Origin of the sequence: Dyadobacter sp. CECT 9275 (assembly GCF_907164905.1) — a bacterium.
Lineage (GTDB): Bacteria > Bacteroidota > Bacteroidia > Cytophagales > Spirosomataceae > Dyadobacter > Dyadobacter helix.
Genome location: NZ_CAJRAF010000001.1, coordinates 288,358 through 340,000 on the forward strand (window position 1 = coordinate 288,358; position 51,643 = coordinate 340,000).

47 protein-coding genes (2 of these 47 running past the window's edge) are annotated in these 51,643 nt (G+C 44.0%); 29 read left to right on the forward strand and 18 right to left on the reverse strand.

The annotated features are described in order from the left end of the window. Positions 1 to 494 carry the final stretch of a glutamine-hydrolyzing carbamoyl-phosphate synthase small subunit gene (gene carA, locus KOE27_RS01130; protein ID WP_215237037.1) on the forward strand. Its footprint begins 610 nt before the window's first position, so the window shows 494 of its 1,104 coding nt (coding positions 611-1,104); the start codon falls outside the window, past its left edge; it ends in the stop codon at positions 492 to 494. Between the two features lie 56 nt (positions 495 to 550). Here the strand turns inward: carA and KOE27_RS01135 are convergent, their stop codons facing one another. Further along, the gene (locus tag KOE27_RS01135) at positions 551 to 1,255 is read right to left on the reverse strand and encodes a thioredoxin domain-containing protein (protein WP_215237038.1); all 705 of its coding nucleotides are present in this window, start codon (positions 1,253 to 1,255) and stop codon (positions 551 to 553) included. 124 nt (positions 1,256 to 1,379) lie between these two features. Here KOE27_RS01135 and eno point away from each other — a divergent pair, with 124 nt between their 5' ends. The 6 genes from eno (at position 1,380) to KOE27_RS01165 (ending at position 7,108) form a co-directional block, all read left to right on the forward strand. After that, positions 1,380 to 2,651 carry a phosphopyruvate hydratase gene (eno, locus tag KOE27_RS01140; RefSeq protein ID WP_215237039.1) on the forward strand — a complete coding sequence of 424 codons (1,272 nt, stop codon included), beginning with the start codon at positions 1,380 to 1,382 and terminating at the stop codon, positions 2,649 to 2,651. Positions 2,652 to 2,706: 55 nt separating this feature from the next. Beyond that, positions 2,707 to 3,054 carry an FtsB family cell division protein gene (locus KOE27_RS01145; protein ID WP_215237040.1) on the forward strand — a complete coding sequence of 116 codons (348 nt, stop codon included), beginning with the start codon at positions 2,707 to 2,709 and terminating at the stop codon, positions 3,052 to 3,054. Between the two features lie 37 nt (positions 3,055 to 3,091). Continuing rightward, the gene (locus KOE27_RS01150) at positions 3,092 to 3,598 is read left to right on the forward strand and encodes a low molecular weight protein-tyrosine-phosphatase (RefSeq protein WP_215237041.1); all 507 of its coding nucleotides are present in this window, start codon (positions 3,092 to 3,094) and stop codon (positions 3,596 to 3,598) included. Positions 3,599 to 3,633: 35 nt separating this feature from the next. After that, complete coding sequence (gene gpmI / locus KOE27_RS01155; RefSeq protein WP_215237042.1) at positions 3,634 to 5,166, forward strand: 2,3-bisphosphoglycerate-independent phosphoglycerate mutase; 1,533 nt, start codon at positions 3,634 to 3,636, stop codon at positions 5,164 to 5,166. 79 nt (positions 5,167 to 5,245) lie between these two features. Next, positions 5,246 to 5,827: a hypothetical protein gene (locus KOE27_RS01160; RefSeq protein ID WP_215237043.1), complete on the forward strand. Its 582-nt coding sequence runs from the start codon at positions 5,246 to 5,248 to the stop codon at positions 5,825 to 5,827. Between the two features lie 330 nt (positions 5,828 to 6,157). Continuing rightward, positions 6,158 to 7,108: a coiled-coil domain-containing protein gene (locus KOE27_RS01165; protein WP_215237044.1), complete on the forward strand. Its 951-nt coding sequence runs from the start codon at positions 6,158 to 6,160 to the stop codon at positions 7,106 to 7,108. 57 nt (positions 7,109 to 7,165) lie between these two features. On the opposite strand, the gene KOE27_RS01170 is transcribed toward KOE27_RS01165, so the two are convergent. From KOE27_RS01170 to KOE27_RS01185, 4 genes are all read right to left on the reverse strand, one after another. Next, on the reverse strand, positions 7,166 to 8,056 hold the full coding sequence (locus KOE27_RS01170) for a polyphosphate kinase 2 family protein (RefSeq protein WP_215237045.1): 891 nt from the start codon (positions 8,054 to 8,056) through the stop codon (positions 7,166 to 7,168). Between the two features lie 44 nt (positions 8,057 to 8,100). Further along, complete coding sequence (rdgB, locus tag KOE27_RS01175) at positions 8,101 to 8,673, reverse strand: RdgB/HAM1 family non-canonical purine NTP pyrophosphatase (RefSeq protein WP_215237046.1); 573 nt, start codon at positions 8,671 to 8,673, stop codon at positions 8,101 to 8,103. Positions 8,674 to 8,769: 96 nt separating this feature from the next. Then, a complete protein-coding gene (locus tag KOE27_RS01180) occupies positions 8,770 to 9,666 on the reverse strand; it encodes an FKBP-type peptidyl-prolyl cis-trans isomerase (RefSeq protein ID WP_215237047.1) in 897 nt (298 codons plus the stop codon). 53 nt (positions 9,667 to 9,719) lie between these two features. Beyond that, entirely contained in the window at positions 9,720 to 10,751 is a 1,032-nt protein-coding gene (locus tag KOE27_RS01185; RefSeq protein WP_215237048.1) for a DHH family phosphoesterase, read from the reverse strand. 205 nt (positions 10,752 to 10,956) lie between these two features. On the opposite strand from KOE27_RS01185, the gene KOE27_RS01190 reads away from it, so the two are divergent. Next, positions 10,957 to 11,376 carry a nucleoside-diphosphate kinase gene (locus tag KOE27_RS01190; RefSeq protein WP_215237049.1) on the forward strand — a complete coding sequence of 140 codons (420 nt, stop codon included), beginning with the start codon at positions 10,957 to 10,959 and terminating at the stop codon, positions 11,374 to 11,376. Positions 11,377 to 11,448: 72 nt separating this feature from the next. Here KOE27_RS01190 and KOE27_RS01195 read toward each other — a convergent pair whose 3' ends face one another. Continuing rightward, on the reverse strand, positions 11,449 to 11,958 hold the full coding sequence (locus KOE27_RS01195) for a fasciclin domain-containing protein (protein ID WP_215237050.1): 510 nt from the start codon (positions 11,956 to 11,958) through the stop codon (positions 11,449 to 11,451). 94 nt (positions 11,959 to 12,052) lie between these two features. On the opposite strand from KOE27_RS01195, the gene KOE27_RS01200 reads away from it, so the two are divergent. From KOE27_RS01200 to KOE27_RS01240, 9 genes are all read left to right on the forward strand, one after another. Then, positions 12,053 to 12,685, forward strand: a complete 633-nt coding sequence (locus KOE27_RS01200) for a 3-keto-disaccharide hydrolase (protein WP_215237051.1) — start codon at positions 12,053 to 12,055, stop codon at positions 12,683 to 12,685. A gap of 290 nt (positions 12,686 to 12,975) precedes the next feature. Next, positions 12,976 to 13,635, forward strand: a complete 660-nt coding sequence (locus tag KOE27_RS01205) for a hypothetical protein (protein ID WP_215237052.1) — start codon at positions 12,976 to 12,978, stop codon at positions 13,633 to 13,635. Further along, complete coding sequence (locus KOE27_RS01210) at positions 13,632 to 15,083, forward strand: histidine kinase (protein WP_229252579.1); 1,452 nt, start codon at positions 13,632 to 13,634, stop codon at positions 15,081 to 15,083. Before KOE27_RS01205 ends, KOE27_RS01210 begins: the two co-directional genes overlap by 4 nt. Before the next feature lies 1 nt (position 15,084). After that, positions 15,085 to 15,867 carry a LytR/AlgR family response regulator transcription factor gene (locus KOE27_RS01215; RefSeq protein WP_215237053.1) on the forward strand — a complete coding sequence of 261 codons (783 nt, stop codon included), beginning with the start codon at positions 15,085 to 15,087 and terminating at the stop codon, positions 15,865 to 15,867. Between the two features lie 320 nt (positions 15,868 to 16,187). Further along, positions 16,188 to 16,940, forward strand: coding sequence for an isoprenyl transferase (locus KOE27_RS01220; protein WP_215237054.1), 753 nt, complete (start codon positions 16,188 to 16,190; stop codon positions 16,938 to 16,940). A 6-nt stretch (positions 16,941 to 16,946) separates the two neighbouring features. Next, positions 16,947 to 19,538: an outer membrane protein assembly factor BamA gene (gene bamA, locus KOE27_RS01225; protein ID WP_215237055.1), complete on the forward strand. Its 2,592-nt coding sequence runs from the start codon at positions 16,947 to 16,949 to the stop codon at positions 19,536 to 19,538. Between the two features lie 50 nt (positions 19,539 to 19,588). Beyond that, a complete protein-coding gene (locus KOE27_RS01230; RefSeq protein WP_215237056.1) occupies positions 19,589 to 20,212 on the forward strand; it encodes an OmpH family outer membrane protein in 624 nt (207 codons plus the stop codon). A gap of 11 nt (positions 20,213 to 20,223) precedes the next feature. Continuing rightward, complete coding sequence (locus KOE27_RS01235; RefSeq protein WP_215237057.1) at positions 20,224 to 20,850, forward strand: OmpH family outer membrane protein; 627 nt, start codon at positions 20,224 to 20,226, stop codon at positions 20,848 to 20,850. Between the two features lie 276 nt (positions 20,851 to 21,126). Further along, complete coding sequence (locus KOE27_RS01240; RefSeq protein WP_215237058.1) at positions 21,127 to 22,713, forward strand: hypothetical protein; 1,587 nt, start codon at positions 21,127 to 21,129, stop codon at positions 22,711 to 22,713. Positions 22,714 to 23,062: 349 nt separating this feature from the next. Here KOE27_RS01240 and KOE27_RS01245 read toward each other — a convergent pair whose 3' ends face one another. Both KOE27_RS01245 and KOE27_RS01250 read right to left on the reverse strand, forming a co-directional pair. After that, entirely contained in the window at positions 23,063 to 23,860 is a 798-nt protein-coding gene (locus KOE27_RS01245; protein ID WP_215237059.1) for a lipoprotein signal peptidase, read from the reverse strand. Between the two features lie 51 nt (positions 23,861 to 23,911). Beyond that, complete coding sequence (locus KOE27_RS01250; protein WP_215237060.1) at positions 23,912 to 25,114, reverse strand: proline dehydrogenase family protein; 1,203 nt, start codon at positions 25,112 to 25,114, stop codon at positions 23,912 to 23,914. Between the two features lie 183 nt (positions 25,115 to 25,297). On the opposite strand from KOE27_RS01250, the gene KOE27_RS01255 reads away from it, so the two are divergent. Both KOE27_RS01255 and KOE27_RS01260 read left to right on the forward strand, forming a co-directional pair. Next, positions 25,298 to 26,392 (forward strand): chorismate mutase, encoded by a 1,095-nt coding sequence (locus tag KOE27_RS01255; protein ID WP_215237061.1) that lies wholly within the window; start codon positions 25,298 to 25,300, stop codon positions 26,390 to 26,392. 117 nt (positions 26,393 to 26,509) lie between these two features. Continuing rightward, positions 26,510 to 28,357, forward strand: a complete 1,848-nt coding sequence (locus KOE27_RS01260) for a CocE/NonD family hydrolase (RefSeq protein ID WP_215237062.1) — start codon at positions 26,510 to 26,512, stop codon at positions 28,355 to 28,357. A gap of 60 nt (positions 28,358 to 28,417) precedes the next feature. Here the strand turns inward: KOE27_RS01260 and KOE27_RS01265 are convergent, their stop codons facing one another. Next, complete coding sequence (locus KOE27_RS01265; protein WP_215237063.1) at positions 28,418 to 29,059, reverse strand: SGNH/GDSL hydrolase family protein; 642 nt, start codon at positions 29,057 to 29,059, stop codon at positions 28,418 to 28,420. Positions 29,060 to 29,219: 160 nt separating this feature from the next. On the opposite strand from KOE27_RS01265, the gene KOE27_RS01270 reads away from it, so the two are divergent. Then, on the forward strand, positions 29,220 to 31,319 hold the full coding sequence (locus tag KOE27_RS01270) for a S46 family peptidase (RefSeq protein WP_229252580.1): 2,100 nt from the start codon (positions 29,220 to 29,222) through the stop codon (positions 31,317 to 31,319). Positions 31,320 to 31,392: 73 nt separating this feature from the next. On the opposite strand, the gene KOE27_RS01275 is transcribed toward KOE27_RS01270, so the two are convergent. After that, positions 31,393 to 32,127: a LytR/AlgR family response regulator transcription factor gene (locus tag KOE27_RS01275; RefSeq protein ID WP_215237064.1), complete on the reverse strand. Its 735-nt coding sequence runs from the start codon at positions 32,125 to 32,127 to the stop codon at positions 31,393 to 31,395. Then, positions 32,124 to 33,197: a sensor histidine kinase gene (locus KOE27_RS01280; protein ID WP_215237065.1), complete on the reverse strand. Its 1,074-nt coding sequence runs from the start codon at positions 33,195 to 33,197 to the stop codon at positions 32,124 to 32,126. Before KOE27_RS01280 ends, KOE27_RS01275 begins: the two co-directional genes overlap by 4 nt. 347 nt (positions 33,198 to 33,544) lie before the next feature. Between KOE27_RS01280 and KOE27_RS01285 the strand changes: the two genes are divergently transcribed. Next, positions 33,545 to 36,403 carry a TonB-dependent receptor domain-containing protein gene (locus KOE27_RS01285; RefSeq protein ID WP_215237066.1) on the forward strand — a complete coding sequence of 953 codons (2,859 nt, stop codon included), beginning with the start codon at positions 33,545 to 33,547 and terminating at the stop codon, positions 36,401 to 36,403. A 76-nt stretch (positions 36,404 to 36,479) separates the two neighbouring features. Here the strand turns inward: KOE27_RS01285 and hemC are convergent, their stop codons facing one another. From hemC to KOE27_RS01320, 7 genes are all read right to left on the reverse strand, one after another. After that, a complete protein-coding gene (gene hemC / locus KOE27_RS01290) occupies positions 36,480 to 37,418 on the reverse strand; it encodes a hydroxymethylbilane synthase (protein ID WP_215237067.1) in 939 nt (312 codons plus the stop codon). A gap of 85 nt (positions 37,419 to 37,503) precedes the next feature. Beyond that, positions 37,504 to 38,406: a 30S ribosomal protein S6--L-glutamate ligase gene (rimK, locus tag KOE27_RS01295; protein ID WP_215237068.1), complete on the reverse strand. Its 903-nt coding sequence runs from the start codon at positions 38,404 to 38,406 to the stop codon at positions 37,504 to 37,506. Continuing rightward, positions 38,406 to 38,921, reverse strand: coding sequence for an ATP-dependent zinc protease family protein (locus KOE27_RS01300; protein WP_215237069.1), 516 nt, complete (start codon positions 38,919 to 38,921; stop codon positions 38,406 to 38,408). Before KOE27_RS01300 ends, rimK begins: the two co-directional genes overlap by 1 nt. After that, a complete protein-coding gene (locus KOE27_RS01305; protein WP_215237070.1) occupies positions 38,918 to 40,036 on the reverse strand; it encodes a DNA polymerase III subunit in 1,119 nt (372 codons plus the stop codon). Before KOE27_RS01305 ends, KOE27_RS01300 begins: the two co-directional genes overlap by 4 nt. Positions 40,037 to 40,058: 22 nt before the next feature. After that, a complete protein-coding gene (locus tag KOE27_RS01310) occupies positions 40,059 to 41,261 on the reverse strand; it encodes a putative sugar nucleotidyl transferase (protein WP_215237071.1) in 1,203 nt (400 codons plus the stop codon). 130 nt (positions 41,262 to 41,391) lie between these two features. After that, a complete protein-coding gene (locus KOE27_RS01315) occupies positions 41,392 to 41,634 on the reverse strand; it encodes a type B 50S ribosomal protein L31 (RefSeq protein WP_215237072.1) in 243 nt (80 codons plus the stop codon). A gap of 119 nt (positions 41,635 to 41,753) precedes the next feature. Beyond that, entirely contained in the window at positions 41,754 to 42,665 is a 912-nt protein-coding gene (locus KOE27_RS01320; protein WP_215237073.1) for a sugar phosphate isomerase/epimerase family protein, read from the reverse strand. A 456-nt stretch (positions 42,666 to 43,121) separates the two neighbouring features. Here KOE27_RS01320 and KOE27_RS01325 point away from each other — a divergent pair, with 456 nt between their 5' ends. From KOE27_RS01325 to KOE27_RS01360, 8 genes are all read left to right on the forward strand, one after another. Continuing rightward, positions 43,122 to 45,566, forward strand: coding sequence for a ribonucleoside-diphosphate reductase subunit alpha (locus KOE27_RS01325; RefSeq protein ID WP_215238318.1), 2,445 nt, complete (start codon positions 43,122 to 43,124; stop codon positions 45,564 to 45,566). 202 nt (positions 45,567 to 45,768) lie between these two features. Next, positions 45,769 to 46,044, forward strand: a complete 276-nt coding sequence (locus KOE27_RS30010) for a response regulator transcription factor (protein WP_406566845.1) — start codon at positions 45,769 to 45,771, stop codon at positions 46,042 to 46,044. A gap of 293 nt (positions 46,045 to 46,337) precedes the next feature. Further along, the gene (locus KOE27_RS01335) at positions 46,338 to 46,646 is read left to right on the forward strand and encodes a hypothetical protein (protein ID WP_215237075.1); all 309 of its coding nucleotides are present in this window, start codon (positions 46,338 to 46,340) and stop codon (positions 46,644 to 46,646) included. 111 nt (positions 46,647 to 46,757) lie between these two features. Next, positions 46,758 to 47,681 carry an O-antigen ligase family protein gene (locus KOE27_RS01340; RefSeq protein WP_215237076.1) on the forward strand — a complete coding sequence of 308 codons (924 nt, stop codon included), beginning with the start codon at positions 46,758 to 46,760 and terminating at the stop codon, positions 47,679 to 47,681. Between the two features lie 167 nt (positions 47,682 to 47,848). Further along, on the forward strand, positions 47,849 to 48,481 hold the full coding sequence (locus KOE27_RS01345) for a tetratricopeptide repeat protein (RefSeq protein WP_215237077.1): 633 nt from the start codon (positions 47,849 to 47,851) through the stop codon (positions 48,479 to 48,481). After that, positions 48,478 to 49,044 (forward strand): stage II sporulation protein M, encoded by a 567-nt coding sequence (locus KOE27_RS01350; protein WP_215237078.1) that lies wholly within the window; start codon positions 48,478 to 48,480, stop codon positions 49,042 to 49,044. Before KOE27_RS01345 ends, KOE27_RS01350 begins: the two co-directional genes overlap by 4 nt. A gap of 5 nt (positions 49,045 to 49,049) precedes the next feature. Beyond that, positions 49,050 to 50,258, forward strand: a complete 1,209-nt coding sequence (locus KOE27_RS01355) for an ABC transporter permease (protein ID WP_215237079.1) — start codon at positions 49,050 to 49,052, stop codon at positions 50,256 to 50,258. Positions 50,259 to 50,844: 586 nt separating this feature from the next. Then, positions 50,845 to 51,643: the 5' portion of a transglutaminase-like domain-containing protein gene (locus KOE27_RS01360; RefSeq protein ID WP_215237080.1), read on the forward strand. It continues 41 nt past the right edge of the window; only the first 799 of its 840 coding nucleotides appear in the window; the start codon lies at positions 50,845 to 50,847; the stop codon falls past the right edge of the window.

Genomic DNA, 51,643 nt, shown 5'->3' on the forward strand with positions numbered 1-51,643 from the left:
GTAAAATCTTCCCTGCTCAGACCTCATTTAGTGAAGTGATGGACTGGAATCCTGATGGTTTCTTTATTTCTAATGGTCCGGGCGATCCGGCCTCCATGGCCTATGCCGTAGACAATGTGACGAAAATGGTAGAAACCGGAAAACCTTTATTCGGAATTTGCCTGGGACACCAGCTTCTGGCACTGTCAAGCGGGATCAACACCTATAAAATGCACCATGGACACAGAGGATTGAACCATCCGGTAAAAAATCTGATCACGGGGCTGTGTGAAATCACATCTCAAAATCATGGATTTGCGGTAAATCCTGAGGAAATAGAAAGACATCCGGATGTAGAAATTACACATGTGAATCTCAACGATAAGACCATCGAAGGGATTCGTCGTAAGGATTATCCTGCATTTTCTGTGCAGTATCACCCGGAGGCATCACCTGGTCCGCATGATTCAAGGTATCTTTTTGATAATTTTACGGAGCTTTTACAAAAAGCCTGAGTTTAAAAAAAATCCTTTCCAAGAGCCGGAAAGGATTTTTATTTTGTTAACAGATTTTAAAGGTTAGAATCAATCCATTTTTTGAAATCACTTTCTTCCATCAGACCGTTTCTGCGCTGAACCAGCTTTCCGTTTTTGTAAAGCAAAAAGGCGGGGATTTCTTCAATACCCAATTCTTTCGCTATAGCTTTATTGGTATCGTATTGTATGGTTTCAATTTTTGCCTTTGCCTGGTACTCGTTCGTGAGCTTGTGGATGGTGGGAAGCATTTTCACACACGGCTGGCACCAGGGCGCATAAAAATCAATAAGTACCACATTCTTAGAACGGACCAGCTTCTGGAAGTCGGAAGAAGTCATTCCCCTGGCCGAAGAAGAGTTGGCCGGAGCCTCCACAAGTTTGCCGGAGGAAGTCCATTTGAGGTATCCCCCCTGCATGTCATAAATCTCCTTGAAGCCGTTTTCCTTTAAAATTTTTGAAGCAGCGGCACTTCTTGCTCCCGCGAGGCAGTATACAAATACGGGTCTGCTTTTATCCAGCAAGGCAATTTTCTCGCGGAAAGCTTCATTTTTGTAGTCAATATTCACTGCATTGGCCAAATGGCCTTCCTTGTATTCGCCGGGAGTTCTTACATCCAGCAATTGCGCATTTTTATTGTCAGTCAGTTTGGCCTTGAAGGCATCCGTATGAAGCAGGGTTTGTGCCTGACAGTCAATTAGTAGTATAAAAAAAAGAGAGAATAAGATACTGGCAACTTTCATAACAGATGTTAAATAGGATACACGGGTAAATTTACGTTAAAATCCGCTGTGCTGTCATCATCACGATTTTTTTGTGTTATTTTGTACCGTTAAAGAACATTTATAATCAAAACCCAAGCTGCAAATGAGTACGATTCAGTCAGTACATGCAAGACAAATTCTTGATTCAAGAGGGAACCCAACAGTAGAAGTTGATATACGTACCGAAAACGGTTATTTAGGACGGGCTGCTGTACCATCGGGTGCTTCAACAGGTAAACACGAAGCTGTGGAATTACGTGACGATGACAAGAGTGTTTATGTTGGAAAAGGGGTTTTGAAGGCGGTTGAAAATGTTAATGAAATCATCTTTCCCGAGTTGATCGGCTGTTCCATTTTCGAACAGAATCTTATCGACAAGATCATGCTCGAACTGGACGGAACACCGAATAAGAGCAAGCTGGGTGCCAATGCTATTTTGGGAGTATCACTGGCTGCTGCGAAAGCAGGTGCTCAGGAAGCTGGCCTTCCACTTTACCGTTATGTAGGTGGAACCAACGCCAATACCCTTCCGGTACCGATGATGAATATCCTGAATGGTGGTAGCCATGCTGATAATTCTATCGATTTCCAGGAATTTATGATCATGCCTGCAAAAGCGGATACGTTTTCTCAGGCGCTTCGTATGGGTGTAGAAGTTTTCCATACACTTAAAACTGTTTTAAAAAGTAAAGGTTATTCTACCAACGTAGGTGACGAAGGTGGTTTTGCTCCCAATATTAAATCAAATGAGGAGGCAATTGAAGTAGTGTTGCAGGCGATTGAAAAAGCAGGTTACAAGCCAGGCGAAGATATCTTTATCGCAATGGATGCTGCTGTTTCCGAGTTTTATGAAAATGGTTTGTATCATTTCAAAAAATCCGATGGCCGCAAGCTCACTTCTGCTGAGATGTCTGATTACTGGGCACAGTGGGTGGCTAAGTATCCGATCATTTCAATTGAAGATGGTATGGATGAAGATGACTGGGATGGCTGGGCGCAACTTACAACCGCTGTTGGTAAAAAATGCCAGCTGGTAGGTGATGATTTGTTTGTAACCAACGTTACCCGCCTTCAGCAGGGTATCGAGTCTCAGATAGCCAACGCAATCCTTATAAAAGTAAACCAGATAGGCTCTTTGACAGAAACGAACGACGCGGTCAATCTGGCAAAGAGAAACAGCTATAAGAGCATTATGTCGCACCGTTCGGGTGAAACAGAAGACGCGACGATTGCAGACCTTGCGGTGGCAATGAACACAGGGCAGATCAAAACAGGCTCGGCTTCCCGTTCGGACCGTATGGCCAAATACAACCAGTTACTGCGTATCGAAGAGGAACTCGGCGAAAGCGCTTACTTCCCCGGATTGAAGTTCTAATTGAAATTAATCGTAAGAAACCGGGGTGTAAAGCTCCGGTTTTTTGCTTCCTGGTATGTCGGAATTGAAAAAAAGGCCTGTTTGGGCGTTACGTTTCCTGAAGAGTTTTTATCCGGCCACCTTTGTGTTCTGGCTTGTATGGATATTGTTTCTGGATAATAACAATATCAAAGTCGTAATGTCCAACCGAATGAAGATGAAGGACCTGGAAAAGGAGAAAGTCATTCTTAAGGAAAAAATAAGCCAGGTGAAAAAAGAACGTAATGAGGTATTCGGCAATCCTAAAATGTTAGAAAAGTGGGCGCGCGAAAAATTTAAGATGAGAAAACCGAATGAGAAGGTTTATGTAATCGTGGATGAAGATGATAAGCCTGTTGAAAGTAATAAGGACGATGCCGAATGAGTAACGGTGTGCTGGTCCCCTAAATAAAATAAAGAAATTGATACGGGTTCTTTTTGTTTGTCTTGGAAATATTTGCCGTTCTCCCATCGCCGAGGGAGTTTTTTGCGAACTGGTCAAAGAAAGAAATTTAGAAAAATACATTTCCTGTGATTCCGCCGGTACAGCCGCGTATCATACCGGCAGCCTTCCCGACAGGCGTATGCGCAGCGTAGCCGAAGGGCACGGAATAAAACTCACACATCAGGCCCGGCAGCTTTGCCAGAAAGACTTTGCCGACTTTCATTACCTACTGGCCATGGACACCAGTAATTTCGATCATATCAGAAAGGAAAGTTTTAAATATCTGGGATCTTATCTTCCCGAAAGCCAGTTATATTTATACCGGATGTTTGATCCCGAACGGTTAGGTTCGTCCATTGTTCCGGATCCTTTTTATGACCAGTTACCTGCTTTTGAAGAAGTATACCGGATTGTAAGAAGAAGCGGAACGAGTTTCCTGGATTTTCTGATAGAAAAGCATGGATTACAGGGAAACGAAGTTTAGTCACCGATAGTCAGAACCATTAAAATATTATAAAATTGAGCAAGAAAGTAATTCTCATCATTATGGACGGCTGGGGCATTGCCAAGGCCGGAGAGGAAAACCGTTCAGCGGTTATAGCGGCCAATACGCCTTTTTACGACGGTATTCTGCAAAAGTATCCGCATAGTAAACTGGCCGCGAGTGGCCTTGCCGTAGGGCTTCCGGATGGGCAAATGGGTAATTCGGAAGTAGGACATACCAATCTGGGAGCGGGCCGGGTGGTATACCAGGATCTTGTCAAGATCAATCTGGCTGTTTCGGAAGGAACATTAGGCCAGGAAAAAGTTTTGCAGGATGCTTTTTCATATGCTAAAACAAGCGGGAAAAAGGTGCATTTCATTGGCCTTGTGTCTGATGGAGGCGTACATTCCCATATTGACCATTTAAAAGGATTGTGCAAGATAGCCGCAGATAGTGCATTGAGCGAAGTTTTCGTCCATGCCTTTACGGACGGCCGGGATTGTGATCCAAAAAGCGGCCTTGGTTTTCTCCGGGATTTGCAAAATACGATGTCACAAACCACCGGACAAATTGCGAGCATTACGGGCCGATACTACGCCATGGACCGTGACAAACGCTGGGAACGGGTAAAACTTGCTTATGACGCCATGGTACTCGGAGAGGGAAACCATGTAAAAGCAGACGAACTTCTGAAAGCCGTAGAAACCTCCTATGAAGCGGGAGTAACCGATGAATTTATACATCCTATTATCGCGACCAGAGAAGACGGCTCGCCAGTTGCAGTGATTGAAGAGGGAGACGTGGTACTCTGCTTTAATTTCCGGACCGACCGTGGACGTGAGATTACAGAAGTATTAACACAGCAAGATTTTCACGAGCAGAATATGCATAAGCTTAATCTGCGGTATATCACAATGACCAACTATGACGATACGTTCAAGGGAGTTGAAGTCATTTTTGATAAAGATAATCTCAACAATACCTTAGGAGAAGTACTGGAGTCGGCGGGTAAAAAGCAGATCAGGATTGCGGAAACTGAGAAATACCCCCATGTTACTTTTTTCTTTTCGGGAGGAAGAGAGAAACCTTTTGAAGGGGAAAGCCGTTTGCTCTGTCCGTCGCCCAAGGTTGCAACCTATGACCTGCAGCCAGAGATGTCGGCTTTCGGAATCAGAGATGCCATTGTACCTGAATTGATAAAAGAAGAGGTTGATTTTGTTTGCCTCAACTTTGCCAATCCAGACATGGTGGGGCATACCGGGGTATTTGAAGCAGCAGTAAAGGCTTGTGAAACGGTGGATCAGTGCGTGCAGGCAGTGGTTACAACTGGCCTCGAACATGGATATTCATCAATTATCATTGCAGACCATGGCAATTCTGATTACATGAGAAACGATGACGGAACGCCAAATACTGCGCACTCATTAAATCTGGTACCTTGTATTTTGGTTGACAGTGAATATCAGAAACCTATTCACGACGGGAAACTAGCAGACATAGCCCCCACGATTCTGGATCTGATGGGGATCCCAAAACCGGACGAGATGACGGGTGTAAGCATATTGTAAGTCCGTTTACAAAAGCGTATTAATTCTGGCAGAGAGCCTTTTCATCGGGCTCTCTGTTTTTTTAGCTACAAGCATAGAAATGGGAATCTTTTCAGTTTTAAGAGCAACTTTACTTTTACTGGTGTCTTTTCTTCTGGTACTGGCAAATACCGGCTGCGACAGCGGGAGTGGTAAAAATGAGAAATTAGATAAATACTATGATCTGCAAGGCTTTATCCAAAAACAGGTGACACTCCTGAAAGCTGCAAAACCCACAGTAAATAAACAGGTATCCTTAAACGGGGAGCAGGAAAAACTGGTTTCAAGGGAGGTGAACTGGGAAAAGGAACTGGAATTGTTTATGCAGGCTGATCTCAATAAGCCCGCGTATGCGCAGAGCTATGCAGTAAAAAAAGACTCTCTACATATAGCGTATACACTCATTTCGGGAGAGAATCTGCTGGTGAAAAAATTAATAATAAGACTTGATTCGATCAGTAAGTCCCCTGTTTTAATCGAGGGAGAATTGGAGTCGTCCAACAAGTTATATCAGTCGTATAAGAAAATAAGGATGATCTGTTCACAGGGAAAGATCACCTCCTATTCAATTGAAGGTTATCAGAAACTAGCGCTGATGGATGCCCAGCCGTTTTCCGTCCAAGTTAAAATCGGTCATTATTGAGGGCCGTCTTTCCGTGTTTAGTAATACCATATTTTGGGTAAACATTACCCATTTTTCTAGTTTGAAACCATCTGGTCCAAAGGAGCTGTTGCCGGAATCACTGACTGCTACTTTTGGGAGTCCTTTCTTCGAAAATGCCTCAACAGGAGTATTTTCAGGCTTTCTGACTTTATAAAGGAATTTATTACCTCTTCCCTTTTTTCTTTCTGTTCATTGTGTGGAATGATATTGGTTGTTTAGTCAGCGTATCTGCATCTGTAAAAATGGATCACTGATACGGAAGGTTAATTCTATTATTAAACTAAATCACACCATAATTACTAAATACCAATGCAACAAGAACAGAAAAACAAACAGAGTATAGCGTGGGCAATGGTAGTTGTCCTGGGTCTAGCAACAGCCATGTTTGGCTATTTATTCACTACTCAGAAAAGTGAATTGACACATCAGGAATCCATGGTGGTGGAAAAGGCCAAAGAACTGGCTTCGACGCGATCAAAACTGGATTCGATCTCAACCGTACTGGATGCAAAAATTGAGGAGATCGAAAGACTTGGAGGAGATGTAGCAGAATTAACCAAGGTTAGACAGCAGCTGGAAGCAGATAAGGTAGCTTTCAGTCGTAGCAGAAAAGTTGAAACAGGTAAATATCTGACCAAAATTAAGGAATACGAGAAATTCCTTGTTGAAAAAGACGAAGTTATTGCGCAGTTGCGATTGGAAAACGAGCACTTGGTTGCTTCAAACGATTCTCTGACCACGCATGTCGGATCTCTTACTTCTGAAAGAGAAAGATTGGTACAGCGTCAGGCAGAGTTAACGGATTCGGTAGTAACGTTTACAGCAGCTAACAAGGAACTGTCGGAAAAAGTAAGCCTGGCAGCCGCTTTGAAAGCACAGAATCTGAAAGTTCTGACGGTGAATTCCCGAGGAAAAGTGAAAGACAGAGAAGAATACAAGGCGAAGAAAGTGGATAAAATCAAGCTTGTATTTAATCTTCCTGAAAATGCACTGACCGCACAAGAGCCTAAGGATATCTTTGTGAGAGTATTGGACCCTCAGGGAGCAGTACTGGCCGATGATGCAACAGGCTCAGGCGAATTCGAAATTAATGGTGCACCATCCAAATTTACCACACGGGAGTCGGTAGCATATCAAAATAATAACCAAAAGGTTGAAATGCTGTACGACAATTCTTCTCAGTTCCGTCCAGGAAAGTACAACGTGGAACTTTATGCAGAAGGATATAAAATCGGTGGCGGTAATTTCACCATTAAATAAATACCAGTCTTAATAATAAAGAGAGGTGGTGGATCCAGGTCTGCCGCCTCTCGTTTGTTATTCCTCATTCTGCTGCCTGATCACTTCAATAAAGTGTTTTAGTTCTTCGGTACGTTCAGGGCTGGTTTCTGGATAATCCATTTTCATTTTTTTCAATTCCTCTTCAATGATTTTGGCTATTGTAAGCCTCATGTTTTTCTTGTCGTCTGCCGGAATTACATACCAGGGAGCTTTTTCAGATGCCGTGGCATTGATACAATCCTCGTACGCCTGCATATATTCTCCCCACTTGGCACGTACGGCAATGTCCTGCTCTTCAAATTTCCAGTTCTTGGAAGGATCTTCAATTCGTTCAATGAGTCGGTCGGCCTGTTCCTTCTTGGATACGTTCAGAAAAAACTTGATTACCCGGATGCCGTTCCTGTATAGATATTTTTCCAGGTTTTTAATATCCTTATAACGATGTTCCCATACTTTAGGGAGGTTCTCTGTCAGTTCAGCAGGAATTCTCTGGGAAGAGGTCAGGATACCGGGTTCCACTTTTACCACCAGTACTTCCTCATAATAACTCCTGTTGAAAATGGTGATTGTTCCGCGCTGGGGAAGTACCTGGCTGGTACGCCACAAAAAATCATGGCTGAGTTCGGTTTCTGACGGTCTTTTGAAGGAATGTATTTTAACACCTACCGGATTCACACCTGCAAGTACATGCTTGATGGTCCCGTCCTTGCCCGCAGCATCCATGGCTTGGAAAATGACAAGCAGGCCATATCTGTTATGTGCATACATTCTGCTCTGAAGCTCGTCCAGAGCAGCAGCGGATGCCGCCTGCATCAGTTCGTATTCTTCCTTACTATCGTAGATATCTTTAAAGCGGGTTTTTGCTTTTTTGATATCAAATTTTTTGGCGCCATCTACACGAAAATCTTCGGAATTGAATGTTGACATAGTGAAGCAGATTTAGATGATACAAGACGATGAAGGTACTTCCTCTAAGAATTAAGAAAACTGACAAGTTTTGAAAAGGCCCTGGCCCGGTGGCTCAGGTTGTTTTTTTCGGCGAGGCTCATTTCTCCAAAAGTACGGTCATGCCCTTCCGGCAAAAAAATGGGGTCATATCCAAATCCTTCCAACCCTCTTCTTTCCGCTATAATGGTTCCCTCGACCGTTCCTTCAAACTGATTATATATACCGTCCAAAACAAGCGTGATGACAGTAATAAACCGGGCTTTCCTGTTGACCTCGGATCCTAGCTTTGTCAGCAGCAGCGCAATGTTATCATCTGAATTCCGCTGAGGACCGGCATATCTCGCGGAGATCACCCCCGGCGCACCACCCAGGGCATCAACCTCGAGACCCGAATCATCTGCAAAACAGCTGATGCCAAATTCCTGCCACACATACTCCGCTTTTCCGTGAGAGTTTTCCGCTATGGTGAGATAAGGTTCAGGAATATCAACATCACAACCGATATCCTTTAGGGTTATAAGGTTAAAATTATTTCCGAGCAGGGACTGGATTTCCCGCAGCTTGTTTTCATTGTTGGTGGCAAAACAGAGTTTCATGAAAAGAATTGTAAGTAATATTTAGAAACGCATGATAACAAAAAACGGCCACTTCCTGAGAAGCAGCCGTCAATATTTTCAACTTTCAGCAATGAATTATTTTGCAGGAGGAATCTGAGGACCAGCAGGTTGTTTAGGCCCTTTAGAGAAATCAACCAGCTCAAGTTTAAACTGCAGTACCGAATTTCCCGGAATGGGTCCGTAAGTTTCGGGACCGTACGCCAGGCTGGAAGGAATGATCAGTAAACCTTTTTCGCCTTTTTTCATCAGCATAATACCCTCTTCCCATCCTGGAATAACCATAGCAGCACCTACCTGCAGTTCAAGTGGTTTGCCTTTGGAGCTGTCAAATTCTTTGCCATCCAGGAACATCCCTGTATAATTAACCTGAACTTTGTCTCCGGCAACAGGGCTTGCGCCTGCTCCTTCAGACTCAGGAACATAAACCAACCCCGAGGCAGTTTTGCGCGCTTTTGCCGTCAGATTATTTTTTGCAAGGAAAGCGTCAATGATTTTAGCATCGGTAGCTTTTTGTTTGGTAGCTGCCTCGGTTTGCTGTTTCTGGAATTCTTCAGAAGTCAGCACGCTTAATACTTTAACCGTGAAACTAATCTCGGATCCTTTTTTGATCATTGGAGGTAACGGCTGGCCCACTTTTGCAAAAAGGGTATCGGCATTGACCAAAAATTTAGCGCTGTCACCAGCTGCCAGCAAAGTAAGGCCGTCGTCAAAACCACCTTTGTACTGTGGTGCCTGCAGGACCATTTTCATGGGATTACCTTCTTTATAGGTATCCCTCAGGGTCGAGTCAGTGCTGTTTTTAATTACCAGGTGAAAAGACATAATGTCGCCAAGTTTTGCTTTCCGGGCGTCATCTTTGTGTTCAAAGATCTGGTATTTCAGACCATGTTCGGTTACTTGCGTTTTGTACTGATTGCAAGCGGCTGCGAGGATAGTTATGCCCACCGCATAACCGACTGTTTTAAGATTCATTTGACTTCGTTTAAAAGAATATTGATTGTAATGATAAATAAGCTGATAATTTATTATTCTACCTTAAGAAGCTCTTCTTTATAACTGGGAAGGATTTCCAGGAATTTTTTAATGGTGTTGGTAACCGGGATGTCAGACCGCCCCCCCGAAGCATTTTTATGGCCGCCACCGCTGAAATGAGCACTCGCCAAATCCCGCACAGAGAACGTGCCAACGGAACGGAAAGATATTTTTACCTCCCCTTTTCGTTCGATAAACAATGCAGACATGACCACATTTTCAACCTGCAGGCCGTAATTCACAATGCCTTCGGTTTCACCGGTGCTGGAATTAAACCGTATCAGTTCTTCTTCCGTCAGTACCATATAAGCGGTACGGAATTCGGGTAATACCACCAGCTTTTGAGATAAGACATACCCCAGGAACTGAAGTCTCGACAAGGGCGCATTATCATAGATCATCCGGTGTACCCTGCTGGTATCCATGCCTGTCCGCATGAGGTCAGCCACTGCCAGATGTACCTCAGGGGTAACATTAGGATGTCTGAATGACCCTGTGTCCGTCATGATCCCCGCATAGAGACATTCGGCCAGGGGAATATCAATGATATCGGTGATATCTCCCTGCTCAATAATTTTGATGGTGGAGTAAATAAGCTGTGCAGTTGCTGCGGCATGGGTATCCCAGATCATCCAGCGGGCAAAATTTTCGGGTTCCAGGTGATGATCAATCATCATTTTGACAGCCTTTGCCTCCTGCACCACCTTTCCCAAATCCTTTAGCCTTGAAAGTGCCGAAAAATCCAGGCAGCAAATCAGGGTTGCTTCATCAATCTTTTTTTTGCAAACGGCCTGTTCACCTGCCTTTTCATAAACGAGAACCTCCTGTACACCCGGTAACCAGCGAAGATTGGCTGCATAATCCGTAGGGCTGATGATCGTTACCGAGTGGCCCTTACCCGATAAATACCGAGCCCATCCCAGCGATGAACCCAAAGCGTCGGCATCAGGATCCCGGTGCATCGTCACGATGATCTTTTGGGGAGTGGAAAGAAAAGCCAAAAGCTCTTCAATGATTTGATTCACAGTTATTTATTACAGGTAAATGAGGCAGCAAGACATATTTTAGCCCACAAAATTAAGAAAAGTGTTGAGATTTGTTCAAAAATGATAAATAAACCCTGGAAATCAGTTCAATGTTTGGGTATGGGAAACCTTGCCTACAATAAGTAATTCTTCCATATCTATTGAAAAATAGTACTTTTGCACGAAATTAATTTTTAGTCAGTTTATGCCAGCAAATAAAACTTTCACAATGATAAAACCGGATGCCGTGCAGGATGGTAATTCGGGGGCAATCATTCAAATGATTGAGGCAGCAGGATTTCGTATTGTTGCGATGAAGAAAACACAGCTGACAGCCGAGAGAGCGGGTCAGTTTTATGCCGTTCACCAGGAGCGTCCGTTCTACAACGACCTTTGCCAGTACATGTCATCAGGTGCTATCGTGCCGATGATATTGGAAAAAGAAAATGCAGTTGCTGATTTCCGCACACTGATTGGTGCTACCAACCCCGCCAATGCAGCGGATGGAACGATCCGCAAATTGTTTGCGAAATCAATAGAAGCCAATGCCATCCACGGGTCTGATTCGGACGAGAATGCGCTGATAGAAGGCAGTTTCTTCTTCTCGCATACCGAACAGTTTTAAAAGAAACATTCGAAAACAAAACAGGCCTGGCGACTCTTTTTCGCCAGGCCTGTTTTGCTGAAGGAGGTATACCTATTTAGCGGTGAGCACTCTGTCGATTACGTGGATAATCCCATTATCCGCATTCACATCTTTGAGAATGATATCAGCTTTATTGACAACAATAGTACTGTCGCGTTTTGAAAGAACCAGATTTTGTCCGTTTAAGGCTTCGAGATTTCCCGCTTTAAGCGCCGAATACTCAACCCTTCCCTTGTGTAAGTGATACAGAATAAAGGATTGAGCAGAATCACCGGGTAAAGAAGTAATCACACTTGCACTGGTAATGCCGGATCTTCTGAAGGCGGCGTCATTGGGTGCAAAAAGGGTAAGATTTTCGGTTCGCAGCGCATCACTCATTTTACTGCTGGCCACAATTTCCCTGAAAATGGTAAAATCATTGTTCTGTAGAATGACATCAGTGATTGTCTTAGGCTTTACAAGATCCGCATCTTTATCCGAGCAGGATGAGAATAAGGATAACGCTATGAGCGTGCTCAAAAAAAATGCCCCGTAACGCCACACAAAACTGTTTTTTTTCATAGCTTTCGAAATGGTTATTTTTTGTAAAACTAACGGAAAAAGTGTTTCCTGCATTTTACATCATATTTTTTTTAATCCAAATCATAAAAAATCAATGTTAAAACTTCGGTATTTACTGACGCTCTCAGCCGCAGTCCTGCTGTTCAACTCTGCATTTCTGGTACTTAAAACAACCGGGGACGGGAAAAAGAAGCCGGTTAAAATTTTTAATGGGAAAGATCTTTCCGGCTGGAAAATCAACGGTACAGAAAAATGGTACGTTGAAAAAGGAGAGCTGATTTGTGAAAGCGGCCCGGACAAAAAATACGGTTACCTTACTACAGATAAGCTGTACAAGGATTTTGATCTTTCCCTTCAATTTAAGCAGGAAGCCAATGGGAACAGCGGTGTTTTCTTCAGATCAAGCGTAACGGGAACTACCGTGGCTGGCTGGCAGGTGGAAGTTGCTCCGAAAAACCATGATACCGGAGGTGTGTACGAGTCTTATGGACGTGGCTGGCTTCACCAGATCCCCGACGAAAAGGAAGGTTTCCTAAAGGTGGGCGAATGGAATACCTTGAGAATTAAGGTTGTAGGGGATCACGTGCAAACCTGGCTGAACGGGCACGATATGGTGGATTTCAAAGATGAAAAAATAGGTGCTGCCAACGGTTCCATAGCCCTGCAGATTCATGACGGAGGTGGTATTAAAGTGCGCTGGAAAAATATGCTGATCGAAGAGCTATAAGGATGGCCTGACCGGGCGGAATTGATACATCGATATCTGTCGTTCATTCTCCATTCTGATGTAGTTCGTCGGAAATAGCTTAGAATAGAGCTTCATGACTAATAGGTTTGTGTCAGCAAAAACACAATCTGTTGGTCATGAGGCTTTTTTAGTTTTTGTTTAGCCGGTGATCGGATGGGAGAAGAGTCTCCATCAAAAATAACGGCAAAGCTATCCGAGACGGTACCACCTCCGACAGAGCAGATGCGTTTTCGTTACAAACCTATGAAAGGACTAATGAACTCTAAATCATGAAAAAACAGATTATTACGCTCATTTTGATTATATTTTGCTTGAACGGGCTTTTTGCCCGGGATGAGAAATATATTCAGGCCATGTCGGCCTCCATTTCTGCGCTCAATGGTCTGGATAAGGGGCAGCCCGCTCCCAAGGCTTTGCAGGAAATAGCCAATCGGTTTGAACGTATCGGGGCGGAACAAGCAAGGGAATGGCTTCCGTGTTATTATGCCGCTTTGTGTTACATTAAACTGGGTTTTGTAAGTGAGAATCTTGCAGAAAAGGATAGGTTTCTGGATCTGGCCGATGCCATGCTGAAACAGGCTGAAACGCTGGCAGGCAAACCCAATGACGAACTGCTGATACTTCTGGCCTACGCAGCGCAAAGCAGGCTGGCGGCCGATGCCATGAACCGCTGGGAGGAATATGGAGAGAAATTTGCCAACCATATTCAGGCGGCTCAAAAATTGAACCCAGGTAATCCCCGATCCTATTATCTGGAAGGAGCGGGCCTGTTTTATACCCCTGAACAGTACGGAGGAGGTAAGGAGGCGGCCAAACCCACATTGTCCAGGGCGGTGGCAAATTATGCCAGCTTTAAACCCGAAACGACGATACATCCTGACTGGGGGAAAGAGGAAGCGGCCTGGTTGCTGGGCGAATGTAACAAATGATGATGCAAAGCAAATACAATACTGAGGAGAAAAAAGCGAAGCCGCTACGTATGTCGGCGTCGTCTCTGGACGGCCGGGATTTCAGTAATATGAATCTTGAAAATGCTGATTTCAGCTTTTCCAGTTTGAAAGAAGTGAATTTTGACGGAGCAATCCTGAGGAATGCCAAACTCAGATTTTCGGCTCTGGACCGGACTACCTTCCGTAATGCAGATCTTACCAATGCAGACCTGAGTTTCAGTAGCCTGGTGGATACCGACATGTCCGGAGCAAGGGTGGAAGGAGCGAATTTTAGCTTTACTTCTCAGGAAAAATCTTTCAACTGGCAAGACCTGAAGGTCATCGGGCTGATCCAGGGACAGGGCTGGCTGGGTATCTTGTTGCTTATGATTTTTGGTGCGATTGTGTTATACGGTTTCAATGCGATCGTCTATTTCACTGCAGAAATTGTTTACACCTCCGAGCCCATTCGGGTAGGGTTGTATCGGTTTCTGGTTATATCCAATATTGCGGCAGGCTTGGTCACCGTGTTTCTTACCCACCATCTTGCCTTCTGGCTCGACAGTGTTTTTAAAAGCATCACCATCCGGCATTTGCTGCTTACCATTGTCGTGCTGGTATTAAATAATTTTCTGGGTGTGGCTATTTATCAGTTAATAGGGGTGGAGGTAGTTGAGAAATACCTGAAAATGTATCCCTATGAGGCCGGGCAAAACTTACCGTCTATATGGTATATGACAGCACCAGTGATGGTGGCTAATATTTTTTACTTTTTTATCAGGCAAAGCCGGCAGATATCGCGTAAAATATCGGATCAGGAATATCAGCTTCTGAACCTCGAAAAATTGAAAACCCGGGCCGAACTGGAGGCACTGCAGGCGAGGATCAACCCTCATTTTTTATACAATGCGTTAAACAGTATCGCGAGCCTTGTGCATGAGGATCCTGATAAAGCCGAGGAAATGACTTTATTGCTTTCCAAGTTATTCAGGTATACCACCGGAAGAAAAAATAATGAATATCTGGACACGGTGGAAAATGAGCTTGAAATGGTGCAAACCTACCTGCTGGTGGAGAAAGTGAGGTATGGAGACAGGCTCAACTTTGTGCTTGAAGTCGCACAGCCTGATCTGAAACAGTTACTGATTCCCAAGTTTATCTTACAACCGGTGGTTGAAAATGCCATTAAACATGGCATTGCCAAAGTGGCTGATCAAGGGCAGATACGGATCAGGATCTATGAAGAACAGGACTGGCTGCATTTATGTGTGCACGACAACGGCCCGCTTTTCCCGGAAAACATGGGAGCCGGTTATGGCATCCGGAGTATTCAGGATAAGTTGAAACTACTCTATGGCGACGGTGCCACCGTTGAACTTCACAATGAGCCACATAAGGCTGTGAACCTTTCGATCAAAAAAACGGCGATCATGCAACAAGAACGATGATATGCATTTTCCTTTAAAAACAATACTGATTGACGATGAACCCCTGGCGCTGAGCAGGCTGCGCCGGTTGCTGGAAAAACATACCGATACATTTGAAATTGTAGCGGAAGCGCGTAATGGTGCCGAGGGTCTCGTTGAAATAGACAGGCATAATCCGCGAATCATTTTCCTGGATATAGAGATGCCCCTGTTAAATGGCTTTGAAATGTTGGCAAAACTGACCAAAATGCCATTAGTTGTTTTTTCCACCGCCTACGACCAGTATGCCATCAGGGCCTTTGAAGAAAATTCGGTTGACTATCTTTTAAAACCTGTGGAAAACGACAGGTTATTAAAAACGATCGAAAAGATTCGTAATCTCATTCAGTCGGGACAGCAGAACCATTCGATGCTTAATCCTTATTCCGAGAACCTGTTCAGGCTGCTGGAAGAAATGAAACCCAAAAAGGAAATCTTTTCTCTTTCTGTAAAATCCGGCGACCGCATCCTTCTGATACCCCTTACAGAAATAACCCATTTCGAAGCAGAGGAAAAGTACGTTTTTCTTAATACACTCGATGGACAGAAATACCTTTTGAATTACACGCTCACCGCTCTTGAAGAAAAGCTTCCCAAGCATTACCTGCGTATCAGCAGAGCGGGCATAGTCAATACCCATCATATCAAAGAGATTCAAAAACACTTCAATGGGAAATTTGTTGTGCTGATGCGCGACCGCCGCGCTTCGCAGCTCACAAGCGGAAGTACCTATACCGACGCCATCAGGCATCTTCTTGATAATTAATAGTGTAAGAGAATTAGCCTCATACCACATAATGATTTTGAAGACCCCTTACTTATTCCTAAATTGCGCCCTCGTTGATTTTTTTATACTGATTTAAAGTTCAAAGTCCTGTTAATCAGGATGTTTGGTTGGTTTTGGGTTGAGGTTGCGAATGTAATTTTCTGTTTTTCGTCACAAATGTTAGCCAGGTTGCGTATACATTTTTGAAAAGACAAGGGATTCTTTAACCCATTAACAAACCGACCCGTTTAAATTTTGTCATAGCGGATCAATATGGTTCATTTAGTTTTTGTTAAAAAAGGTTAAAGGGTTCGGGTATAATGAAGGAACTCATAGATTTGAGCAATCTTCCCAAACATATTGCCGTTATCATGGACGGCAATGGGCGATGGGCTCAAAACCAGGGAGCTGCGCGTATTTTCGGGCATAGAAATGCCATAAAAGCGGTAAGAGAGGTAACAGAGGGTTGTGCAGACCTTGGTGTTTCATATCTTACCCTTTATGCTTTTTCAACGGAAAACTGGGCAAGGCCAGAGTATGAAGTAAGGGCTTTGATGGAATTGCTGGTACAATCCATTGCAAACGAGCTTCCCACAATGATGAAAAATCAGGTTAAACTGGATACCATCGGAGATACTGAAAGTTTGCCCAGAAGTTGCCAGAGCCAGCTGAGGGAAGCCATTGAGGCTACACGGGCTAACACAGGCTTAAACCTGATTCTGGCGCTTGGATACAGCGGCAAATGGGATATTGCTCAGGCAACCAGGAAATTGGCCCAAGAAGTGAAAAACGGAACGCTGGACCCTCTTGATATCGATGAAAAACTTATTGCCTCTTATCTGTCTACAAAGGAACGCCCGGAAGTGGATCTTATGCTGAGGACGGGTGGAGACCACAGGATCAGTAATTTTCTGCTTTGGCAGCTGGCATACTCCGAACTTTATTTTTATGAAGATCTTTTCTGGCCAGACTTCCGTAGAGAGCATCTTTATGAAGCTATTCTTTCCTATCAGAACCGGGAAAGAAGATTTGGGAAAACGGGTGAACAGATAAAAGCAAACAGTGCTAAGTAGAATAATATGAACCTTGTGAAAAATTTGATTAAACCATTAGCACAATTTAAAAGCATCCTGGTGGTAGTTCTTCTGAGCAGTTATGCCGCCAATGCACAACGCGTAGGATTGGGGGTAGGTGCCAAACCTGCTGCTCCGGTTGCCAACATGGGTATTGACCCTGCAAATCCCAAAGAATATACCATCGCCGAAGTGACGGTTTCGGGTACCCAGTTTCTGGATCCCAATTCCATGATCTCAATCTCAGGATTAAAACCGGGGGATAAAATCCGTATCCCCGGCCCTGCGGTTACCTCTTCTCTCAAGAAAATGATGGATTTTGGTACTTTGGACGATGTGGAAATCCTGGCCACAAAAGTAGAGGGAGAAAAGGTCTGGCTTAATATCCATATCAAGGAACGTCCAAGGCTCTACAAAGTATCTTTTTCGGGTGTCAGAAAAGGGGAAAGGGAAACACTTAATGATAAGGTGAAGCTGATCAAAGGGCGGGTGATTACTCCTACAGTGATCAAGAATACGCAGCTGGTGATCAAAAAATATTACATGGATAAGGGTTTTTACAACATCAAGGTAAAGGTTGTGCAGATTCCCGATTCTACCAGAGGACAGGCTACTCTGAACTTTGGTATTACCAAAGGCAAAAAGGTTAAAATACAGAAAATCAACATAGAAGGTAACAAGGCCGTAAGCGACCGTACTCTGAAACGTAAAATGAAGGGTACCAAGCAGAAAATGCTGGGCCGCCTTTTCAATCCTTCCAAGTACATACCCAAAAAATATGACGAGGATAAGGAAAAACTGATCGCCTATTATCGTAAAAGCGGTTACCGCGATGCAACCATTGAGTTTGACAGTATCAAAAATAATGGCGAGACCATCAGCATCAATATGAAGATTGATGAAGGGATCAAATACTATTACCGGAATATTTCCTGGAGCGGGAACTACCTGTATACATCCAGATACCTCGGCGACAGGCTCGGCGTAAAAAAGGGTGATGTTTACAATCCGGAAGAACTCGACAAGAAAATTAATGGAATACCAGGGAATGACATCAGCTCCATATACATGGACGACGGGTATCTGTACTTCCGTGCCGTGCCAACAGAAAAAGCGGTTGAAGGAGACTCCATTGATGTAGAAGTAAGAATGTTCGAAGGAAAACAGGCGACTATTAACCGGATTCTTCTTAACGGGAACACCAAAACAAGTGACCGCGTGGTCCTTAGGGAGCTGTTTACGCTACCGGGGCAAAAGTTTAGTAAAACGGAAATTATCAATACCCAGCGTCAATTGTCGCAAATGGGGTACTTTGACCCTGAAAAAATCCAAATCAACCCCATTCCAAACCAAGCGGATGGTACAGTTGATATTGAGTATACGGTTGAAGAAAAACCTTCTGACCAGATCGAACTTTCAGGTGGATGGGGCGGCTACATTGGTTTCGTTGGAACGCTCGGCCTTGTTTTTAACAATTTCTCGCTTAAAAACATACCGAATCGCGAAACCTGGAAACCCCTTCCATCCGGAGACGGACAGAAACTGTCGGTACGTTTCCAGGCAAATGGTAAACAATATCAGACCTACTCGCTCGGTTTCAGTGAGCCCTGGCTGGGAGGTAAAAAGCCGATAAACTTCGGGGTATCGCTGCAAAGAACTGTTTACCGGATGACGGACTATAGCTCATTGTACGGATTTGGTACGGGAGGCTCCTCACGTGCTAATTTTAGAGGAGGTTATTTCAACAACGGTATCACCGTTTCCCTGGGCCGCCGTTTGAAGGAACCTGATCGTAACCTGGTCATGACGCATTCGCTGTCTTATAACAGGTACCGTCTGGACAGTATCAATATCTTCGGGGGATCCTATAATACCGGGGTTTCCAATAACATCGCCTTTAATACCACCATTTCCCGTAACACGCTGAGTGATCTGCAATTCCCGAGAAACGGAAGCAACATATCTTTAAGTGCAACATTCACGCCGCCTTATTCGGCATGGCGTAAGTCGGAATATACCGATGCTTCCGATAAATACCGCTGGGTGGAGTATCACAAATGGATGTTTGATGCAAGTTATTATGCAACCATTACCGGGAAACTGGTACTGGCAGCCAGAACCCACATGGGTTTCCTGGGATCTTATGGAGACAAGGCTGGGTTTAGTCCATTTGGCCGCTTTATAGTGGGGGGGTCTGGTCTTGCGGGCCAGGGAGCTTTCTCACTGGCAGATCAGGACATCATTGGTCTTCGAGGGTATACAGACCAGTCTGTTGGGCCGCAGCTGAACGGCCGGCCTGCTGGCGGTGGTGGCGTAGTGTACAACAAGTATGTGATGGAACTTCGCTATCCGGTATCCCTCAACCCGCAGGCAACAATTTTTATACTTAGCTTTGCGGAGGGCGGAAACAACTGGGGCAGTTACAAAGAATTTAATCCATTTGATCTGAAACGATCCGCCGGGGTTGGTGCACGTATTTTTATGCCTGCATTTGGCTTGCTGGGGATCGACTGGGGGTATGGTTTCGATAAGTTACAGGGACAGACAAAACGTAGTGGTCCTCAGTTCCACTTTACTATCGGTCAGCAGATCAGATAATAATGCAGGATGCTTTTCGTTAGAAGGTAGCATTTTATTATCTCCATGGCATGAAGAAGATTTTTATTTTACTAGTTTTGTCACTCATTTCGATACCAGCTGCCTGGGCTCAGAAGTTCGGTTATACTGACATGGAGTATATAACGGGTAAAATGCCGGAATATCAACAGGCTCAGGCGGAAATGAAGAAGTTCTCGGACCGCTGGGCCAAGGAAATTCAGGATAAGCTTGCCGAGGTCGACAGGATGCAGCGCACCTATATGGCCGAAGAGGTATTGATGACGGAAGATCTCAGGAGGAAGAGGCAAAGTGAAATCAAGGAGAAGGAGATGGAGGCCAGAGAATATAACAGCAAGATATTCGGAATGGAAGGTTTGATGTTCCAGAAGAAAAAGGAACTGATGAAACCGGTACTTGAAAAGGTCCAGAGAGCCGTGAATACCATTTGCCTGCGGCGCCGGATCGATTTTATGTTTGATAAATCAAGTGATATAGGAATGTTATATTCCAATCCGGTATATGATTATTCGGATTTCATCATTGAAGAGCTTGGATTGAATGAAAAACCGGAAGTATCTGCCTCCAAAACAGGTACAGGCAAAACGCCACAGGAGGTGAAATCTCCGGCTGAGAATAACCCCAAACAAAAAAGTACAACCAATAAACTTAAATAAGCAGCAACGCAATGAAACAAAAATTGATGGCTTTTATGGTTCTTATGACCATAATCACTACCCCCCTGTTCGCTCAAACTCCCCTGACAAAAATCGGTTACACCAACGTTGATTTGTTAATCCTCAGGCTGCCTGAAAGTAAAAAAATGCAGAATGAACTCGAGGTAACCAAGGCACAACTTGACAAAGCGCTGGGAGAAACATACAAAGAGGCGCAGGAAAAATATGAAGCATATCAGAAGAACGGTGCTAATATGACAGAGGTGATCCGTGCTGATAAGCAGAAGGAGCTTGAAAACCTGCAGACGCGTATTCAGGAAATGCAGAATAACGCACAACAATCATTGCAGGCGAAACAACAGCAATTGATCGAACCAATCCTGACTAAGGTAAACAACGCCATTCAGGAAGTGGGTAAAGAAAACGGTTTTATGTATATCCTTAACATGGATGCAGGAGCCAACACTACCCCTATTATCCTTTATGCGGGTTCGGAAGAATTGTCGGTGACAAATCTTATTCTTAAAAAACTAGGAATTGATCCTGATAAAGTAGAGACTGCTCCTGCACCAGCCGCCACAACACCTGCGGCAAGTAAGCCAGCAGCTGCACCAGCCGCGACGCCCAAAAAGAAATAACACGAATTTAATTAAATAGAAATACCGGAGAGTAGTCTGTTTAGGACCATTCTCCGGTATTTTTCATTAACCTGGGCATTGACGGAATTAGCAACCTTAATTTTGTGTTTCAGGATTATATGAAAAAAATACAAAATGAAAGCCTCTACAGTACTCCGTTTAATGGAGAATTTAAAAATGGGAACTTTAAATCGTGCGATTAGTACGCTATTACGTAATTTTGCGTTAAGAACAGTAAGTTCTTCAATTCATAGAATAAATCATATTCTCGATATTATGGTTTTAAAAAATGTGTTTAAAATCCTTTTCGTTTTTTCTGTTGTTTCTTATGCAAACCAGGCCTTGGCTCAGGATAGTAATAGCACAAACTTTCAATTGATTTTCCCGAGGGAATCGGAATGGAATGTGATAGAAGAAGGGAAGGAGATCAATTTTCATCTACAAACCAAAGGAGGAAAAAGCGATTCAGTAAGGTACAGTATCTCCAGCGGACAGCGAAAAGATATGAAATTTGACTCTTTGGGCCATTTTGTCTGGACACCAGGGTTTGATGTGGCCGACCGCATTAATACCGTTAAGACGGTTCCCATTATTTTTGAGGGAGTAAATTCTGCAGGTGAATCCGCTACAAAGGAAATTCAGTTTAGAGTACTGCATGTAAACAGGCCTCCGATTGTGGATGAGCTTAGACCTTTTTATGTGCAATATAAAACGCAGAACACTTACCAGATCGATATGAACTCGGTAAGAGACCCGGATGGTGATCCTATCGTATTTGTTCCGATACTAGATGATATGCCTCAGACAATGAAACTTACTGCTGCGGGTGAAATTATCTGGGATCCTTCAGTAAAACAGTTTACCGATTTGAAAAAGGCTCCCCGGTACATGGAATTTTACGTGGAAGACCAGCCGGGAAAGGCCAGAACCAAGGGACGGCTGAAACTTGATGTTACGCAGATGGACCTTGCTCCGGACTTTACCGTGGTGCCGCAGGTATCGGTTATAAGGAGGCCGGAGAACAATCGGATTAACCTTCGCTTTGCGTTATCGGACCCGAATGGGGATGATGACCTGGCGTCGTTTAATTTCATTTCCGAGAATAAACAGGTTCCGGCCTCCGCACTGGTTAAAAATACGCCTACCAGCTATGAGTTTATCTGGGAACCTACCTATGATTTCGTAAAAGATCCTTTTGACACGCTGTCTTTTAACATCACTTTTTATGCGATGGACAAAGCGCAGAACAAAAAGGAAAAGACGATCCGGTTTGTCATTAAAAATACGGTTGACGAAAGTCAGCGGGATGCCTATGTATATGGCCTTTATAAAGGAGCACTTGTGAACGCCTGGGGCCTTCTGGAGCAGATGCAGGAAAAGGAGACTTATCTTAAAAAGTCTTATGCCAAAGCTAAAAAAGGGAAAAGGAGCAGGTCGTTGTTAAACGCCGGGCTTGGAGCTACCACGGGCGTTGCACCTCAATTTACCAAAAGTGACCCGGATCTGAGGGGGTATATCACGACAATCGGCGGAACAACAGTTGCCACCATCGGTACGCTGGAAGCAACGGAGGTGATCGGAAAATCGACAAACGGTCTGCTGGAACGATTCAATTATGTGCTTCAGAAGAAAAACGAATTGCAGAATAAGGGAGATGTTTTTGCACGGGAATATGCACAGAAATCTGCACGGCGGACTCCGGAGTTCATACGGAAACTGGACGAGTTCAAAGCGTTGATGAACCTCAGCGGGCTGGTCGCACTTGAACTGGATGCCAACTGGGAGAATAAAAAGGAGGCTACCGATGCGGCTATTAAACGTGCATTCAAGGATTTTATGCCGTTGGCAAAGGACGAAAGCTAGTATTTACAACGGTCAATCAAAAAGCCTCTCCGGGAAGTTTAGCTTCTGGAGAGGCTTTTTTCTTTGTGAGGAAATTGGCCCGGTCAGCTTCAAAGAATCAGGTCTTCGCTTAGATGTTGCCAAGGAACATTTCCTGCTTTGAAGTTTACTTTGGCCTACCTTGGAAATTCGAAAATGCGTGAGAATTTAATGTAGGTAACCCTAAATTTGGGTTCTGTTTTTTTTCTCATCAGCAGACACAAATTGGAATAATTCAATTTGTGTCTGCTATTTTTTTATTTAACAGAAAGGTCGCCCTACTTTCACAAAGGCCCAGCGGTTTCAGGGAGCAGTGGGACAAGTTGGGCAGTTAGATGTTCTCCTTCTTATTCTCTTCCTCTTCTTCCGGATCGGGTAAAGAGGTAATGCTGTTTTCCGTCTTCGCTTCAATCTCTTCTGCAGGGTATGGCTCCGTTGTAACGTTCGTTATTTCAGACGTTGTTTCAGGATTTTCTGGTATAGCATCTTCACCAATAATCTCTTCGACGGTCTCGGTATCACTTTCTTGTTCGTCATGATGTGCAGACGATGCATGAAAGCTGCCCTGAAATATCAGAATACTGCACACACCAAGAAAAATGCAGGAGTCGGCAATGTTGAATATTGGTGTTGAATAGTACTGTCCTCCCCATATTGGTACCCAGTCGGGGACGAACCCCTCCCAGAAATCCACAAAAATCATGTCGATCACCTGCCCGTGAAACCAGGGCGTTGGTGAGCCATAAGGCGCATTGTCAAGAAACACACCGTAAAAGGTACTATCGATAACATTTCCGACGGCTCCCGCAAGGATCATGGAAAGTGCCCATAGCAGCCCTTTGGGAGCACCAGAGCGAGCCAGATAAACAAGGTACCACCCGATAGCCAGCATGGCAACCAAGCGGAACAGGGTCAGGAATAATTTACCGTATTCGTGGCCCAGCTGCATTCCAAAAGCCATCCCAGGATTAAGCACATAATGCAGCTTGAACCAGTTACCGATGAGGGGGATCTGACCGGAGAAACCGGGTTCCATATATTTATGTACCAAAAGCTTGGAGGCCTGGTCAACTGCTATCAGGAAAATACTGAAAAGGAGATAGGGGGCTGGATTTTTTTGTTGATTCATTCCGGTTTTGTACAAATAACTAAAATAGAGAATGCGAAAATAACAAGTTACTTATAAAGAACCGATTCCCCGTCTGTTCATTTCACTTTTAACGAGCAAAAACTCGCGGCTGCTTTGTCCGGCAATGGAAGAGTTTTCCTCGGCTCTCCTGATGAGGTAGGGAAGTACAGCGCCGATTGGCCCGTAGGGTACATATTTGGCCACGTTATAGCCAAGTGCCGCAAGATTGTAGGAAATATTGTCGCTCATTCCTAATAACTGAGCAAACCAGACCCGGTCATCGTTCTTTTCCAGGCCAACCTTTTTCATCTTGAGGGCACAGTATTGGCTGCTGTATTCGTTGTGGGTTCCCAGACAAATGGAAATATCCTGGATATGTTCCAGACAGAAATCAATGGCTGCATTGTAATCCTGATCGGTCGCTTCTTTTGAAACATGGATCGGGTTGAAATATTCACTTTCCCTTGCCCGCACGCGCTCCTTTTCCATGTAGGCGCCGCGTACCAGTTTGGCTCCTATCCTATATCCTTTTTGGCGCGCCTTCAGATAAGCACTTTTGAGGGCCTGAAGGGTGTCATTTCGGTAAAGCTGATACGTGTTGTAAACGATGGCTTTTTCCCTGTTGAACTGTTCCATCATTTCGTAAGTGAGCGAGTCAATAATCCCCTGTATCCAGCTTTCTTCAGCATCCACGAAAACAGGTACATTGTTTTTGAAACCCTGCCCGCAAAGCATAGCCATTCGTTGTTTTACACGCTGATACGCTTCTCTCTCGCTGTCTGATAATTCCTCTTCTTTCTGAATTTTTTCGAGCAGCTCAGTGGATGCAATGCCTGTTACTTTAAATACCGAAAAAGGGATACTGTCTGATATAGCGGCTGCATCGATGGTTTTCAGGATCTCACTGGCAGTTTTATCAAAACTTTTTTCGGAGTCCTCACCTTCCACAGAATAATCAAGGATAGTTCTTATGCCGGAGCGTGCGAGCGTGGAGACCGTCTGCTTACATTCGCTAATTGTCTCACCACCACAGAATTGTTCAAAAATGGTGCGTCGGATAAGATTTTTTATAGGTAAGTGAAGCTTTAGTGCAAGCTTTATAAAAAAAGTACCTAAATTTACCACTCGAGCCTGATTCATTAGGTTAAACAACCAGTAAGTTTTACGAAGCTGACTGTCTGATTTAGAGCTGAATGCGACAGATGTATCTTCGAAAAGTACAGGTATTTGGTCTTTTTGTGACGGGTACGCCATTTTATTTTTGTTTTCCTAAGTGAGTATCACGTGATTTTATTTGAATCAAGGGCGCAAAAGTAATACGCATTAAGAAGAAGATTGACTTTTATAATATCAAATGTACGTCAATCCCTTAAATGCACACAATATATATTCGAATAATTACAATTTTCTATATTTACTAAGGACAAATTTTTTGAAATGAATGCTTCTTTAGATATCCTTCCGCTAAGCAGTTGGATTAATACCGAAGGAAAACCTTTGGTGATTGCCGGGCCTTGCAGTGCAGAGACCGAGGAACAAATGTTAGAAACCGCAATCCAGATCAAACAGGAAGGATTTGCGCATGTAATCCGTGCTGGGGTTTGGAAACCAAGGACACGTCCGGGAAGCTTTGAGGGGATGGGAGAAGCTGCGTTACCATGGTTACAGCAGGTGAAAAAGGAAACAGGATTGCCTGTTGCTGTGGAAGTTGCAACGCCTCAACACATTGAACTCGCTTTAAAATACGACGTAGATATTCTATGGGTTGGTGCCCGTACAACAGTTAATCCGTTTAATGTTCAGGAATTGGCTGATGCTTTAAAAGGAATTGATGTACCCGTACTGGTTAAGAATCCGGTTAATCCCGATCTTCAGCTTTGGATAGGTGCGCTTGAGCGTTTGAACCAGGCGGGAGTGAAAAAACTCGGAGCTATTCACCGTGGTTTTTCCAATGCGCAGGAAACCAAATTCCGTAATTCCCCGATGTGGAACATTGCGATTGAGCTAAAAACGTTGTTCCCGCAGCTCCCTGTAATCGGAGATCCCAGCCACATGGCCGGAAAGCGTGCATATCTGTTCGAACTGGCACAGCGTGCACTTGATTTGAACTACGATGGTCTGATCATTGAATCGCACCGTGATCCGGATAAGGCGTGGTCCGATGCGGCACAGCAGTTAACACCTGCAGCGTTGAATCAGATGCTTGAGGAACTCCATGTTCGTAAAGAGTCCTACGGCAGCGATTACCAGTCTCAGCTGGAAATCGTTCGTGGAAAAATAGATAACCTGGATCGTGAAATGCTGGAAACACTGGCTGCCCGTATGTCCCTCGTTGAAAAGCTGGCTGAATATAAGCGCGACAACAATGTAGCGGCTTATCAGGTGGATCGTTTCCGTGAGGTACTGGAAACCCGTGCAGCCTGGGGAAAAAGCATGAACCTGTATCCGAATCTGGTGGATGAGTTGTTTAAACTGGTTCACATGGAATCGATCCGTAAGCAAACAGAAGTGATGAACCAGGTGAACGCCTGATCATTTGTTCCTTAGATATTAAAATGGCCGTCTTCAGTAAGAAGCGGCTATTTTTTTAGTCCGTATCCGTAAAAAACGTACCTTATATTGTCATACACTTTGTAAACCAGGAACGCGATGATCAGATTAATAATTTGCTTCTTAACCATATATTCGGCGATGGCCCAAACGCCGGGTAATAATTTTGTAAAGGACAATTATACAAAGTTTGAATATCAGATACCGATGCGTGACGGTGTGAAACTGTTTACTGCCGTGTACGTCCCCAAAGATGCTGCTCCGGAGCGGAAGTATCCGTTTATCATGCAGCGTACACCCTATTCCTGCCGTCCCTATGGTGCGGGTAACTATCCTCAAAGGCTTGGACCCTCGTCGTTTATAATGCAGGACAAATTCATTGTCGTTTATCAGGATGTTCGCGGACGCTGGATGAGTGAAGGTACCTTTACCGAAATGACGCCTCAAAAGGAAAATAAGGGCCCCAGCGATACGGACGAGAGTACAGACACCTATGATACCATTGACTGGCTGCTTAAAAATGTAGCCAACAACAACGGCAAGGTTGGGCAGTGGGGGATCTCTTATCCGGGTTTTTATGCCAGTGCAGGTGCATTGTCGGGTCACCCGGCTTTGGTGGCTTCTTCACCCCAGGCACCGATTGCGGATCTCTGGCGCGACGACAGCTATCATAACGGGCTGTTTATGTTACCACATAATTTTAACTTTTACCCCTTTTTTACCAACCGGACCGACGGCCAACCTACCTCTGTTCCTTCGTCCAAAGCGTTTAATTTCGGTACGGAAGATGGGTATGACTTTTTTTTGAAACTCGGCCCATTGAAAAATACCCAGAAACCTCAATGGTATGGAGGGAAAGATCCATACTGGAACGGCAACCTGGCGCATCCCAATTATGATGATTTCTGGAAAGACCGTAATATCTTGCCGCATCTGAAAGGCATCAGGCACGCTGTGATGACCGTTGGCGGATGGTATGACGCAGAGGATCTTCATGGTATTTATAAGACATATGAGGCCATAGAGAAACAAAATCCGGGTATATTCAACATCCTTGTGGCAGGGCCCTGGACCCACGGAGGCTGGAATGGCGGAGGGGAGTCTCTTGGAAATATTAATTTCGGAGCAAAAACGGGGGCATATTATCAGGAAAATACTGAGCTTAGGTTTTTCAGGTACTTTCTGAAGGGAGAGGGAGATGCTAATTTTCCAGAAGCTCAGATGTTTGAAACGGGTACCAATCAATGGAAGAGCTACGATACCTGGCCGCCGGCATCTGCTGTGAAAAAGAATTTATTTCTTGTTCCGGGCGGGGACCTTATGGTTGATAAAGAACCTAATACTACTTCTTCCGACAGTTATGTATCCGATCCTAAGAAGCCTGTGCCCTTCACTCAAACTATTTCTATTGGCATGAATGCGGATTATATGGTGGAAGATCAGCGATTTGCCGCCCGCCGCCCCGACGTGCTTACTTACGAAGGAGAGGTACTGGACACGAATGTGACAATTGCAGGAAATATAAAGGTGAGCCTGAAGGTTTCCACCACAGGAACCGATGCAGATTTCATGGTTAAATTGATTGATATATATCCTAATGATGCGAAAAATGATACGGGTACGGCAAAGGGAACCAAAATGAGCAATTTTTACCAGTTGGTCCGCCATGATGGAATACGGGGTAAATTCCGGAAAGACAGAAGCAAACCGGTTCCTTTCGTATCTGGCAAGGTGGAAGAGGTGGCTTTTGAGTTGATGGATGTACTGCATACTTTTCAGAAAGGGCATAAAATAGCAGTGCAGGTGCAAAGCACCATGTTCCCGCTTTTTGATATCAACCCTCAGAAATTTGTTCCTAATATCAATGAAGCCAGTGAAAAAGATTTTCAGAAAGCTACCATCAGGGTTCATGGTGGAAGTAAGCTTTCTGTGAATGTACTGGAGTAGTTTCTTTACCAGGGCGTACAGGTCAGCCGAATGGCAATGCTACGTAGTGAAAGAGGACGATCAGATTTTCTTTTCTTTGAGTACCTGCCTGATTTCTTTCGCCCATATCTCGTACGCTTTTTCGTTCAGGTGGGTTTTGTCCTTTGCAAATTCTGATTTTAAACCTGTGGTATCTGAGATATATCGGTTAAGATCAATGTAGCGGATATGGTTAAGCTTACAGTATTGAATCAAAAAGTCATTCAGTGATTTTATTTCGGACATACTCACCGGATCATTCTGCTCATAAACGGTGAGCGTTACCACCGGCGTAATTTTGTTTTTTACCAGCGTGTCCAGAATAGCCTGATAATTGGCCCGGATTTTTTCCTGTGCTACCCCGTAAGTGATGTCGTTGATTCCCCCCATTACAAAACATATCTCAGGATGGCGCTCAATAACATGTGATTTCAGAAGCTGGCGAAAATGGTAAGTGCACTGTCCCGGAAGGCCGCTGTTCAGTACGTCAGTTCGTTCGAGCAGTTCCACCCATTTGCCTTGGGCGGTAATGGAGTTTCCGTACATCAAAATCCGGTAGTCGCCTTTAATGGTCACATACCTTTGCAGGAGCTTATCCCGGTAAACAAAGGCCGTGGTCAGAAAGCCGCTCAGGAATATCAGATTCGCAAAGAGCGAGAGGTATAGCAGTTTTTTTATTTTCATGGGATGAGTTCGTCTTTTTTGCTAAAATAATAATTATAGGTTTTTACGGTTATTCTGCATAACAAAGTACCAAATGGGACAAAATTTGCTGTCCTGATAAATTATTACCTAATCTTGTTAGATTTGTTTAAAAATGTAACCTTACATCTAGCAGATATTTATGCATTTATACAAAGAAAAACTTGCCGGATGGAGTCTGGTTAGTATGCTGACGATAGGCAGCATGGCCGTTCAGGCACAGGATATCAAATTGGATTCTGTTAAAGCGGGGGAATTTGATATGGGTAAAATGTGGACTTTTGACACCCCTCCGGTTGAATACTTCCAAAAGACTTACAATTTTACGCCGGATGAAAAGTGGTTTGAGAAAGCCAGGTTATCCGCTCTCCGGTTTGCTACGTATTGTTCGGCCTCTTTTGTGTCTGCGGATGGGCTGGTCATGACCAACCACCATTGCGCGAGAGAGTCGGGGGTGGAAGTTCAGAAAAAAGGAGAAGACATCATGGCGAACGGCTTTTATGCCGAAAAGTTGTCGGATGAGCGGAAAGTACCCGGTCTGTTCGTAGATCAGCTTGTAAAGATCGAGGATATCACAGAAAGGATACAAAAGATAGAAGAGCAGGGTGAATCCAATGCAGAGCGCATAAAATTGCGGGAGCAGGCTTTTGAAAACATCAAAAAGGAATACGGAGAGAAGGAAGGCTGGAAAGGCCTTGAAATACAGACGGTAAGTTTTTATAGCGGAGGAAGATATTCACTGTATGGTTTCAAAAGGTACAATGATGTGAGGCTTGTGTTTATGCCAGAACTTCAGATGGGTTTCTTTGGAGGTGATGCCGATAATTTTACGTACCCGCGCTATAACCTGGATTGCTCATTTTTCAGGGTTTATGACGACGCCGGTAAACCGCTCAGAACCTCAAATTATTACAAATTCAACCCTGATGGCGTAAAAGACGGTGAGGCTGTATTTGTGGTGGGAAATCCTGGAAGTACGGGCAGGTTACGTACCGTGGACGAACTGGAGCTGGATCGTGACAAAGTTATTCCGTTTACACTGCAATTGCTGCGCAATCGGTCGCTGGCCCTGCAGGAATACAACAAAACAATAAAAAGTGACAGTATCGCAAATGAAGTATTTAGTTTTGAGAATGGCTACAAGGCCTATAAAGGCAGGCTTGACGGGATGAACAATCCGGTTTTGATGGCCCGTAAAAAGGATTTTGAACGCAGCTTCAAAAAGGCTGTCAGGGATAATCCTAAGCTGACCGCTAACTATGGATTGTGGGACGCCATTGCTGAAAACGTGGGTAAGCTCAGAGCGGTGCGTGACGATATCAGCATTATGCAGCCTAATCCGCTTATAAGAGGTGAGTTGCTTACTTTTGCACAGCAATTGGCCGACTTCGCATCTCTTGCCAGAACCGATCCCGAAAGAGCTAATACGCTGAAAGGTACGCTAAAAGCATTTAAGCCAAAATCAATGGAACTGGAAGAGGGATACCTGGCAGCACATCTTTCAGAAGCACTGGTCACACTGGGCTCAGGAGATGCTTATGTAAAAACGGCGTTGGCGGGAAAACCACCGAAAGAAGCTGCGTCTCTTTTGCTGAGAAACTCTAAAATTACGGACGAGGCTTTTGTGACCTCCCTGATGGATGGAGGTGAAAATGCAATCACAGCTTCAACAGATCCGTTGATCGCGCTTGCCAGGATATCCCAGCCGCGTTTCCTGCTGGCCTCAGCAGTAGCCAGAGACGTGAATGCCAAGCTGACTGTAGACCGGGGTAAGCTGGGAAGGCTGTTGTACGATGTATATGGTACTAACATTCCGCCGGATGCGACTTTCTCCTTACGTATCAGTGACGGTTTGGTGAAATCCTACAATTACAACGGAACCACAGCGCCGGTTAAAACTACCTATGCCGGTATGTACGATCGTTTTTATTCATACAATAAGGAATTTCCATGGTCCTTACCTCAGCGCTGGCAGAACCCTTCGCCGGAACTCATGAAAGCGCCGATCAATTTCATTTCAACCAATGATATTATCGGGGGAAATTCAGGGTCGCCGATGATCAATAAAAATCTGGAGGCCGTGGGGCTGATATTTGATGGAAACATGGAAAGCCTTCCTGGTTATTTCATTTTTGCTCCGGACGCCGGAAACCGCACGGTTTCCGTTCATGCAGGAGGAATGCTGGCTTCCATGAAGTATATCTACAAAGCCAAAAGGCTGGTGGAGGAACTGAGTAAGTAAGACTAAAAATTCCGCTATCGTTTATGCTGCTTTTCAAAAAGACAGGATACGTTAGCGGAATTTTTGTTTTTTCTCACATCCACTTACTGAGAAACTGGTTGAAGTTTTCCTTATACTGATCGCTCACCGGAATGGCATTGGGCCCGATCTGGATACTGTTTTTTGTCACAGCTCCGATCTGGTCAAGGTTTACAATGAAAGAACGATGTACGCGCATGAACCGGGCAGAGGGCAGCTTTTCTTCAAGTGCCTTAAGGCTGGTGAGTGACAGTATCGGTTTAGGGTCCGATTTGAGGTGTATCTTCACATAATCCTTAAGTCCCTCAATATACAGAATATCGTCATATGCGATCCGGACCATCTGGTATTCGACTTTCAGGAACAGGTATTCATCTTTCTGGTCGGGTACCGCTGCCGTAGAGGCTTTGATAAGCAGTTCTTTATAAGCTTTCCCTTTGGAGGCAGCACGCAGAAACTCTTCATAATTAAAAGGTTTCAGCAGATAGTCAATGGCATCGACCCGGTAACCGTCCAGCGCAAACTGGTTGAAGGCGGTAGTGAAAATGACACGAGGGCCTTGTCCACCAGTTTTTTCAATCACTCTTGCCAGCTCAATACCTGTGAGATCCGGCATTTGGATATCAAGAAATATCAGGTCAATTTCAGCCTGATGAATGGTTTCAAGAGCCGCCACAGCACTTGAAAATTTCCCGGTTAATTCCAGAAAGGGTGTTTTTTCAATGAAGGAGCACACCAGGCCCAAAGCCAGGGGCTCGTCATCAACGGCAATACATTTTAATGGACTCATGCAGTTTCAAGTTCAAGGTGCACTTCGAACTCTTTTTCTTCCTTATTCTCGTTTACTTCAAGCTGGTATTTGCCCGGATAGAGCAGATCTAGTCTGCGCTGCGTGTTCACCAGCCCTATTCCATTGCTTTCATCCAGGACGGTTCGTTTTTCGCCAAACAGTGTATTTTTTACATCCACCAAAATTTTATGCCGGTCCTGTGAAATTCGGATTTCGATGTAGCTCGGCTCAACTGCGCTCACACCATGTTTAAACGCATTTTCTATAAAAGGCAAAAAAAGCATTGGCGCAATGGCAACATCATGCAGGGGTACCGGAGGTTCCAGAACTACCCTGACTTTATCAGTCAGCCTCAGTTGCATCAGTTGTATATAATCCTGGGCAAAGGCAATTTCCCGACTGAGTAATACCGTTTCATGCTGGGTTTCATAAAGCACGTAACGCATCAGGCGGGATAGTTTATGCAATGCCTGTTGTGCAGCTTCAACGTCTATAACCGTGAGCGCATAGATGTTATTAAGCGTATTGAAGAAAAAATGCGGATTGATCTGCGCTTTGAGAAAACTGAGTTCCGAATTGATTTTTTGCTGCTCCAGATCCTGTCTGAATTCACGGTCGCGCTGTGCGTTTCTCACCGCCGCCACACTTGTGCTGACACCTATGACAATCAGTGCAATTAACAAAGCAAAATAGTCCAATCTTTCCTTTGGTCTGGTTGAACCCGCCGCAGCCCTGGCTGTTCGGAAGGCCTTGTCCATAAATTCGCCGTGGTTGATGGATACTTTTAACTGCTCTATGATGATGGCCAGCATCACGACAGAAAATACGTTCAGCAGAATGAAGTACAGAAATTTGTTATGGGAAAGAAATTTGGGAAACCAATAATAATAATTCAAGTAAAAAATGGTGATGAGCAGCATGAACAGTACTCCCTGCTTAATCCAGAAGGTATGCGGCAGCTGAATTTGCCAGCTTACCGGTTGCCACATCAGAAATAGGGCAAGAAAGCTCCATCCCAGAAAATGAAGGAACAGGGGAGGATATTTGCGCGATGTGCCGGAAGTATTCATAATACTTAATTTATTGCTGGGTTTAAACCTTACAATTCGGATACAATCATAAGGGGAAAAAATCAAACTCGCTATTTCAATCGATCAAAGTATTGCAAATACCGACTGATTGGCATTTCCTGTCTATCGAAATCTTGGTGAACGGGCCTGCATAAACACTGAGGTATAAGCTATGTCAGCTGACATTCCGCCTGTTCCGGGAAGAAAGAGATCCGGAGGGTCATCCAACTCGTCGTGGAAAACACCGGTTTAATCGGTAGATATCCCCTGTCGGTCTATTGCCTGGAAATATCAGAAAAATAGCTCCTTAATTTGAAATTGTGTTTACTATCAATAGTTTTTTATCCATGAAATTGAAACAATTTACCTCCTTGCTTTTTTTACTGTTTATCATGAGTCCGGCATTTGCCCAGTTTCCCGGCGGAGGAGGTGGTGGAGGTAACCGGGGAGGTGGAGACTTCCAGCGTGGAGGTGTGAGGCAACGGCAGACGGCTATCCCAGGAACGGCCGAAGACAATACCCCAAAAGGCAACGGTAAGATCAAAGGCATACTCGTGGATTCAACCAGTAATAAGCCTGTTGAGTTTGCGGCACTTTCACTGATAGATATTAAAACCAACCAGCCGATCGACGGTACAACAACCGATGAAAAGGGAGAATTTGTGATGAACAAAGTTGCCAGCGGCGATTTCAAGATACTTATTTCATTTATCGGATATAAAAACAAAACCATCAGCAATATTAAAATTGACCGGCGGACGGAGCTGGATCTTGGTACTGTAAAACTGGCCGGTGATGTGGTTCAGCTGAACGAGGTTGAGGTAGTGGGGATGGCGCAGCTGGTGGAAGAAAAAGTGGACCGCCTGGTGTACAATGCAGAAAAGGATATTACCAGCAAGGGTGGGGATGCCTCGGACGTGATGAAAAAGGTACCTATGCTGACGGTTGATCTGGACGGGAATGTGTCATTGCGCGGGAGCTCCAATGTTCGGGTTCTGATCAATAATAAACCATCCACCATCATTGCCACCAGTGTCGCTGATGCACTTAAGCAAATTCCTGCGGACATGATTAAGTCTGTGGAAGTGATCACTTCCCCATCCGCACGTTACGATGCAGAAGGTTCTGCGGGGATCATTAATATCATTACCAAAAAAAGTACGATTCAGGGAGGAACACTCAACCTGGATACGGGTATTGGTAACCGTGGTTCCAACCTGGGTCTGCGAGGGAATTATCGTTCAGGAAAAATGGGCTTCAGTTTGGGAGGGTTCGGCCGTTTCAATTACAACATGCCAGGGAAAAGTGAAAATTTGCAGGTAGGGAAAACGCAGGATTTTTCGGTAAGCCAATCCAGCAAATCGGATAACAGAATGTCATTCGGATCCTATAATCTGGGGTGGGACTATGAGGTCGATTCCAAAACCTCTCTGTCGGCCAATGTAAGATATGGCATGCGGAACATGCGGAATTCTCAGGAACTTACAACTTACAATACCAAGGCAAATGCCACAACTTCGGGTTACCGCGATGTGGACGTGAAGGACTTGTCCGGGACGTGGGATGTAAATGTGGACTACCTCAAAACTTTGGGCAAACCACAGCAGGAGTTAAGTATTTCCACACAGTTTAGCCGGAACAACCGTACCAACGATTATGATGCGGATGTATATTCCCTCAGTAATGCGGCGCTGAAGGAGTTGATCGGGACGGATTTTAATAATAACAAAAGTAATAACCAGGAAAGTACGGTTCAGTTGGATTACCAAACGCCGATCAAGGATAATCAATTGCTTGAAATGGGAGGAAAAGGAATTTTCCGTCAGGTGCAAAGCGACTACGAGTATGGAGGTTTAAACACCCGGCCTTCCAGCAGCCTGAGCTATGATCAGAACGTTGCAGCGGGTTATCTGTCGTATACCCTGACGACAAAAAGCAGATTCTCTCTCAAAGTGGGCTCCCGTTACGAATATACCAGTATCAATGCGAAACAGGGGGAGTCCGGCAAACTGGATATTCCGTCATACAGTAACCTGGTGCCGAGCGTGAATATTTCTCAAACCTTCGGCAAAGGGCAGACTATTAAACTGGGTTACAACCGTCGTTTGCAACGTCCGGGTATACAGTTCCTTAATCCAAACGTAAACTCGGCCAACCCGCAGAGTATTACGCAGGGCAACCCGGAACTTGATCCAGAGCTGACAGACCAGATTGAGCTTGGGACAAGCTTTTATAAGAACACGGTTTATGTCAATGTCTCGACATTTGCCCGTTTTACCAACAATTCCATTGAAAGCATCCGGACAACAAGTTCTGAGGGCGTTATTACTACTACCTATGGAAATATCGGGCAAAAGAGAAATTATGGTGTAAACATCTTTGGTAACATCACGCTGTTCAAAAGATGGCAGTTGGGCGGCGGGTTTGACAGTTACTATGTTGACCTCACCAATAACAGCTCTGACCCTACTTTACATGCTCAAAACAATGGATTCGTGCTCAGCGGGCGGATCAGAACGGGTCTTACACTGAAAAAGGGATGGGGATTACAGGCAGGTGGATTCATGAGAGGAAGAGATGTGCAGCTTCAGGGGTTTCAGGCCGGTTTTCGTATGTATGACCTGGGAATCAAGAAAGATTTTACGAACAAACGCGGAAGTATCGGATTTGGTATGGAGAATTTTCTCGCCCCTACTTTCAAGCAAAAAAACAGTCTGATAACCAGTGCATTTACGCAAAACAGTACCAACTTCTTGTACAACAGAGGGTTCAGGGTTAATTTCTCTTACCGCTTTGGTAAAATGAATTTTGTGGAACAGAAGACCCGCAGGAGAAAATCTGTGAATAACGACGACCAGAAAAGTGATGGCGGTGGCGATATGGGCGGTGGTGGCCAGTCGGGAGGAGCTCCTGTGATTACACCCGCCGCAACCGGCAGAACAAGAGGAGCTACCACTCCGGGAGCCACCACACCGGCTGGCGCCGGTGTGCAGGGACGCCCAGGGGGCATGCCGGCCAGAAGAGACTCGGTTTCCGGTAATAGCCTTAACAGGGCGAGGCCGACGAGACCTGACTCTACAGCAAGGCCGGACAGTTTAAATTTGAACAATGGAAAACCGGATTCAACTGCTGCGCCGGTAAAACCGGATTCTACGACTGTTCCTGCTAAAGAAACTTTGCCGGCAACTGAGCCGAAGCAAAAATGATTGAAAAATTTTGGGTTCTGTATATGTAAAAAACCTCTCCGCTTGGAGAGGTTTTTTATTTGCGGGCAAACCAGTATTAGGGCTGATCTGTCTGCTGGTTCGAACGGATTTCTTTCAATATCCTTTCACCACCAGCCTGCAGTAATTCGTCGGCAAGAGAAATGCCCAGTTCTTGGGGAAAAGCAGCTGATCCGGTTTCCGTTTTTCGGATTAATTCGGCACCGTCCAGGCTGACAATCCCTCCGGAAATACTGACCGAATCTTCGTGCAATGTTGCCAAAGCAAAAACCGGTATGCTGCAGCCACCTTGTAGCCTTTTTAGAAAGGCTCTTTCTGTGAGCAGGCAGGTTTCCGTAGGAGTATGGTTTAGCAGCTCCTTCAGAACAGACTTCTTTTCAGCGGACAAAGACACGGCACATTCAATTGCGACAGACCCCTGGCCAACAGCGGGCGTAAATTCGTCCAGCAGCAGATGCTCCGCAATTTTATCATCATATTCCATCCTGTGTACCCCTGCGTAGGCTAAAAGTAAGGCGTCGCATTGCCCTTCTTCCAGTTTCCTAAGCCGGGTCTGAAGATTGCCGCGCATATCCACAGTTTTGATATGGGGATAAAAATGTTTCAGGATAGCAACCCTCCGGGTGGATGAGGTACCTACCGTAAATGATTCTCCGCTCTTTAATGAAAGGGTTGTATCATGGCTCACCAGTACATCGTTGGCATGCTCGCGCTGAGTAAAAGCTACAATCTCAAAATCATCATCGAGTTGAGACTGGAGGTCCTTGGCACTATGGACAGCAATGTCAATAACACCGCTGCGCAGCTGATCTTCCAGTTCTTCTGTAAAAACACCCTTGCTCCCTATTTTTGATAATGCTCTGTCCAGAATTTTGTCTCCTTTGGTTTCTATCAGTATGATTTCGGTTTCAATACCACCTTTCTGTAAAAGATCCTCTACATAATAGGCTTGCCAGAGCGCCAGTTTGCTCCCACGTGTTCCGATTTTTATTTTCATGATATTAATCTGTTGGGCCAATTGGTTTTTACTATTGGCTTTTATCTTTTGCGTATTTCAGGTTATGAATTGCTCCGTATTTGTTTTAAACCCCCACGGTGTCTCCTTCATCGGTTACGATTTTATCCTCGATATAGGAAACAATCAGCGAGGCAATATCTATGCCGCTCACTTCTTCAATACCTCTGAGGCCAGGAGATGAATTGACCTCCATGACCAGCGGTCCTCTTCCGGACTGAAGCAGATCCACTCCGGCAATTCTTACCCCTAATGCCTTTGCAGCGGCTATGGCAGCGTGTTCTTCTTCGGGAGAAAGTTCAATGGCAAAGCCTTCCCCTCCCCGGTGCAGATTGGATCTGAAATCTCCCTCCAGTCCCTGGCGTTTCATGGCTGCTACAACCTTATTGCCAATCACAAATGCCCTGATATCCGCTCCTTTTGATTCCGCTATAAATTCCTGAATCAAAAAATTCGCCTTTAATCCGTAAAATGCTTCAATAGTGGATTTAGCCGCTTTGGTACTTTCCGCGAGTACTACGCCAACGCCCTGAGTACCTTCCAGTAATTTTATGATCACCGGTGGACCGCCTACCATTTGGATCAGCTCGTTCACCTGGGAGGGGTTTTTCGCGAATACCGTTTTAGGTATATCCACACCCGACTTTGCCAGTACCTGCATGCTGCGCAGCTTGTCGCGGGATCGCAGGATGGCCTGGGATTTTACAGTCGTAAAAACCTTCATGAGCTCAAACTGCCTTACCACCGCACAGCCAAATGCATTAACGGAGGTACCTATGCGCGGAATGATAGCATCCAGGCCTTTGATTTGTTTTCCTTTGTAAAGGATATTCGGCTTTCCGCCTTCGATCATGACAAAACATTTGACATGATCGATCACCACCGCCTGATGACCCCTTTGTTTGATTGCCTCCACCAGCCTTCTTGTTGAATAAAGATCCGGGTTGGTAGATAATACGGCGATTTTCATTATTCTGTTAATTTAAGAGCGTGCGGCTGATGATCGCCGGAATGGTTTTGATGTGCGGAACGTTCAGGCCTGTTTTTACCGGCATCCCGTTTGGCGGAAAGATCTTTTTGGGAAACATCAATGATAAAACGGCCTTTCAGGAGTTTTCGCCCGAGCAGTACCGGATAACTCATTTTTTTTCGGTTAGCCAGAGAAAATTCCGTACGGATCTTTCTCCCGAATAGCCGGATGTACGTTTTAATCACATATCTCTTTTCTTCTTTGCCTGAAGAGTTTCTGACTATGGTTTCTTTAAAGTCACTTACAGAAAAGGATTGTTCGGGAGCTCCTTTTTTTGCATCAAGAAAAAAACGCAGATAAGTATGTTCTCCTTCTTTTACGAGCCTCACTTTGGCACAATGAATGGAGGAGGTGGTGGCTCCTGAATCAATCCGCACCGGAACATTGTACCAGCCCAGGTCCGGGAAATCCGCAAGGTCAGTTGCGCCAATAAGCTCGGGTTGGGAGACTTTCATCTGGTTTTGAAATAAGGCGCTACAGTAAGTGACAGATCCAGAAATACCATTTTGGCACGAACGTTTCTTTCAATGTGATAGTATGCTGTGTTCACTTCATTCACCATTTTTTCGAGTGCATCGAAGGTTACTGCTCGGGAGAAATTTTTTACGAATGTAAGTTCTTCCGGTGGTACGCGCAACAACTCTCCTGCACCTTGTCCCCAAACCAGCATATCTCTGAAAAGGCGCAGGGCATATTCTAACAAACCTTTTTGCTTTTCCTTGTTCATGACATCGAAGTTGTCTGCCAGCTTAACCAGATACGTAAGGTCAGACTTATAACATGCACGCATCCACTCAGCAAACCAAGCCGACCGGTCGTCCTCTTCTTCATGAACCAGTTTTAATGCTTCCGATAAATTTCCGTCACAAAGGTATGTGATCTGCGAGGATAAGCTTTCATTTATTCCCTTGCTTTGCAGGTATGATCTGACTTCTTCATCCGAAAATGAAGGAACGGTTATCCGCTGCGTCCGTGAAATGATAGTGGTCAGAAGCCTGTCGGCCTGATCGCTTACCAGTATGAAAATTGTTTTGTAAGGAGGTTCTTCCAGAATCTTGAGCAACGCATTGGACGAGGAAGCGTTCAGGATGTCGGCTTTCCAGATCAGCAGGATCTTGTATTCCCCTTCATAAGATTTCGTGGAGAGTTTCCTCAAAACACCTCTGGCTTCTTCTACAGAAATGTTCCCCTGCTTGTTTTCTGCACTGATATAATCGAGCCATTCGGGTAAAATACGGTAGGGGCTTTCGGTAATAAAACTTCTCCACAGCCCCAGAAAAGCCTCGCTGATATTCCCGTTTACTTTTTTGGAGGTAGCAATCGGGAAAATGAAGTGAAAGTCAGGGTGTACAAGTTTTGCCATTTTTATGCAGGACGCGCAGGTTCCGCAGGCATCTTGCTCAGTACGGTTCTCACAGTTGATATAGGTTGAAAACGCAAGTGCCATGGCCAGGCCGCCGCCGCCCGCTGCACAGTCGAAAAGCTGTGCATGCGCAAGGTGGCTCGTCTGCACGGATCGTATGAGCGTTGCCTTGATATTATCCAGTCCGGGAATTTCTTTAAATAGCACTTGTCTCTAGTTTAAACCTGGTTCATTGTTTTTCTCTGTGTGCGGCGGTTAGTTCAAAAATCCGGGCCAGTATATCTTCTTCATGCATTCCAAAATGTACATTTCTCCGGTTTACCGTGTCTTTTGCCACCGCCAGGGCTTTTTGAAACCGGTATTCGGTGAACCCTTCCATGCCACCACCCCAGCTGAAAGAGGGTATGTGCTTGGGCTGGAAGCCTGCACCAAATACATTGACACTTATGCCAACAACGGTTCCGGTGTTGAACATGGTGGAAATACCCGCTTTGGAGTAATCGCCCATCATCAACCCGCAAAATGTTAAACCGGTGTTTTTTAGTGTATTACTTGCATAGCTGAACAGTTTTACTTCGGAATGATCATTTTTCAGGTTAGAGTTATTCGTGTTGGCTCCCAGGTTGCACCATTCTCCCAGTACCGAATTGCCCAGGTATCCGTCATGGCCTTTGTTGCTATACCCGAATACCACCGAATTGCTTACTTCACCACCTACTTTGCAAAACGGCCCCACGGTAGTATTCGGACGGATTTTAGTTCCCTGTGCCAGCACGCTGTTTTCTCCCAAAGAAAATGGCCCCTGGACCATAGAACCTTCCTGTACAAGAGCGTTTCGTCCAATAAAGATAGGCCCGTTTTCGGCATTTAATACCGATGCTTTTACGACGGCACCTTCTTCAATAAATATTTTTTCGGGATGATAGCAGCTTGTGAAAGGATCGGTGATGGGTTGTGCTGTTTTTCCCTGCGTAATTTTCCCGAAGTCGGAGATGATCTGGGCTCCGTTGTACAGGAAAATATCCCATACGTTTCTTATCATGGTGAAAGGTTCACGATGAATGACCGATGCCGGGAAATTAGCGATCAGTTCGGTAAGGTCCGGAGTTACCTCGGTGGTTCGGGCTGCCAGTATCTCTCCTTGTTCGGATATCAGAATTTCGCCGGAGCGGATACTTAAGACCCGTTTCAGCAGGTTTTCGTCCGGGCAAAGCGCACCATTGATATGAAGCGAATCAGCAGAATGGCTGCCAGCGAATTTATGCCTCAGATAGGGTTCGGTAGTATAAGAAACATGGGTTTTTAGCCATAGTTTCCATTTTTCGGCAATCGTCAGAATACCGCAGCGTATTCCTGCAACAGGGCGTGTGTAGGTAAAGGGCAGGAGTTGTAAACGTATTACGGGCTCGTCAAACAGAATGATTTCTGGCATATTAAATTGAAGTATGTGTTGCCAAAGTTCGCCCATTTTTCTGGTGCTTACAAACAACAAGGCAGCCTCTTTTAAGCTTTCGCCTTAGAGACTGCCTTGATTTGAAGCATACCGGATAACCGCCGAACGATTATTTTCCGTAACGCTTTCTGAATTTGTCCACACGACCTGCTGTATCCACCAATACATTTTTACCTGTATAAAATGGGTGCGATTGTGAAGAAACCTCTACCTTATATACCGGGTATGATTTGCCATCTTCCCAGGTAATATTTTCATTGGTTTCTATGGTAGAACGTGTAATGAATTTGTAGTCGCTTGATAAATCCCAGAAAACTACCTCTCTGTATTTGGGATGAATATCTTTTTTCATTGGTATATGGTATTATGTGTTCTTTGCAATTCTTGAAAAGGATTGCAAAAGTATTAATTTAAAATTGACTGAGCAAATAATAGCAAGCTATATTTTAATAAATTGAATCTCAGCCGTATCTAAACCTCGCTAATCTGCTTCCTGAGTACTTCAATTCCTGTTTTTATCTCTTTGTCAAAATCATTGTATTTGAAACATTCAATGGATAATCCACCCTTGTAACTGATTTGTTTGAGAGCTTTAAGATAGGGGCGGAAATCGTCTCCCATGACGCCGGGAGGAGTTCTTGACTGTTTCTCGGCAATATGACAGTGTACGATGTATTTGCCATACTTAACAATTTCTTTTGGAGATTCATCCTCTTTTAACATATGGTAGATGTCACAGAGCAACTGTACTCTGGGGCTTCGTACCGCTTCTACGATTTCCACACCTTCGGCCAGGCTATTGATAAAATTGGTTTCTCCGCGGTTCAGAGGCTCAATGGCTATTGTTACTCCGTATTTTTCGGCCAGAGGTGCCATTTTTCTGCAAACTTCAATGTGCTGTGCTTTGGCTTTGTTTCGGTCATAACCGTCCGGAATGATCCTTGAAGCACCGCTTCCAAATACAATATAAGATGAGCCGCATTCCTTGGCGCGTTTCAGTGCCAGTTCGGTGCGGTTCAAAATGGCCTCATGGTTGGCATCGGGGCCCAGGGTTTTCAGTTCGCCTGGTAACAGGATCACGTAGGACCAGATCGGGAATTTGAGATTATGGAGTTCCTGCAGATTCTGGCCGAATTTTGCTTCGCCGTCTTTTGGGAGCAGGAAGCCGCCAACAGATTCCTCTATATAGGTACATCCCAGCTCCCGGAGGTACCTGGCATGGTCGTAAGAAGCAAACACTCCCAGGGAAATGGAATACATAGGGTTGCCGGGATTCGTAAAGCCAGCGGCAGCCAGTGCCGGGTATGCTGCCAGTCCGGTTAAGGCGCCGGCCGTTGTTTTCAAAAACTTCCTTCTGGATGCGGGATCGTCGTACGGTTTCATGTCGATTTTTATGGGGGATTAGGTAGTCGGTTTTGTTAAAAGATGCTTACTTTCAGGAGATGCCTGATCTTGAAAATAAAAATTCCGATAAGTTGTGAGCTATACTCGTTTTTAAGAAGTTCACCGATTTTTTATATCAATCGTCTGTAAATCAGTATAATGTTATTTTTTGAATTGAAAAAAGTTAACAAATTTTGTACATCTTATAAAATTATGCCCCGGTAAAGAATTTATAAAAAGATATTTCAAAAAATCTTTAGTGTTAATAAACGCATAACCGCCTTGTAATAAGATTTTTAACAATTTGTTAATTCCGGCTTTGCGGATAATCATTAAAAATGTCTTAAAATGAGGGTTGTGTTTTTGGTTTTTTTAATGTTATTTCAAAAGATTTTTACTGAATATCTTCTTCATTAAAGCCACAAATTACATCACAAAAAGCGATATTATATGTCTATGTATGTCATAAAGCGCGACGGTCGCCGCGAATCGGTTAAATTCGATAAGGTAACCGCCCGTATTGAGAAGCTGAGCTACGGCCTTGATACCAACTACATTCAGCCCATAGAAGTGGCTAAAAAGGTAGTATCGGGCATTTACGATGGGGTTACTACTGCCGAGCTGGATAATCTTGCGGCAGAAACAGCCGCTTCTATGACTACTAAACACCCAGATTACGCGATTCTGGCAGCACGTATTGCCATTTCGAATTTACATAAAAATACGCTGAAGTCCTTCTCTGCTACCATGAAAAGGCTTTATACTTATGTAGATTCCAAAACCGGAGAAAATGCATCCCTGATTTCCAAAGAGGTATATGAGGTGATCCGCCAGAATGCATCGCTTTTCGACTCTACCATTATATACGACCGTGATTATGGATATGACTATTTCGGTTACAAAACACTGGAAAAATCTTACCTGCTGAAAGTAGACGGTAAAATAGTGGAACGTCCTCAGCACATGCTGATGCGCGTGGCAGTGGGGATTCATCAGGAAGACGTGCATGCGGCCATTGAAACCTATAACCTGTTATCGGAAAAATGGTTTACGCATGCAACACCTACTTTATTTAACGCAGGTACTCCCAAACCCCAGATGTCGTCCTGTTTCCTGCTAACCATGAAAGAGGATAGCATCAATGGAATATATGATACGCTGAAAAACTGTGCGCTTATTTCGCAGTCGGCCGGGGGAATCGGGCTGAGCATACATGATGTACGCGCAACGGGTTCTTATATTAAGGGCACCAATGGTGTTTCCAATGGTATTGTCCCGATGTTAAGGGTATTTAATGATACTGCCCGGTATGTGGACCAGGGAGGAGGCAAACGTAAAGGTTCCTTTGCCATTTATATGGAGCCATGGCACGCGGATATATTCGATTTCCTCGACCTGAAAAAGAACCACGGTAAGGAAGAACAGCGCGCACGCGATTTGTTTTATGCACTCTGGATTCCGGACTTGTTCATGAAGCGGGTTGAGGCAAACGATACCTGGTCACTTTTTGACCCTCATGAATGCCCCGGGCTCTCTGACACGCACAGTGCAGAGTTTGAAAAGCTTTACGAGCAATATGAGCTTGAAGGCAAAGCACGCAGGACCATTAAAGCGCAGGATCTTTGGTTCGCGATCATGGAGTCACAGATCGAGACGGGAACACCTTATATGCTTTACAAAGATCATGCGAACAGCAAATCCAACCAGAAAAACCTGGGAACGATTAAATCTTCCAATCTTTGTACAGAAATCATAGAGTATACCTCGCCCGACGAAGTTGCAGTATGTAACCTCGCGTCCATAGCATTACCTAAGTTTATCGAGCAGGGCAAAGACGGTTTCATGCGTTTTGACCACCAGAAATTGTATGAAATAACGAAGGTCATTACCAGGAACCTCAACAAGATTATTGATCTTAATTACTATCCGATACCCGAGGCAGAGCGAAGCAACAAAAGGCACCGTCCGATCGGTATCGGAGTACAAGGCCTGGCGGATGCATTTTGCTTGTTAAGGATGCCATTTGATTCCGATGAGGCACGCCAGCTGAACAAGGATGTTTTTGAAACCATCTATTTTGGTGCGATGGAGTCATCTATGGAATTAGCCAAAGAGCATGGAGCATATGAGAGCTGGGCAGGCAGCCCTATTTCCCAGGGAATATTCCAGTTTGATATGTGGGGTGTAACACCAGAGAGTAATCGCTGGAACTGGGAAAAGCTTAGGAAAGAGGTGGTACAGAACGGGGTGCGCAACTCCCTGCTGCTGGCTCCGATGCCAACCGCCTCTACCAGCCAGATCCTCGGTAACAACGAATGTTTTGAGCCTTTCACTTCCAATATCTATGTAAGAAGAGTTCTTTCAGGAGAGTTTGTGGTGGTCAATAAATACCTGCTGAAAGACCTCGTGAAATTAGGACTGTGGAATGAAGAGATGAAGAATAACCTGGTACGCGCCAGCGGGTCCATCCAGCCGATCCCGAATATTCCCCAGCATATCAAAGACCTGTATAAAACTGCATGGGAAATTAAGCAGCGCAGTTTGCTGGATATGTCTGCCGACCGAGGCGCGTACATCTGCCAGTCGCAGTCGCTGAACATATTCATGGAAGAGGCCAATTTTGGCAAACTGACTTCCATGCACTTCTATGCCTGGAAAAAAGGGTTGAAAACCGGTATGTATTACCTGCGTACCCGTGCCGCATCAGATCCGGTACAGTTTACGCTTAGCAAACAAGCGGAACCACAGCTGGAGCCAGCTACCGCAGTAATTGCTGAAAAGGAGCTGAATTACGTGCAGTATGCAGAAGAACATACCAAACCCGTTATGCCAAGAGATAACCGCTCCGATATGCAGTGCTCACTCGATGATCCAGAAGGATGTGAAGCTTGCGGATCGTAAGGTTTAAGTTTAAAGTATTCGGAAAGGCCCTTGCTGGAAAGTGAGGGCTTTTTTGTGAGGCTTACTAAGGCTTTTAAAATTAATTCGTTTGTGGATACGATATAATTTTTTGTTATTGCCTAAAGTTTTTCTCCTCACACTCAACGGAAAACAGGCAACGTTGTGAAAAATGAATGAATTTCTCATCTCATTTTTTATATTCATGCACACTACCCGTACACATTTAGAAACTTCACATAAGAACCTTCAGACACTTACACCCCGGGAATGGGACGTTCTGCTGCTTATTGCAGAGGATAATCCAAGTGATGAAATTGCTGATAGGCTACACATAACTACTGCTAGCCTAAAAACATACCGCGCGCGAATTGCAGAAAAGCTGACGATTTCTGGACGAGACGGGGTAGGCAGGTATGCCCGGAAGAACAGGGAGTATCTCAGGAATATGCATAAGAGGTTATATTTTATCTCTTTTTAGGCATATAAATACAATTAATTATTTAATTTTTTATATAAACTGCTAGCCTAAGGTAGCAATTTATGCTGAAAATGAGGTGTAGGTTTGTATACAGAAAATCCATCACAGGAGGGATTATGATGATTAAAAATGAAAAATAGGAACATTGAAGCGAGGAGGCAGGAGTGGTTTATGCCATCTTTTATCGTGGTTTTATATGCACTGTTACAAGCAAAGTTTTTTATTTCCATGATGAATTTAAGGTCGTTTGGATTGGAAAAGGATGCGTTTCTAGTCTTCAATATTATATTTTTTTGGTATTCGTACTTTCTGCGATTGTTGTTTGGGTGATCGTTTCTCTGGTATGTCATTGGACCGCGTTGCTTTTTGACGGCGCATCCAATTTTAGGGATTTTTTGTTTTTCTCAGGTTATGGATTTGGAGCAATAGCTATAACGTACATTGTTGTACTATTTGTATATATGACTGGTATTCCGAAAGGTTTGATCATTGAGCAAATGCAGCAGGATGCATCATTTAAGAGTGCGTTGAAACTCATCAACATTGGTTTTATGATGTATTATTTGTGGGTTGTTTATGCATTGTACAACCAAATTCGTTAAGTCAACGACATTGGTTGCGGGGGGTAATATAAATTATAAGTTTTGACGTCAGACATATGCTATTTAAATGAATATTTGTGATTTCTTTTTCCTATTAACTCGTGTTATTTTGTGTATTTTCCTTCGATAGAAATTGTAATTTCCACTGTTAATTTGGGTGTGTTAGCTGGTATTCTTAGCTTGGTTTTATTTAGGAGAGACTACAGGGTAATTATTGAGAGAAAAGTTGTTGTTCTGGCAGTTTTCTCTTGCTTTTCATTTTTATCAGGTTTCTTCACGTCGAGTAACTTACATTTTTTTAGAGTAGTTACTATTTTTCATGCGACTGCTGTCTTTTTCGTGATTAGTCAGACTGTCAAGTTAAAATGGATTACTGTTCTTTTACTTATGTTGTTGCCTTGCATAGTCGAGCTTTCGCTAGGTTATCTGCAATTTTTCAATGTAATATTAAATTCAAATAGGTTTTTTCAAATAGGTGGTTCAATGGGTAATCCAGCACCTTTTGCCAGTTACATTGCCACATGTATTCCTTTTGCCTTTTATGCGAGCTTGAAAACTGAGGGAGAAAACAGGCTACTGGGTTACGTGGGATTAACGGTACTGATGCTTTCTTTGGCCCTTCTTCCATATACGCAATCCAGGAGCGCAATTGTGGCGACAACGATTGGGATGCTGTTTATGCTGGATCAGAAATATCGATGGTATTGTCAAGTCAGAAAGTATCTAAAAAGTAAAGGTTTGCTGACTATGGTGATGATTGTCTCCCCCCTTGTGCTTGGCAAATTGTTGCACTGGTTGTATTTGGTAAAACTGGATTCGGCTCAGGGAAGGTTTCTTGTATGGAAGGGTGCGTTTTCGTTAATCAGAGACAACTTTTGGAAAGGTGTGGGTTTGGCAATTTCCCGAGGAGCTATGCAGCATATCAAGCCAATTATTTCGGTTCTGGGAAGGGTACACCCCGTGAGAAATTCCTGGCGGATTATGTCACAACTGCCTACAACGACATTTTGGAACTCACAGCAGAAACAGGCATAGTAGGAGGTGGGCTATTTGTGTATTTCCTCTGGCTTAGTGTGAAACACATTCGTACTGTTGTTATAAGCAAGGAAGAAGAGGGATTTCGACAGGCTACCCTGGCCTCTTTATTAATAATGAGTGTTTTGTCATTAACCACATACACGCTGAGTGTTTTTCCAATACAGATGAATTTATTTTTTCTTTTGGGTTATTATAATTCTATTGGTGTAAGTGCGACGAGGTCTAGTGTGATCAGTCTCGGGCCCTGGTTTGCCAAACTGTTCGCTGTTGGATTACTGGGCCTTGTCGGCTGGCTGGCGTATTTTCAATATAGGAATTACCAGGCGCGGGTTGTCCTTAGGCAGGGTGTTATACTTGAGTCTCAATACAAATCAGTGGAGGCAATTGCCAAATATGAAAGTGTTTATCCTGTGTTTAGGCACGATGGGGATTATCTTTTTAAGTACGCTTACATTCTTGCCCAGCAGAAGAGATATGCCCATAGCAATAGGTTACTAAGCCAGGCAAAGGATATCACCGGATCTTACAATGCGTATACACTATTAGGTGAGAACCAGTATAAAATGAAACAATATGGGGAGGCGGAGAAGAATTTATTGTATTCGTGCAACCTGATACCGTCCAAATTCTATTGCAAACATCTGCTACTAAAAGTGTACATGGACTCGGGCCAATACAAAAAAGCAAAGATCCTGCACAATGAAATATTGAAAATGCCGGTAAAGGTGCCGTCTCTTGCGGTCAATGAAATGATCAGTGATACCCGGTTGATTGGTAAACAGTTACAGTCATTATGAGAGCGAGCTATTGGAGATTGGTATTGTTGTCAGCGTTGATGTGGCTACTTCCTTTCGGTTTAAGGGTGGTGTTTACAACAGAGCTTGCAATAGAAACAAAAAACATGAGTAAGGCTCAAACCAGTGCAGATCCTTTTAAAAAAACGAGCTTTTATCTTTCAAAAGGGGACCAGTATGGAGCTTTTTTGTCGATTTGGAAAAATAATGCAACGGTCGGCATTTACAATGTATTGGGTGGGATTTTATTGGGTATCGGGACAATACTGAATCTGATCATGAATGGTTACGTCACTGCTGATATTCTTGCTTCCATTTATTCTGCCGGGGGGTTAACTATTGGGCAACTATCAAAATTGACTTTACCGCATAGTATTGAGTTGTTGGGTATCTGGATGTGCAGTGGTATAGGATTAACAATTGCGCGGTTCATTTTTCGATATATTAAAAGAGAAATTTTTCCGGAAGTCAGAGAGTTGAAAAGTCTTTTATTCTACTTCATTTTTGGCCAGGTAACCGTATTGGTTGCGGCATGGTTGGAAATATATGTTTCTCTTAAGTTATAGATGGTATGATTGATAACCTGCTTGAAAATAAGCTCCGGAGCATACTATGTGGGGTAGGGATATCCTGGGGTATTCTGATAGTCACCCTGTTGCTTGGTGTGGGGAAGGGGTTTGAAGAGGGTGTTAAAAGGCTTTTTGAGGGCTTTGCCAAAAATACCATGTATGTGTCGTCTGGAAGTACATCGATTTCGGGTGCTGGGTCAGCTATTGGTAGAAAAGTTTCTTTTGGGAGGGATGATCTGCTCTTTCTTCGTGAGTCTATACCATCCATTATTCATATTTCCCCCGAGGTAGCCAGGTTAGGGATTGCAAGGAAAGGTGTAAATAGTGGTTCATTTACGATTAAAGGAGTTTCGGAGGCATATTTCAACATCAGATCTGTTCATCTTTCGAACGGGAGATTGATCAACAGGATGGATTTGCTGAAAGGAAGAAAAGTGGCAGTGATCGGTTCCAGCGTATCGAAAGTTCTTTTTAAACAAGACAAGAGTATCATTGGCAGTTATATTGAAATTGATAGCGAGAATTATAAAATAGTGGGAATAATCAGGAATAGTTTGCTTTCTGCCTTGGAATCAGGCCTCATTTATGTTCCATTTTTAAGTTTCCAGAGGCAATTCAATTCTACAAAAAATATAGACACCATCGTTTTGAGTCATAGTGATTCAAATAATTCCAGCGAGGTAGAAGATTGGATACGTTCAATTATGGCATACCGATATAAGTTCAATAGTAAGGATGATAAGGCATTAATATTCAATAACCTGACAGAGCAAACCAAGGCAGTGAATGGCTTTTTCTCAGGCTTGAAGAAATTTCTTCTTTTCATAGGTATCAGTACACTGGTAAGCGGTATAATCCGGGTGACTAATATGATGTTCATATCTGCTAAAGAGCGTACGAAGGAAATCGGATTAAGGAAAGCAGTTGGTGCAAAACGAAGCAGTATCATTTTTATGTTTTTTAAAGAATCGGTTGTCCTGACTATTTTCTTTGGCTTAGCGGGTATGCTTTTGGGAATGGGATTCCTCAAACTAATCGGTTACTTCTCCTCGTCAATTGTCGACAACGAAATTTTTGATAAACCGGTACTAGACCTACCAGTCGTGATTGTTTCGATTTCATTGCTTGTGATATCGGGAATCGTGTCAGCAGTTTTTCCAGCTTATTACGCTGCATCTCTTAGCCCCATTGAAGCCCTGAGAGCGGAATGATTAATTTTTGCTTAAATTTTGACCGAATGTCATGAGGTTTATCTTTCTTGTAGTACTTGTATTGGTAGTGAACTGTGATGGTGGGCAATCAAGAAAGAAGCTTTCTGGGGATGTGTCAGCGGTGAAACGGCTGGAACTTCAAAGCGTTTTGGCTCATTATAAAAATAATGGTGACACACTGCACTACAATACTGCTTTATTCCTGATCCGGAATATGCCTGGTTTATCATCAATGGATTTGATAAAAAAAATCGAAAGGCCAGATGTCCGATACATAACGGCGCAGTATCTCATTGACAATATTGATTTAGCCTTTCAGCAATGCGGAAAATTGTTGAGCGACGGAAGTCTGCCTTTCCGGGATTTCTGCGAATATGTACTTCCATATCGGCTCGGGAATGAAATGCTATCCGATTGGCGGGAAAAAAGTCTCTGGAAATACAGAAACCTGGGTGATAGCATGGACCTTATTAACGGTAATAGTTCAAAATATTGTTATGTTGTATCGGCGATCAATAGTGGATTAATAGGCCAATTCAAATACAGTTCAAAGTCAAAACCTGCAAATTTTCAAACCTAGGAGGAATTGACGGAGGCCAAAACAGGTGATTGCTGGGCAATGACCAATACGATTACTTACCCTTTACGTGCATTAGGCATTCCAGCAGCAATAGATTTTATCACTAATTGGGGGAATGCAAACGGGGGTGGTCATGCATGGAACGCCTTGGTGCTAAATAATGGTAAGGATATTCCGTTTCTTGGTTTTGAGGCCTCCCCACCTGATTATAGCCCTTTCAGGATATATAAGTCAACAAAGCGGTATCCTCCCAAAATCTTCAGAAAGACATTTTCAACGAACACAGCGGCATTATCTAACCTGGTTAGCGCGACTGATGCCATACCTTCTAGTCTAAATTTTGACAGATTCGTTGATGTCACGCATCATTACCTGCCTACCAAGAATATCAAAGTCACTTTGAAGAGTAAAGTTTGCCCTGAGCTAGCCTACCTTTCTGTTTTTTCAAATGGTTTCTGGCAACCTGTTTACTGGGCAAAGGGAAATTCAGGCTCATATATATATGACAGAATGGCTACAGGACTGTTATATATGCCTATCATGTTCGGCAATTCGAAGATCAATGGGGCTCTGGATTATCCATTTGCTGTACTTGAACAAGGAATAACTCGGTTTAAACCTGAAAAAGATAGATTACAAGATATTATGATTACCAATACGCAATCGTTGGAACTCGATGCCTTAGCTTTATTCGGTTTGGATATATCTAGTGAAACTTTTTATCACCGGATGGAAGCAGTGATGTCAGATGAAAACAGGAGTAAACCCATCAATGGTAAAATATATAAACTGTTTTATTGGGACT

Excerpts from the sequence above, each read along its gene's own strand:
- KOE27_RS01255 (WP_215237061.1), top strand. The coding sequence starts at position 25,298 with ATGAATGCTTCTTTAGATATCCTTCCGCTAAGCAGTTGGATTAATACC.
- KOE27_RS01265 (WP_215237063.1), bottom strand. The coding sequence starts at position 29,059 with ATGAAAATAAAAAAACTGCTATACCTCTCGCTCTTTGCGAATCTGATA.
- rimK (WP_215237068.1), bottom strand. The coding sequence starts at position 38,406 with ATGAAAATCGCCGTATTATCTACCAACCCGGATCTTTATTCAACAAGA.
- bamA (WP_215237055.1), top strand. The coding sequence starts at position 16,947 with ATGAACCTTGTGAAAAATTTGATTAAACCATTAGCACAATTTAAAAGC.
- KOE27_RS30010 (WP_406566845.1), top strand. The coding sequence starts at position 45,769 with ATGCACACTACCCGTACACATTTAGAAACTTCACATAAGAACCTTCAG.
- KOE27_RS01270 (WP_229252580.1), top strand. The coding sequence starts at position 29,220 with ATGCATTTATACAAAGAAAAACTTGCCGGATGGAGTCTGGTTAGTATG.
- KOE27_RS01355 (WP_215237079.1), top strand. The coding sequence starts at position 49,050 with ATGATTGATAACCTGCTTGAAAATAAGCTCCGGAGCATACTATGTGGG.
- KOE27_RS01280 (WP_215237065.1), bottom strand. The coding sequence starts at position 33,197 with ATGAATACTTCCGGCACATCGCGCAAATATCCTCCCCTGTTCCTTCAT.
- hemC (WP_215237067.1), bottom strand. The coding sequence starts at position 37,418 with ATGAAAATAAAAATCGGAACACGTGGGAGCAAACTGGCGCTCTGGCAA.
- KOE27_RS01215 (WP_215237053.1), top strand. The coding sequence starts at position 15,085 with ATGCATTTTCCTTTAAAAACAATACTGATTGACGATGAACCCCTGGCG.
- KOE27_RS01310 (WP_215237071.1), bottom strand. The coding sequence starts at position 41,261 with ATGCCAGAAATCATTCTGTTTGACGAGCCCGTAATACGTTTACAACTC.
- KOE27_RS01170 (WP_215237045.1), bottom strand. The coding sequence starts at position 8,056 with ATGTCAACATTCAATTCCGAAGATTTTCGTGTAGATGGCGCCAAAAAA.
- KOE27_RS01275 (WP_215237064.1), bottom strand. The coding sequence starts at position 32,127 with ATGAGTCCATTAAAATGTATTGCCGTTGATGACGAGCCCCTGGCTTTG.
- KOE27_RS01165 (WP_215237044.1), top strand. The coding sequence starts at position 6,158 with ATGCAACAAGAACAGAAAAACAAACAGAGTATAGCGTGGGCAATGGTA.
- KOE27_RS01320 (WP_215237073.1), bottom strand. The coding sequence starts at position 42,665 with ATGAAACCGTACGACGATCCCGCATCCAGAAGGAAGTTTTTGAAAACA.
- KOE27_RS01190 (WP_215237049.1), top strand. The coding sequence starts at position 10,957 with ATGCCAGCAAATAAAACTTTCACAATGATAAAACCGGATGCCGTGCAG.
- KOE27_RS01250 (WP_215237060.1), bottom strand. The coding sequence starts at position 25,114 with ATGGCGTACCCGTCACAAAAAGACCAAATACCTGTACTTTTCGAAGAT.
- KOE27_RS01240 (WP_215237058.1), top strand. The coding sequence starts at position 21,127 with ATGGTTTTAAAAAATGTGTTTAAAATCCTTTTCGTTTTTTCTGTTGTT.
- KOE27_RS01235 (WP_215237057.1), top strand. The coding sequence starts at position 20,224 with ATGAAACAAAAATTGATGGCTTTTATGGTTCTTATGACCATAATCACT.
- KOE27_RS01180 (WP_215237047.1), bottom strand. The coding sequence starts at position 9,666 with ATGAATCTTAAAACAGTCGGTTATGCGGTGGGCATAACTATCCTCGCA.
- rdgB (WP_215237046.1), bottom strand. The coding sequence starts at position 8,673 with ATGAAACTCTGTTTTGCCACCAACAATGAAAACAAGCTGCGGGAAATC.
- eno (WP_215237039.1), top strand. The coding sequence starts at position 1,380 with ATGAGTACGATTCAGTCAGTACATGCAAGACAAATTCTTGATTCAAGA.
- KOE27_RS01285 (WP_215237066.1), top strand. The coding sequence starts at position 33,545 with ATGAAATTGAAACAATTTACCTCCTTGCTTTTTTTACTGTTTATCATG.
- KOE27_RS01350 (WP_215237078.1), top strand. The coding sequence starts at position 48,478 with ATGAGAGCGAGCTATTGGAGATTGGTATTGTTGTCAGCGTTGATGTGG.
- KOE27_RS01315 (WP_215237072.1), bottom strand. The coding sequence starts at position 41,634 with ATGAAAAAAGATATTCATCCCAAATACAGAGAGGTAGTTTTCTGGGAT.
- KOE27_RS01345 (WP_215237077.1), top strand. The coding sequence starts at position 47,849 with ATGAATTTATTTTTTCTTTTGGGTTATTATAATTCTATTGGTGTAAGT.
- KOE27_RS01200 (WP_215237051.1), top strand. The coding sequence starts at position 12,053 with ATGTTAAAACTTCGGTATTTACTGACGCTCTCAGCCGCAGTCCTGCTG.
- KOE27_RS01145 (WP_215237040.1), top strand. The coding sequence starts at position 2,707 with ATGTCGGAATTGAAAAAAAGGCCTGTTTGGGCGTTACGTTTCCTGAAG.
- KOE27_RS01325 (WP_215238318.1), top strand. The coding sequence starts at position 43,122 with ATGTATGTCATAAAGCGCGACGGTCGCCGCGAATCGGTTAAATTCGAT.
- KOE27_RS01160 (WP_215237043.1), top strand. The coding sequence starts at position 5,246 with ATGGGAATCTTTTCAGTTTTAAGAGCAACTTTACTTTTACTGGTGTCT.
- KOE27_RS01220 (WP_215237054.1), top strand. The coding sequence starts at position 16,188 with ATGAAGGAACTCATAGATTTGAGCAATCTTCCCAAACATATTGCCGTT.
- KOE27_RS01245 (WP_215237059.1), bottom strand. The coding sequence starts at position 23,860 with ATGAATCAACAAAAAAATCCAGCCCCCTATCTCCTTTTCAGTATTTTC.
- KOE27_RS01205 (WP_215237052.1), top strand. The coding sequence starts at position 12,976 with ATGAAAAAACAGATTATTACGCTCATTTTGATTATATTTTGCTTGAAC.
- KOE27_RS01230 (WP_215237056.1), top strand. The coding sequence starts at position 19,589 with ATGAAGAAGATTTTTATTTTACTAGTTTTGTCACTCATTTCGATACCA.
- KOE27_RS01260 (WP_215237062.1), top strand. The coding sequence starts at position 26,510 with ATGATCAGATTAATAATTTGCTTCTTAACCATATATTCGGCGATGGCC.
- KOE27_RS01300 (WP_215237069.1), bottom strand. The coding sequence starts at position 38,921 with ATGAAAGTCTCCCAACCCGAGCTTATTGGCGCAACTGACCTTGCGGAT.
- KOE27_RS01210 (WP_229252579.1), top strand. The coding sequence starts at position 13,632 with ATGATGATGCAAAGCAAATACAATACTGAGGAGAAAAAAGCGAAGCCG.
- KOE27_RS01195 (WP_215237050.1), bottom strand. The coding sequence starts at position 11,958 with ATGAAAAAAAACAGTTTTGTGTGGCGTTACGGGGCATTTTTTTTGAGC.
- KOE27_RS01135 (WP_215237038.1), bottom strand. The coding sequence starts at position 1,255 with ATGAAAGTTGCCAGTATCTTATTCTCTCTTTTTTTTATACTACTAATT.